This window comes from Tessaracoccus sp. OH4464_COT-324, assembly GCF_003932855.1.
GTDB lineage: Bacteria > Actinomycetota > Actinomycetes > Propionibacteriales > Propionibacteriaceae > Arachnia.
Window position 1 is genome coordinate 1 of the sequence record NZ_RQYZ01000015.1, and the last position, 57671, is coordinate 57671.

The 57671-nt window shown below is 65.3% G+C and carries 35 protein-coding genes (1 of these 35 running past the window's edge); 27 read left to right on the top strand and 8 right to left on the bottom strand.

The genetic code is table 11. From position 1 onward, the window contains the following. The coding region (locus EII42_RS12955; RefSeq protein WP_158676460.1) for a hypothetical protein at window positions 1-611 on the top strand (611 nt) is incomplete at its 5' end. Between the two features lie 35 nt (window positions 612-646). Here the strand turns inward: EII42_RS12955 and EII42_RS08715 are convergent. Further along, a complete protein-coding gene (locus EII42_RS08715) occupies window positions 647-2299 on the bottom strand; it encodes a DUF885 domain-containing protein (RefSeq protein ID WP_125171738.1) in 1653 nt (550 codons plus the stop codon). Between the two features lie 77 nt (window positions 2300-2376). Between EII42_RS08715 and EII42_RS08720 the strand changes: the two genes are divergently transcribed. Genes EII42_RS08720 through EII42_RS08730 form a run of 3 tightly spaced genes read left to right on the top strand, consistent with a single transcriptional unit; the run spans window position 2377 to window position 3304 of the window. Next, a complete protein-coding gene (locus tag EII42_RS08720) occupies window positions 2377-2691 on the top strand; it encodes a multidrug efflux SMR transporter (RefSeq protein WP_199729842.1) in 315 nt (104 codons plus the stop codon). Continuing rightward, on the top strand, window positions 2688-3047 hold the full coding sequence (locus EII42_RS08725; protein ID WP_125171740.1) for a multidrug efflux SMR transporter: 360 nt from the start codon (window positions 2688-2690) through the stop codon (window positions 3045-3047). The genes EII42_RS08720 and EII42_RS08725 overlap by 4 nt, the downstream gene beginning before the upstream one ends. Beyond that, complete coding sequence (locus EII42_RS08730; protein ID WP_125171741.1) at window positions 3029-3304, top strand: hypothetical protein; 276 nt, start codon at window positions 3029-3031, stop codon at window positions 3302-3304. The genes EII42_RS08725 and EII42_RS08730 overlap by 19 nt, the downstream gene beginning before the upstream one ends. On the opposite strand, the gene EII42_RS08735 is transcribed toward EII42_RS08730, so the two are convergent. After that, entirely contained in the window at window positions 3301-4518 is a 1218-nt protein-coding gene (locus EII42_RS08735) for a YibE/F family protein (RefSeq protein ID WP_125171742.1), read from the bottom strand. The two genes, EII42_RS08730 and EII42_RS08735, sit on opposite strands and share 4 nt — an antisense overlap. Between EII42_RS08735 and EII42_RS08740 the strand changes: the two genes are divergently transcribed. From EII42_RS08740 to EII42_RS08820, 17 genes are all read left to right on the top strand, one after another. Further along, entirely contained in the window at window positions 4517-5479 is a 963-nt protein-coding gene (locus tag EII42_RS08740; RefSeq protein WP_233558331.1) for a rhomboid family intramembrane serine protease, read from the top strand. The genes EII42_RS08735 and EII42_RS08740 overlap by 2 nt on opposite strands. Window positions 5480-5548: 69 nt before the next feature. Then, a complete protein-coding gene (locus tag EII42_RS08745) occupies window positions 5549-5965 on the top strand; it encodes a hypothetical protein (RefSeq protein ID WP_125171743.1) in 417 nt (138 codons plus the stop codon). Next, entirely contained in the window at window positions 5962-8823 is a 2862-nt protein-coding gene (locus tag EII42_RS08750) for a hypothetical protein (RefSeq protein WP_125171744.1), read from the top strand. Before EII42_RS08745 ends, EII42_RS08750 begins: the two co-directional genes overlap by 4 nt. A 23-nt stretch (window positions 8824-8846) precedes the next feature. Beyond that, window positions 8847-12320 carry a tubulin-like doman-containing protein gene (locus tag EII42_RS08755; RefSeq protein WP_125171745.1) on the top strand — a complete coding sequence of 1158 codons (3474 nt, stop codon included), beginning with the start codon at window positions 8847-8849 and terminating at the stop codon, window positions 12318-12320. Continuing rightward, window positions 12304-14943 (top strand): hypothetical protein, encoded by a 2640-nt coding sequence (locus tag EII42_RS08760; protein WP_125171746.1) that lies wholly within the window; start codon window positions 12304-12306, stop codon window positions 14941-14943. Before EII42_RS08755 ends, EII42_RS08760 begins: the two co-directional genes overlap by 17 nt. Window positions 14944-14951: 8 nt before the next feature. Beyond that, window positions 14952-15776: a hypothetical protein gene (locus EII42_RS08765; protein WP_125171747.1), complete on the top strand. Its 825-nt coding sequence runs from the start codon at window positions 14952-14954 to the stop codon at window positions 15774-15776. Then, entirely contained in the window at window positions 15773-17956 is a 2184-nt protein-coding gene (locus tag EII42_RS08770) for a hypothetical protein (protein WP_125171748.1), read from the top strand. The genes EII42_RS08765 and EII42_RS08770 overlap by 4 nt, the downstream gene beginning before the upstream one ends. Then, entirely contained in the window at window positions 17956-19428 is a 1473-nt protein-coding gene (locus EII42_RS08775; protein ID WP_125171749.1) for a hypothetical protein, read from the top strand. Before EII42_RS08770 ends, EII42_RS08775 begins: the two co-directional genes overlap by 1 nt. Continuing rightward, window positions 19419-20399 carry a hypothetical protein gene (locus EII42_RS08780; RefSeq protein ID WP_125171750.1) on the top strand — a complete coding sequence of 327 codons (981 nt, stop codon included), beginning with the start codon at window positions 19419-19421 and terminating at the stop codon, window positions 20397-20399. Before EII42_RS08775 ends, EII42_RS08780 begins: the two co-directional genes overlap by 10 nt. After that, window positions 20396-21367: a hypothetical protein gene (locus tag EII42_RS08785; RefSeq protein ID WP_125171751.1), complete on the top strand. Its 972-nt coding sequence runs from the start codon at window positions 20396-20398 to the stop codon at window positions 21365-21367. Before EII42_RS08780 ends, EII42_RS08785 begins: the two co-directional genes overlap by 4 nt. After that, the gene (locus EII42_RS08790) at window positions 21360-21944 is read left to right on the top strand and encodes a TerD family protein (RefSeq protein ID WP_125171752.1); all 585 of its coding nucleotides are present in this window, start codon (window positions 21360-21362) and stop codon (window positions 21942-21944) included. The genes EII42_RS08785 and EII42_RS08790 overlap by 8 nt, the downstream gene beginning before the upstream one ends. A 485-nt stretch (window positions 21945-22429) precedes the next feature. Next, window positions 22430-28528 (top strand): Ig-like domain-containing protein, encoded by a 6099-nt coding sequence (locus tag EII42_RS08795; protein WP_125171753.1) that lies wholly within the window; start codon window positions 22430-22432, stop codon window positions 28526-28528. Window positions 28529-28553: 25 nt separating this feature from the next. After that, entirely contained in the window at window positions 28554-29531 is a 978-nt protein-coding gene (locus EII42_RS08800; protein WP_125171754.1) for a MoxR family ATPase, read from the top strand. Further along, window positions 29528-30748: a DUF58 domain-containing protein gene (locus EII42_RS08805; protein WP_158676461.1), complete on the top strand. Its 1221-nt coding sequence runs from the start codon at window positions 29528-29530 to the stop codon at window positions 30746-30748. The genes EII42_RS08800 and EII42_RS08805 overlap by 4 nt, the downstream gene beginning before the upstream one ends. Window positions 30749-30810: 62 nt before the next feature. Continuing rightward, on the top strand, window positions 30811-33120 hold the full coding sequence (locus tag EII42_RS08810) for a transglutaminase domain-containing protein (RefSeq protein ID WP_158676462.1): 2310 nt from the start codon (window positions 30811-30813) through the stop codon (window positions 33118-33120). A 2022-nt stretch (window positions 33121-35142) separates the two neighbouring features. Beyond that, complete coding sequence (locus EII42_RS08815) at window positions 35143-35955, top strand: FHA domain-containing protein (RefSeq protein ID WP_158676463.1); 813 nt, start codon at window positions 35143-35145, stop codon at window positions 35953-35955. Beyond that, window positions 35952-37385: a serine/threonine-protein kinase gene (locus EII42_RS08820; RefSeq protein ID WP_125171758.1), complete on the top strand. Its 1434-nt coding sequence runs from the start codon at window positions 35952-35954 to the stop codon at window positions 37383-37385. Before EII42_RS08815 ends, EII42_RS08820 begins: the two co-directional genes overlap by 4 nt. Before the next feature lie 10 nt (window positions 37386-37395). On the opposite strand, the gene EII42_RS08825 is transcribed toward EII42_RS08820, so the two are convergent. Continuing rightward, on the bottom strand, window positions 37396-38739 hold the full coding sequence (locus EII42_RS08825; RefSeq protein ID WP_125171759.1) for a hypothetical protein: 1344 nt from the start codon (window positions 38737-38739) through the stop codon (window positions 37396-37398). Between the two features lie 121 nt (window positions 38740-38860). Next, the gene (locus EII42_RS08830) at window positions 38861-40129 is read right to left on the bottom strand and encodes an aspartate kinase (protein WP_125171760.1); all 1269 of its coding nucleotides are present in this window, start codon (window positions 40127-40129) and stop codon (window positions 38861-38863) included. 106 nt (window positions 40130-40235) lie between these two features. Between EII42_RS08830 and EII42_RS08835 the strand changes: the two genes are divergently transcribed. Together EII42_RS08835 and EII42_RS08840 are read left to right on the top strand one after the other, a co-directional pair. Next, the gene (locus tag EII42_RS08835) at window positions 40236-41228 is read left to right on the top strand and encodes a Gfo/Idh/MocA family protein (RefSeq protein ID WP_125171761.1); all 993 of its coding nucleotides are present in this window, start codon (window positions 40236-40238) and stop codon (window positions 41226-41228) included. A 157-nt stretch (window positions 41229-41385) separates the two neighbouring features. Next, window positions 41386-41859 carry a DUF2087 domain-containing protein gene (locus EII42_RS08840; protein WP_125171762.1) on the top strand — a complete coding sequence of 158 codons (474 nt, stop codon included), beginning with the start codon at window positions 41386-41388 and terminating at the stop codon, window positions 41857-41859. 22 nt (window positions 41860-41881) lie between these two features. On the opposite strand, the gene EII42_RS08845 is transcribed toward EII42_RS08840, so the two are convergent. From EII42_RS08845 to ileS, 4 genes are all read right to left on the bottom strand, one after another. Beyond that, the gene (locus EII42_RS08845; RefSeq protein ID WP_125171763.1) at window positions 41882-42886 is read right to left on the bottom strand and encodes a glycoside hydrolase family 76 protein; all 1005 of its coding nucleotides are present in this window, start codon (window positions 42884-42886) and stop codon (window positions 41882-41884) included. 63 nt (window positions 42887-42949) lie between these two features. Further along, window positions 42950-43747 (bottom strand): class I SAM-dependent methyltransferase, encoded by a 798-nt coding sequence (locus EII42_RS08850; RefSeq protein WP_125171764.1) that lies wholly within the window; start codon window positions 43745-43747, stop codon window positions 42950-42952. Continuing rightward, window positions 43744-44094 (bottom strand): cupin domain-containing protein, encoded by a 351-nt coding sequence (locus EII42_RS08855; RefSeq protein ID WP_125171765.1) that lies wholly within the window; start codon window positions 44092-44094, stop codon window positions 43744-43746. The genes EII42_RS08850 and EII42_RS08855 overlap by 4 nt, the downstream gene beginning before the upstream one ends. A gap of 211 nt (window positions 44095-44305) precedes the next feature. Next, a complete protein-coding gene (ileS, locus tag EII42_RS08860) occupies window positions 44306-47428 on the bottom strand; it encodes an isoleucine--tRNA ligase (RefSeq protein WP_125171766.1) in 3123 nt (1040 codons plus the stop codon). Window positions 47429-47724: 296 nt separating this feature from the next. Here ileS and EII42_RS08865 point away from each other — a divergent pair, with 296 nt between their 5' ends. The 4 genes in view from EII42_RS08865 to EII42_RS08880 are tightly spaced (at most 58 nt apart) and all read left to right on the top strand, a layout consistent with a single transcriptional unit that may run on beyond the window. Beyond that, window positions 47725-48861: a hypothetical protein gene (locus EII42_RS08865; protein ID WP_125171767.1), complete on the top strand. Its 1137-nt coding sequence runs from the start codon at window positions 47725-47727 to the stop codon at window positions 48859-48861. Then, a complete protein-coding gene (locus EII42_RS08870) occupies window positions 48858-49994 on the top strand; it encodes a MalY/PatB family protein (RefSeq protein ID WP_125171768.1) in 1137 nt (378 codons plus the stop codon). The genes EII42_RS08865 and EII42_RS08870 overlap by 4 nt, the downstream gene beginning before the upstream one ends. A 58-nt stretch (window positions 49995-50052) precedes the next feature. Then, the gene (locus tag EII42_RS08875; RefSeq protein ID WP_125171769.1) at window positions 50053-51612 is read left to right on the top strand and encodes an FHA domain-containing protein; all 1560 of its coding nucleotides are present in this window, start codon (window positions 50053-50055) and stop codon (window positions 51610-51612) included. A gap of 3 nt (window positions 51613-51615) precedes the next feature. Continuing rightward, on the top strand, window positions 51616-57671 hold the 5' portion of the coding sequence (locus tag EII42_RS08880; RefSeq protein WP_125171770.1) for an Ig-like domain-containing protein. 130 nt of this gene lie beyond the right edge of the window; 6056 of the gene's 6186 nt are visible here — the first part of the coding sequence; the start codon lies at window positions 51616-51618; its stop codon lies beyond the right edge, outside the window.

The window sequence follows — 57671 nt, forward strand, 5'->3', positions numbered from 1 at the left end:
TGGTGACGGTGGGTCGGATCCAGGAGAGTCTGTCGAAGATTGCTCCCGCGATTGCGAAGACTCAGGAGGTGTTGCGTTCCGCGGCGGAGACGTGCGTCGAGGTGGCCAACACCATCATCGACCTGTTCAAATCGCTGATCGAGTTCTTGATCAACACCTCCGTGGTGTCCGCTGTTCTGGCCATCTTCACCTTCGGCCTATCCATGGCCGCACAGGTGGCAGCGGTCCTGGCGAAAGGTTTGAGCACCTTGGCCAAGGTGAAGCGAGTGGTTGACCGAATGGCCAAGGTGCTGATCAAACTTGCCGAGTTCATGGAGAGGCTCGCCGGATGGCTTCGGGATATTTCGGACGAGCTGAAAGCTCTGCGGGAGCTGGTCAAAGGCAAGCAAAAGTTCGCCACATTCAAGGAATCTCTCATGCATTTCGCCAAGCAGCAGGCCGCCACGTTTGGCACGAAAACAGCGATAAACCCCGTCCTGAGCGGGGTGGGGGCGCCCTTCAGGATGCCCGGCGGAGTGGGCGAACTGTGGGAGGGCTACAAGCACCACGACAGCGCGCTCGACTCGTCGCAGGACGCCGTCGATTCCGCCACCGGAGTCCCCGGCCGCTGAACGAGCTGGGGGCGGCAGAATGCCGCCCCCAGCACTCAGCCAAGCAACGCCGAACGCAACACGTCGAGGCCAACCGAACCCACGTCGAGAGCCCGACGGTGGAACGCCTTCAGATCGAAGGCGGCGCCCTCGCGCGCCGACAACTCATCGCGGATCTGTTCCCACAGGCGCTGACCGATCTTGTAGGACGGGGCCTGCCCCGGCCAACCCAGGTAACGGTGCAGCTCGAAGCGCAGGAAGTCGTCGCCGGCCCCCGCGTTCGCCTTCAGGAAATCCCACGCGCGCTCGTAGCTCCACTCGCCCCCGTCCGGGTGCGGCAGGCCAAGATGGAAGCCGATATCCAGCACCACGCGGGCCGCGCGCATCCGCTGGCCGTCGAGCATGCCGAGGTAGTCGCCCGGCTCGTCGAGATAGCCCAGCGAATGCATCAGCCGCTCCGCGTACAGCGCCCAGCCCTCGCCGTGCCCGGACACCCAGCACACGTTGCGTCGCCACGAATTGAGCAGATCCGAACGGTAAACGGCCTGCGCCAGTTGCAGGTGATGGCCCGGCACACCCTCGTGATACACGGTGGTCTTCTCCAGCCAGGTGGTGAACTCGCTCACCCCCTCCGGCACCGACCACCACATGCGGCCGGGGCGGGAGAAGTCGTCGCTCGGCCCCGTGTAGTAGATGCCGCCCGTAGCGGTGGGGGCGATGCAGCACTCCAGCCTGCGCACCGGCTCCGGGATGTCGAAGTGCTCCCGGCCCAGCTCCTCGATGGCCGCGTCGGAGGTGGCCTGCATCCAATGCTGCAGGGCATCCACCCCCACGAGCTTGCGCGCGGGATCATTGTTCAGCAGCTCGATCGCCGCCTCGACGGTGGTGCCCGGCCCGCCGATCCGCTCGGCCACCTGGCCCTGCTCCGCGACGATCCGGGCCAGCTCCTCCTGCCCCCAGCGGTACGTCTCGTCGAAATCCACCCCCGCGCCCAAGAAGAGCCGGGAGAAACGCGCGTAGCGCTCGCGGCCGACGGCATCGGCGTCGGCGCCGCTCGGGCGCAGCTCGCGCAGCCCCTCGGCCAGCAGGCCGAACGCGGCGCGCGCCGACTCCGCGGCGGCGGCCAACTCGTCGCGCAATCCGCCCGGCAGCTCCCCCTCCTCGGGGCGGGCCCCGGCGGCGAAGGAAGCCCAGAACCCGTCGGGGCGCGCATAGTTATCGGTTTGCTCCGCGCAAATGTCGAACTGGCGCTTGGCGGGTCGCACCGTGGCCGCGCGCAGCGAGGCGAGGTAGCCGTCGGCGGCCTCCGGCACGCGGCGCATCCGCTCGGCGATCACCTCCCACTGCTCGACGGTTGCGGTGGGCATCAGGTCGAACACGTCGCGCAGCGCCTGCAGCGGGGAGGAAATGTTATTCAGCGCCGCCAGTGTCTCGCCCGCCTCGTGCAGCTCAAGCTGCAACCCCAGCCGCTCGCGCATCGCCGCGCGGGTGACGCGGTCCACATCGTCCACGTCCGCGGTGGCGTCCACGGCGGCCAGCGTCGCGCGATCCAGCTCGGCGCGGGCGGCGTGGCCGTCGGGGGAATAGTCGGTGAGCAGGTGATCGTGTCCGGGCAGGCCGATCGACGTGGCGGCTATCGGGTCGAGGTCTGCGAGTTTGGCGACGTAGCCGTCGGCCACGGCATCAAGCGGAGTCTTTTCGCGAGTCATGCCACCAACCTAGCGGTTACCCGGGGCGCGCCGCGCCAGCCGTCGGGCATGGGAGGATGAGGCCCGAGGAGGAAAAAGTGGACTGGTTGGTGCTGGTGCTCTCGGGCGCGCTGGAGGCGGTCTGGGCCACAGCGCTCAGCATGTCCGACGGGTTCCGCCGCCGCATCCCCGCGCTCGTCTTCGCACTGGCGGCCCCGGCGTCGCTGGCTGGCCTCGGGTACGCGCTGCTGACGATCCCGACGGGCACCGCCTACGCGGCGTGGACGAGCATCGGGGCGGCGCTCACCGTCGGGGTGGCGATGTGGCGCGGCGAGGAGCCGGCCAGCCTCGCCCGGCTCGGGTTGATCGTCGCGGTGGTGGGGTGCGTCGTCGGGCTGAAGGTGGCGACGTGAGGGCGTGGGCGATCCTGCTGGCCAGCGCGTGCCTGGAGGCGGTGTGGGCGAGCGCGCTGGCAGCGAGCGCCGGCCTGACCAGGCTTTGGCCCAGCCTCCTGTTCGTCGTCGCGACGGCCGCCTCCACCTACGGGCTCGCGGTGGCGATGCGCTCGATCCCGACAGGCACCGCCTACGCGGTGTGGACGAGCGTCGGCACGGTGCTCACGGTGGGCTACGCCGTCGCGGCCGGCCGGGAACAGCTGAGCTTTACCAAGGCGGCACTGTTGCTGGGTATCGTCGGGTGTGTCGTCGGGCTCAAAGCGCTGAGCCCGGGCCCGGATGGTGGAGGAGAGCAATGCCGAAACGAGAGGTGACGCCCAACCCGGTGGCGGGCGAGCCGCGGGCGGCGCTGTTCGTCACCGACGTGGCGCACCTGGCGAAGGGCGAGGTGTTGGCGGCGCCGGGCACCGTCGGGCCGCTCCTCCAGTACGGGGTGCTGACCCGGGTCGAGGTGGCCGACGGCGGGGTGCGGGTGTGGCTGGCCGAGGAACACAGCTGGACCGACCACGGGCCGCGCATCCGCGACGCGATCCGGCTGGCGGTGGACCTAGACGGCTGGGAAGTCTGCTAGGCCGGCTCCGGCTCCGGCTCGACGGCCGCCGCTGCGGGGTGGTTCTTCGCGGGCCCGACGGTCAGCGCGGCTATGCCGGTGGTGATCGGCACCGACAGGATCAGGCCGATGGCCGAGCCCAGGGTGCGGACGATCTCGCTGGCGAACAGCTCGCGGTTGAGCAGGTTGGCCCACGAGTCCGTGGTGAAGAACACCACCATCACCACCACGAGGGCGCTGCCCGCGTAGGCGAACACGATGGTGTAGATGGTGGAGGCGATGTGGTCGCGGCCGATGCGCATGCCGGAGGCGAAGATGTCGCGGCGGCGCATGTGCGGGGCGGCCGCGCGCAGCTCGAACACCGCCGACGACTGGGTGATCGTCGTGTCGTTGAGCACACCCAGGCCGCCGATGATGATCGCCGCGATCAGCAGCTCCTTGAAGTCCAGGTTGGGTGCGAGCTGCAGCAGATCCCACTCGGTCTCGTCGGCGAACCCGGTCAGCCTGGCCGCCGCGACGCTCGCGGCCCCCAGCCCGGCGGTGACCGCCAGCCCCAGCATGGTGCCGGCCAGCGCCGTCGATGTTCGGATCGATACGCCATGCGCCACGTAGAGCACCACGAACATGATCGCGGTGGAGCCGACCAGCGCTACCAGCACCCCGGGTTTGCCCAACAGGATCGCGGGGATGATGAACGCGACGAGCACGCCGCCCGCTACCGCCAACCCCAGCAGCGCGAACAGGCCCTTCCACCGCGCGACGGCCACCACCGTCGCCACGAACAGCAGGCCCAACACGATGAACACGGGGATGCGGTTGATGCCCTTGTAGACGTAGATCGTGCCGTCCGGGGTGTTCATTCGGGTGATCTCGACGGTGTCGCCCACCTTCAGCCCGGCGTGCGAGGGCGGCCCGGCCACCTCGAAGCTGGCCTGCTCACCGGCGTCCGGGCCGCCGGCCACGGTCACGGTGAGGGTGAGGCAGTCGAGCTCGCCCACGTCGGGCGAGAACTGGTTCACGCACTTCCCCTCGATCCCGACGATGGTGCCGGTGGTCTCGACCACACCCTCAGCAGCGGGGATCTTCCTGATCCCCGCCTGGATTTCGCTGGATGTCGGCCAGAGCCAGAGCAGGCCCGCGACCGTCACAACGGCCAGCGCGCCCAGGAACCCGACGAGCACCCGCTTGGCGAGCACCCCTACCTCGACCTGTGGAGCTGAGTGTGAATGACCCATGCCAGCACACTACTGTTTCGCCCCAACAAGCCAGCGGCGGCGCGACCGCCGGGCGGGTCGTCGGCTGGCATACTGGGCGGCGATGGAAAACACCTGCTACCGACACGCGTCACGCACCGCCCGCATCGTCTGCCAGCGCTGCGACCGGCCGATCTGCCCGGACTGCATGATCCAGGGCTCGGTCGGTTTCCACTGCCCGGAGTGCGTGCGCAACGCGCCGCAACCCAGGGTGCGGGTTCGTCGGTTCGAAGCGAATCAGGCCACGTCGCTCGCGCTGATCGGGCTCAACGTGGCCGTCTGGTTGGCCATCCTGGTCTCCGGCTGGTCGCGCAGCCCGCTGATCCAGTGGCTGGCGCTGACGCCGGAGGGGGCGTGCGTCGTCGACGCGGAGACGCTGCTGCTGGCAGATGCCGCCGCGTGCGTTGAGGCGGGGTTCCATTGGGTGCCCGGCGTCGCCACAGGCGCGTTCTGGCAGCCGCTGACCAGCGCGTTCTCGCACGTCGAGCTGTGGCACATCGGCTTCAACATGATGGCGCTGTTCGTTCTCGGCCCGCAGCTCGAACGGATGATGGGACGCTGGCGCTTCCTCGCGGTGTACCTGTTCTCCGCGCTCACCGCGAGCGCCGTGGTGGTGGCCTTCTCGGAGCCGCACACGCTCACGTTGGGGGCCTCCGGGTCGCTGTTCGGGATGATGGGTGCGGTGCTCGTGATCACGCTCAAGCAGGGGCACAACCCGAAGGCGGTGCTGTTCTGGCTCGGCCTGAACGCCGTCATCACTTTCGTGGTGCCGAACGTGTCCTGGCAGGGCCACCTGGGTGGTCTGCTCGGCGGGATCGCGGTTACGGCTCTGCTGGTTTATCTGCCCAGGAGGCTGCGGAGGCTGGAGTGGGTTTTCACGGCGCTGGCGACGGTGGCCGTCCTAGGCGCCATCGCCGCCACCGCGCTGCTGCGTTTCTGGTGAGTCCGGCGTCGGGCACAGCGGGCCTTGAACCTTGGGGAGATGGACGCACGGGTCCGCTACAGTCTAAGCATGACTGAAAGCGGGTCGAATGGAGGCTGGGGTGCCAGCGCCCCACGGGTGGACCAGCGCAGCCCCGGTGCGCAGTACGTGGCGGATCAGCACGTCATCGAGTACGTAGAGCCGCAGAAGCCGCCGCTGGTGTGGCTGGCGCTGAGTTTGGTGCTCTCCCTCGCCGGGCTGGTGATGGCCCTGGCGCTCAAGGGCGCGACGATGGGCCTGGTGGCCTGGGTTCTCGCCGGCCCGCTGGCGATCTCGATGGTGGGTGTGTACAACGCCGCTGACATGAAGCGGCGGGAATCCGGCTGGTACGCGCCATCCGGCTTGGCCGACTGGGGCCGGCGGTTGGCCGTTCTGCTTGCCCTGGTGGCCGTGGGTTTCGCGGCCTGGCTGGTGGCAAATGACGTTGCGAGGGGGACCTGGACATGAAGCTGAGGACGATCGTCGGGATTTTCCTGGCCGCTTTCTTCCTGCTGCCGGTCCTGCCTCCCGCGGCGGCCGACGACACCGCGCCGACCTCGCCGGTGGGCCGGTTCAGCGCGTGTGTGCGCGGCGGCGGGCAGGGCCGGGTGCTGCTGCTGATGGACCGCTCCGGCTCACTGCGGGTCACCGATCCCCAGGCCGCCCGGGTGACGGCGGCCAACCATTTTGTCGGCGGCCTGGCGCGCACGCTGGGGGAGCAGAAAGAGTCGACGATTCGGATCGCGGTCAGCGGCTTCGACATCGGCTACGAGAAGACCCTCGACTGGACCGAGCTTAACGCGGGGAGCTTGCCGCAGGTGCAGGCGGACATCGCATCCTATGCCCAGCGCAACACCGGGCAGGACACCGACTACTGGATGGCCGCCGACGGCGCGCGCCGCGAGCTGGCCAGCGAACTGGGCGGCGGCAAGGGCTGTGCGCTGTTGGTGTGGTTTTCTGATGGCCAGTTCGACGTGCCCGTGCGGATCAGCCCGGAGAACTTCGAATCGCTGGGCGGGGCCAAGCCCTACGCTCCCGACAACAAGCTGGACACCCTGGAGGCGGTGCGTGAGGCCATGGACATGGGCATCACCGACCTCTGCCGGCCCGGCGGCGTCGCGGATCAGCTGCGCAGCCTGGAGATTGTCAGCCTGGGCATCGGGCTGGCGCCGGACGGAAACGCGGACACCTTCAACCTGATGCGGGGGTTCACCTCCGGCGAGGGCATGCAGTGCGGGGAGAAGACGGACCCGCCGCCGGGCCAGTTCGTGATGGCCTCCAACATCGACGACCTGATTTTCGCCTTCCAGCAGGGCACGATGAGCAACCCGGAGCCCCCGGTGGAGACTGGACTGTGCACGGAGGGTGAGGAGCCGTGCGCGGAGGGTACCCGGGATTTCGTCCTCGACGATTCCATCGGCGGGGTGGACGCCATCGCCACGGTGCCCAAGGAGGGCGACCGGGTGCTGTTGCAGACCCGCACCGGTGAACTGCTGAAACTTGAAGGGGACTCCGGGGAAGCGAAGACCAGCGGGGCTGTCATCAAATGGCAGCGCATGACCGCGCTCACCACGTCGATTCGGATGGAGCGCGACGGCAAGGCGCCCGAGTGGGTGGGGCCGTGGGGGCTCGTCTTCGTCAGCCCGAAGCAGACCGAAGAGACGGCCAAGTCGCTGCTCAAACTGATTGGCGACGTCCGTCCAGTTGTGGAGGGATTCGATACGCTCAGCGTGCAGTCGGGTGGCGATCCCGTCGACTTGCGGATCTCCCTGCACAACCACGTGGGGGACCAGGTGGATCCCGCCATCCTCTCGGAGGGCTCGACGCTCAGCGCGATGCTCGTCACCAGCGACGGCAAGACCACCGAGCTGGCCAGCAAGCTGCAGGTCCGGGAGCTGGCTAAGCCCCTGAAGCTTGAGCCGAAGCTGCTTGAGCCGGGGGCCGCCCGAATCAACCTTCGGCTGGAGGTGCGCACCCGCGATTGGGAGGGCGATGGCCGGAAGGTGCCCGGCACCAAGCTGGAGCCCGTCGACTCGTCCTTGCTTTTCCAGGTGCAGCCCCCCGGCGAATACCCGACGATCGCGGACCGCGTCGATTTCGGCGCCACGGAATCCCCCGATCCGATCACCAGGACGCTGCCGCTAAACGGCAGCGGGTGCGCGTGGCTGGATCCCGATGTCCAGTTCACTGGTTTCCCCGCCGAGGTGACCTCGCCGCGGCTCACCACCCCGGCCCAATCGAAGGAGACTTGCTCCGCCTCGGGCCTGGAGCTGACACTCAACCCGGGCGCGGTGGGCAACGGGGCGCTCGTGGGAGAAGCCAAGGTTTGGTTGACCTCCGAGACCAACGGCGAACCCATCGCCGTGCCGCTCTCCTTCGAGCTGCAAATGAGCCGGCCCGCGTCGCAGCCGGTGCTGTGGAGCACCCTCGTCGGGCTCACCCTGCTGGGCGTGCTGATCCCGGTGCTCCTGCTCTACGTCGTCAAGTACGTCAACGCCGGCATCCCCGGGCAGTCGCTATTCGCGCAGCAGGTGCGCGGGCAGGTGACGGAGGGCGGATCCTTCGCCGACGCCGGGCTCGGCCTGGACGTCTCGCAGATGCAGATCCGCCACCTCGTCAACGGGCGTCGGCGCGTGGACATCGCGGGCGTCATGCTGCGGGCAAAGATGGGCCTGGCGCCCACCGAGCCGGGATACGTCGTGGTGGATCAACCCGGCCGGGCGGCCGGGGGCCGGACCATCATGTCGAGCATCGGCGATCGGGCGCGGCTCCCGTTGGCGGTGCAGGGCAACTGGACGGTGGCGCTCGACCCGGAACGCCCACACAGCGGCGACGTGACCGTCACGGTCTTCACTAGTGCCGGGGCCCCCGGCCTGAAGGAGCTGGAGGCGGACGTGCGCAGCAACCTGCGCGACGCCGTCGCGAAACTGCGCTCGGGGCTGCCGCCGGAGCCGGGCGCACCAGATCCGTGGGGAGCCGGCCCTTCCGGCCCCGGGGGCGGCTCCGGCGGGTGGAGCACCCCGCCGAGTGCGCCGAGCGCCGGCGGCTGGGACGCGCCGCCGACGACCCCGACACAGTCCGGCTGGGGCGCGCCGCCAGCCCAGCCCCCCGCCCAAAGCGGGTGGGACGGGATGCAGACGCAGATTCAGCCCACCCAGCCTGGGTGGGGCGGCCCGGCTCAGCCGCAGCAACCCGGCTGGGGCGCGCCACCGAACCAGCCGCAGCAGCCCGGCTGGGGTGGCCCCGCCCAGCCGCAGCAGCCGCCCGGTGGGCAGAATTGGAACGGCAACTCAAACCCGCATCCCCCGCTCGGCGGCGGATGGTGATGACAAGTTAAGGAAGCAAGACAGTGCGTAGATTCCTACTAGTTGGCTGTGGCGGCTCGGGCGGCACCACGCTGCGGCTGCTCATCGACCAGCTCCGTGCCGATCTTCGGGCGCGCGGGATTTCCGAGTTGCCCGACGCCTGGCAGTTCGTGCACATCGACGTTCCCGTCGACCCCGACAAGGGGCCCGAGCCGCTGGGCAGCATCCAGGACATGGGCGGGCACTATGTGTCCTTCTCCTCCCCGTCCAACTCCTTCCTGCAGACGGCTAACACCGTGGAGGCGCAGCTGTCGAACAAAGGGCGCAACTACGTCGGGCTGGTCGGCTGGGCGCCGCGCAACCCCGCCGCCGCGAACACCATCCCTGTGACCTCCGGCGCCGGCCAGTACCGCGCCGTCGGGCGCATGCTGACCCTGCCGAGGCTGAGCCAGCTGCGCGAGACTCTGGTGCGGGCGCAGGCCAAGTCGGTGGCGCCCGGGGCGTGGGGACAGATCCCGGTGCACGAGCAGTCGAGCGAGGTCATCATCCCGATCGTCGTGGGCTCGATGGCCGGCGGCTCGGGCGCGTCGATGTTCCTCGACGTGGCGCGGCTGCTCGGCACGCTGCCGGGCGTCAAGAGCCAGAACATCGGCTGCTTCCTCTACACCGCCGACGTGTTCGCGCAACTCGACGAGGGAAAGCGGTCGAACATCGAAGGCAACGCGATGGCCGCGCTGCCGGAGATCATCGCCGCGATCGCCCGCACGGCCGAGGGATTCGACGTCGCCACGTACACGTCGCTGGGCATCCCGGTGAACACCAACACCCCGCCCTTTGCGCGTGTGTTCCCGATCGGCTCCAAGATCGGGGGCTCGGGCGCCTACTTCGGCGACGGCTCCCAGGAGTCGGTGTATCGCGGCATCGCCCGCGCGCTGGCGGGCACCATGCTCTCCGAGCGGGCGTCACGGCAGTACCTCGACTTCATGCTGGGCAACCCCAACCCGTTGACCAGCCTGAACCAGAAGTTCGGGTGGCGGATCGACCCGCTGGCGCTGCCGTTCGGCTCCCTGGGCTTCGCCAGCCTGTCCCTGGGCCGTGACCGCTACCTCGATTACGCCGCCCAGCGGCTGGCCCGCAGCGCCTCGGAGCACCTCGTCGCGGGCCACATCAACCCGACGAGCCAGCTGCCCGGCAACGACCAGCTGCGCCAGCTGATGGACAACCAGATCGGCGCCTCGCTCAGCTTCGTCGGCCTGCCGCAGAACGATCAGGCCGTCTCCGACTGGTTCCAGACGATGGCCTTCCAGCAGCCGGTGTGGGAGGCGATGGCCCGCGAGGCGGGCGGCCCGGCCTTCGCGACGATCACGAACTCGGGGTCAGCGCCCGCCGCGCAGTGGCTGAGCACGGTCGCGCTGTCGCTGGGCCAGCTGCGTGAGCAGTCGCGCAACCACGCCCGGCGCAACGCCTACGCCTGGGCCGAGGGATGGTCGGAGCAGCTGGAGGCCGCGACCCGCGCCGAGTTCCTGCGCGTCGCCGGCCATTTCGGACTGCCCTACGCGCGCGAGCTGATGAGCAGGCTGCGCATGCGGGTGGACCAGATCATCGGGGAACTGGCCCAGGCGGGTGCCTCCGCCGACGGCCTGGATCCGCTGGGCATCGACCCGACGGTGGCGATGCAGGCGCAGTCCCTGGGCAAGAGGATCGTCGACATGACCCACCCGATCGGGCAGATGGTGGTGCGCTCGCTGTCGAACTCCCTGGAGCGGGTGCAACGCCTCGAAGGCGCGCGCATCGCAGCCGAGGTGCTGCGCTGCTACGCGATCGACGTGCTCGGCGCGCTGGAGCGGGCCGCCAACGACTCCCTGCACCTGCTGGAGGTGGAGCGCGCGAAGACCTCCTCGGGCGCGGGCCTGGCACAGCTGCATTCGGAGGTGTTCGCCGACTGGCCCGACGAGAGCGATCGCGTGCCGTTGCGGTTCAACCACGCGGAGAACGAGGTGCTGCTCACCACCGCGAACGATTTCCCGAACCAGTTCCACAGCGACGTCGTCGCCTCCACGCAGGGCCAGCTCGGCTACCAGGCGGCGCTGGCGAAGATCCGGTTCGAGGCCACCCGCGGTGAGTGGGAGACCACCGGGGCCAAACAGAACCACGACGTGCTGAAGCAGATCAGCCACTGGCGACCGCAGGCGCTGCCGTGGCGGGCTGCGGACGGGCAGCCTACCCCCGAGGCGAAACCGAACTATTCGCTGCTTATGACCCACGCCGACCTCCTGCATCGCGCCCAGGCCCGCCTGAGCGCGAAGGGCGATGTGTTTGCCGCGTTCGCGGGCCAGTCGATCTCTGACTACCTGGACGACCCCCAGGTGAACGTGATTGACCGCCAGCAGCGTCAGGAGTCGTTCGCGACGAAGCTGTTGGAGGCGATGGAGAAGGCGAAGCCCGTGGTGGGCATCGATGTCAACATGGCAACGCGGCTGCACGGCACCGACATCAAGTTCGTCTACTCCTTCTCCGACATCCCGATCGGCACCGAGCACCCGGTCAGCCAGAACGTGCTGCAGCGCCTGCGCGGCAACCCCACGCTCGACCCGACCAGCGTCGAGAACTTCGAGGATTCCCTGGTGGGGGCCATCTCCAACGCGGGCAAGGTCAACATCTTCGGCTCCTACCAGAAAGTATCCCCGCTGTGCTTTACGTCGCTGCTGGAGCCCATCCAATCGCGGTGGGCGAAGGCACCGCTGATCGCCCAGCGCAACCTATGGCAGTGGAAACGCACCCGCCCGCTCGCCGCTGCGGTCGCGATGTCGCCCGACGAGCTGATCCGCGTCATCTCCGGCTGGTACCTGGGCCGACTCGTCGGCCTCGTCCGGCAGGACGCGACCGGCAAGGCCTCCGTCGCCACCCCCGACGGCTGGGCAGACTTCGGTGACCTCCTGACCAGCGAGGACACCCAGGTGCGCACCCCGCACGACGTGCTGCCGGCCGTGCTGATGAGCCACGCCTGGGCGTTCGTGCGCTGCGTGGGTGACGCCGACCTGACGCCGCTCACCCCCTACGATGCGCTGCGCCGACTCGTGGACACCGCGGACTCCAACGCGCACTCGGGCGACGTCGACTCGCTCCAGGGCGTGGAGCTGCTCAGGGCCGCTTTCTACGACCGCCCGATGCAGATCGACGGCGACCGGCTGCCGTGCGACGGGCCCAGCCCGGTGCTGACGAGAGCCGAAGCCGGCGAGGGGGCGCTCGGAGTCGCGCGCGCCGAGGCGGCGCTGAAGTGGGTGGAAGGGCTGCGGCTGCTGTATGCGCAGCAGTGGGGCCAGGCCGACGACGGCGTCATCCGCGACGACAACATCCGGGCCTACCAGCTGGATTTGCCGCTGGCCAAGGTGCGCGAGCTGGGTCTGATGGCCGAGCTGGCCCCCTACGCGATGCCTGCCCTTGAGCTGTTGCGCGACATGATCCAGGCGGCCAAGCAGGACGATTCAACGGGTGCCGGCGATGATGTCTGGGTCTGACTACGTCGTCATCGCAGCGAGGCGCCCGCTGGCGGTCGCGCTGCAGGGCATACTGCGCGACTGGGTGCTGCAGGGTGTCGTGAGCCCGTGCCGGATCGTGGATCTCGACTCCCTCCAACCCCAACAGGACACGGTGCCCGCTTTCTCCCTCTCACAGGCGGGCTGCCGCGGGGTGTCGATCCGGCAGGAGCTGAGCGGGTTGCGCGTGGCGCGGGTGCGGCTGTGCATCGTGGGCTGCGTCGATGAGGAAGACACCCGAGCACTGCGTGACCAGGCGATCGCGTTGCAGTCGCTGCTGCGTGAGTCGCTGCCGGGGGCTCCGACGGTGCTCATCAGCCTCACAGTCGGCAGCCCAAACTCGCAGTGGCAGTCGCGTTCGCTGGTGATGATTGGCTGGCACAACCTCGCGCTGGCGCCGGAACAGTCGGAGGCGCCCGGCCGCTCCGCCACTCCGCTGGCAGCCAGCCTCGCCAACCCGGCCTGGCACATGCTGGTGGCGGGGTCGCTGGCCGGCATCCTCGGCCTGTGGCCCGGGCAGCGGAAGGCACCGTTCGACCTCCGGCAGCCGCCAGCGGGCGAGCTGCTCACCCCGGTCAGGGTGTTCAGCCGGTCGCTGTCGTCGGGCTCCGTGCAGCAGGAACTGAGTTCCAGGCTGGTGTCGGTGGATGAGCGCTACCCGGCGCCGTACTACGATCGCCGGCTCTCCAGCATGGTCGACGACGAGGTGCCGCGCGCCGTCGAGATGGCCGAGCGCCTGTTCGAGAAGCACTCGTACATGATGCCCAGGGTGCGTCACGCCACCCCGCCGAAGCCGCCGTCGGATATCAGCGCGTGGGCGGCGGTGGGGCAGTTCCTGCGCTTCGTCGGCGACTCGCTGCGCCGTGTGCCGACGGAGATCGTCCGGGCGGCCAACCGGGCGGTCGCGCAGGGCGTGCAGAACATGGTCTACGGCGGCTCGGATTCCAGTTACGCGGTGGTGGTGGGCGGCGTTCGGGCGGACGGCTCGTCCGCGTCGTGGACTGATTACGAGCAGTCTCTCGACTCGGTGATCACCCGCTCCATGCAGGACCAGGGCGGCGACGGGGCGCAGCCGACGCTCGCGCCGATCCCGCAGCTCAGGCAGCTGTGGAGCGACTACGCGGCAGGCGGGCTGACCCTGCTGGATGCGGGGGAGCGGGTGGAGCACCTGCCCCCGATCCGCTCGGGCCAGCAGCGCTCGATCATCGCGACGACCGCGCGCGTCGCCCCCGATCCGACGAATGTGTTCAAGCTGCCGGCTTCGCTGGCGGCCTTCCTGCCCAACTGGGAGATCCAGCCCGGCGACGACATCGAGGTGGGGCGGCTCTTCGAGCGTTTCGAGGTGCTTTCCCGAAACCAGCCGCACCTGGCGCAGGAGATCAGCAACGAGCGCAACCGGTTGCGCCAGTGGGCGGAGGCCGCGCGCGCCTCGTACTCGGGTTTCGTGGGTGGCCGGCTGGCCGACGCGCACCGCAGCGTCATCCAGGAGCTGGATGAGCTCGACGGCAGGATCGAGCAGCTCAGCTCCCGACCACCCGAGGTGGATCAGACGGCTGACATCGAGGACAACATGGTCATGAAGGTTTCGGTGCTGAGCGCCGTGACCCTGTCCGTGGTGGCGATCCTGGTGGCCCTCATGGTGCTGGGCGTTTTCGCTTGGCCGTGGCTCATCGTCGGAATCTTCGCGGCGGGCCTGTCATGGCTGGTCGTGGGCGCGGTGAACCACATGAGTTCGTCGCGCCGGGTGTTCGAGGTGCTGAACCGCCGCAGGGCGGCGGACACCGAGTTGAGCGACGCCAAACAGCACCGGATCGAGGCCCTGGAGGATCTGCGCCGCATCTCGCGCGGCTACCGGCAGTACCTCGACTGGGCTCGCGTCTTCGGCGCGTTCGTGCACGCACCCTACGGCTACCCGCAGCAGCACACGGACAAGACGATCTCCGTCGGGCAAGGCCTGCCGCTGAACATCGGCATCGGGGTGGCGAAGTCCGACGAGGACGCCACCGACGCCGTGGCGGCCAACTGCCGCAGCCGCCTCTTCACTGCGGGCTGGCTGACGGATCCGTGGCGAGAGTTCCAGGAGACGCCGCTGCCCGGGCTGGGCACCCTGGAGCAGCAGCTTGCGCCGGATCGGCTCGCGATGCTGAGCCAAGACCCGGTGATCGAGGGCGAGCCGGTGCTGAGCCGCTGGAGCCGGGAGCTGGCGAGGGTGGCGCGTCAGCGCCCAGTCTCGGACGGAATGCGCCAGCGCGTGACCGGCCTCACGGTGGAGAACTCCGCGGCGCTCAACCAGCTGCTCACGCGGGTTCAGGTGTGTGATTCCGCCACCGGCCAGGCGCGGGAGGTGAACCGGGAGGAGTTCATCGCGGGGCTGGAGACGGAGGTTGCCGTGGACTCGTTCCAGCCGGGGCTGTTCGCGAAGGACTCCAGCGAGCTGGACGTGCGCCAGGTGCGGCAGAACCTTCCGCAGAACGACATGTTCGGGCTGGATCAGGCGATCGTGGTGGTGCAGCTGGGCGGCGACTTCATGGTCACGCAGTACGCGGGCACGCCGATCGTCGCAGGCTACACGCCGGAAATCCACGAGACCGGCGACTTCGTGTAGGAGAAACGATGTACGACTTTCTGACCTGGGCGATGCCGGGCTTCTTCCTCAACGCCGTACCCTCGGCCGTTTTCGGGGCCGAGCTGGCCCGACGCGCCGGCCGGTCGGTCTGGCAGGGAGTGGTGGCGTGCGCCCTGCTGCCGTGGGTGGGGATGCTGTTCTTCGTCCGGCAACCCCAAGGCGTGTCCTTCGCCAGCGGCTACGGCTACTACTGTTCGGCTATGCTCGCCATCGCGGGCGGGATGGGCATCATCTCCATCTTCCCCAGCTGGGTGATGCTGCAGGACCGCAACGGCGAGCGGGTGGGGGTCTCCGCTTTCGGCAACTGGGTGCTCGTGGTGCTCATGCTGGCGGTTTCCGTGGTGTACATCCTGGGATCCTATGCGGTGGCCAAGGGCTCCTTCGCGGGCAGTTTGGCGACGGCGATCATCGCCTCCAGCGCGGCCGCGGTGAGTTACCTCGCGACAAGCGTCGAGCACCTGTTCACCCGAGTCAGGTTCGGCGCCATCGGGGTGGCGAAGGATCTGCTGAACGTGCCCCAGCAGGAGGCCGCCCCCGGCCCCGGGCTATGGATCGCGGTGGTGGCGATCGTCGTCGCGTACCTGTGTGCGGCCTCGGTGCCCATCGGCCTACAGCTGAAGGAGCTGCCTGAGCCGTCGGCCGGCCAATCGCTGCCGCCCGGTCCTCAGCAGTTCCCGGGTCAGCAGCCGTTCCCGGGCCAGCAGCCGTTCCCGGGCCAGCAGCCGCCCGGGCACCCCCAGCCGCCCTCGGCCCCGACCGGCTTCGGGCAGCCGCCCGCCGCTCCCTGGACGCAGAAGGGAGACGTGTGGTGAGCCTGGAACTGCGGCAGCGAATGGCCACGGCCGCCGGGCAGCGTGGCCTGGCGGTCCCGCCCACGGACCTGGACCTGCTGTGCGGCATGAACGTCACATCCCGCGCGGTGGCCGAGCAGGTCATCTGGTCGGACGCCTCCGCCGTACTCAACAACTTCGACCAACTCTGGCAGGCCGCTCAAGGTTCCGCCCCGGATGGTTCGCAGCTGTATGGCGCGCTGCAGAGCTGGCGGGCGGAGCACGACGCACCCGAGGTGCGCGACACCACCGACGTCGACCTGGGGCGCCTGGCCGCCGCCGCCCCCAGCACCGTCGAGGAACTGCGCGGAGCACTGACGGTCCTGGTGCCGCATCTGCTGCCGTTCGGGCCTCAGATCGCGCAGACGCTCGGGCTAGGCCCGCACGCCGGACCGGGCCCCGCCGAGGCGGCCGGTGAGGCGCAGCCCCAACCCGTCGTCGACCCGGAGCAGGCCACACCGACCAGCCAGCCCGTATCCCCCGGGCCGGTGGCCGCCCCGGAGCCGCAGCTCCCCGACCCGTCGCGGCCCTTCGACTGGGCCCAGCATCCGAGATTCGTCGCCTTCGACTGGAACGAGGCGGGCAGGCAGCCGGTGGGGCACGCGGACGCGGACTACGTCGACGGCCGGGTACAGTTCGAGTGGACGCCCGCCCCTGAGCCGGCCGCGGTGACCTTCTACCGGATCATCTCCTCCGACGCCACCTGGCCCACCGGCTCCCCCGACATGGAGGCCACCGTCGGCGTGACGAGCGCCACCGCGGGAACAGCGACGGTGGACTCGCGCGGCGCGTCCATCACCTACTTCGCCATCTGGGCGCACCAGGGCGACTCACCCTTGGCAGCGGCCCGCACCCAACCCATCCTGATCGCTCAGAGCGAGGTGGTGTGGCCGCCGTCGGCCTTCACCACGAACGTCACCCCAGACAAAGCGGTGACCGGCTCCTGGACGGCGCCCGCGGGCAGCCGCGTCGAGGTGCAGCGCTTCCCCGCCGGGGTGAACATCAGCTACGACCCGTCGCGCCAGCTGCCGGCGGACGCCGTATTCACCGGCGGCTTCATCGACAGGGCAGCACCCCAGGGCCAGCAGGTGGTCTACGCCGCCTTCTGCCTGGCGGAGCTGCCCAACGGCGCGACCGCAGTCTCGGATCCGGAGACGGTCGAGGCCAGGGTGACGCCCGAGGCGCAGCAGATCGAGTTCAAGGTCGAACGCTCCACCGCCCGGCCGGGGGCCTACACCATCACCTGGATTCCGCCGAAGTACGGCAAGGTGGAGCTGTACGCGACGAACGTCCCGCTGCCCGCCGGGCTGGACAAGGAGGCGCGCAGCTGGGAGGTTCTGCAACGTGAGGGCCTCACCAGCGAATACCTGATCTCCTACCCGGCGGACGACCTGGGCGGGCTGTGGAGCATCCCGGAGTTCGTCGTCGACCCCAGCTGGGTGCGGGTGCACTTCGTCGCGGTGCACCGAGTGGACGAGGAGACTGCCTGGATGAGCGCCCCGATCTCCATGGTCAGTCCCAGCGCGCCCACGTGGGCGCGCGTCATCGAGCGGGTCGACAGCCAGATCATCACCTTCCCCTGGCCGGAGGACGTGAAGTTCGTCAAGGCGTACCAGGGGCCGAAAGGCGTGGAGATCGACCCGTACAGCAACCGCGCCATCGAGCAGATGACCCGCGACGAGTACGACCGGCGCGGCGGGATGCGGGTCACGCGGGCACTACCCAGCAACGGCTGCGCGCTGCACCTGTTCGGCGTCGTCTACCTGGACGGCAGCGAGGTCTACTCTCCCGGAATCACCATCGACTACCCCGGGATCGCGCGGCTGCGCTACGAGATCGTCGGCATGGCCGGCAACCAGGTGGCGCAGGGCAACCTGCCGCCCAACCGGTATCGCGTGTTCTGCACCAGCGACGCGGAGCTGCGCGAGCTGCCGCTGGCCTTCGTCGCCCACGGTGCGCGGCTGCCGCTGGAGCCGACGGACGGTGAACTGGTGCGCAACGAGACCGTCACCCTGGCCGCCGACACCCGAACTCACGTCTTCGACCTGCCCGTCGGGCAACGCCCGATGTACGGCAGGCTGTTCATCAGTGTTCGGCCGGAGGAGGCCGACGCGGTAGCCGTTTTGGATCCACACATTTCAACGTTGGGGCTGTGGTTGTGATGAAGCAATTCTTGTACGGTTCCGCAGACCGGATCGAGGGCCGCCTCGCCGGCGGATGGGGAGTGATCCGCGAGTTCGGGCTGGAGGAACGCACCCGCCAGGAGCTGGCGGAGCTGGCGAGCGTGCAACTGCGGCAGACGATGCCGCCGTTCCCGAGCGCCGATCAGTTGCGGCTGCGGACCAGGCGGTTCCGCACCAAACCAAACCTGGGCGAAGCGGGTACATTCTTCGCCTGCATGAGCGCCGAGGCCGGCGCGGACCACACCGGCCGGCCCGGGAACGTGATCTCGCACTGCGCGGTCCTACCCAACGACCCGGCCTTCCGGGCAGCCGACTGGTTCTTCTGCCCCGACTGGGTGCTGCCCTACGGGGCACGCGAGGTGAGCGCCGCAAGCCTGCCGGAACAGTTCGGCCCGCCACCGGGCTGGGCCGGCACCGCGCACTGGCTGCGGGAGGTGCCGGAGCGCGGCGCGGCGGCCCGCTGGGTGGCTGCAGCCGTCCAAGAGCGGCTGGTGCAGCGGATCCCGGTGCTGCTGGTGGCGGATTCCCTCGACGACGGGGCACGCTGGGCGTCGTTCGTGCAGTGGATGTACACCGCCGCTTTCAACTCCCAATTCCGGGTTTGCATCGGCGAGGATGCGCAGACGTTGGCGATGCTGCCGACGAATCAGGCATTGCTCATCGTGGCCACCCCGGACGTGCCGGTCCCCGAGCGGATGTGGCACATGGTCGTCGACACCACCAACCCTGGCGAGCCGCCTGCGGGCTGGGGCGAGGAGATCCCGGAACTCATCATGCAGCCCGGCGACATCGCGCTCAGCGTGTTCGCGGTGCGCGACGAGTTGTGCAACCGGGCCCGATCCCAGCTGCGCGGGGAGCCCTTCCCCACCCAGCTGGCCCAGACCGTCGCCTGGTTCACCAGGCCGGGGGCGCAGCTGTTCGGGCAGGAGGCAGCGATCAGCCGGGCGCTGGCGTCCGTCGGCCCGCAGGCCAGCGAGTGGCCGGAGGTGCAGCAGCTGCGGGGGCTGAACTCGTCGCAGCCCAGCCCGGCGGAGGTGGCGCTCAGCGACCCCTACGGCGGCGACGAGCCCGACGACGTCTACGGCTCCCTCGCGGATTCCGGCGAGCCCGGTGACGAGGGGCAGGCGGATCAGGTGGCCACGTCGAAGGTGGATCTGGCATTGCAGGCCGCCGTGCGGTTGGGAGCCCGCTCCCGCACGGGCGAGCCGCCGAATGTCGACGAGTGGTTGGCCACGCTGCGCACGCCCGATGTGAGCCTGCGCGGCGACCTCTGGGCGTTCGCGGAGTTGGCGACGTGGCTGACACCGGAGCCACAGCAGCTGGAGCCGATGGTGAGCGCGGAGGACGCTCCCTTCTCGGGGGCGGTGTGGGCCGTGTGGCGGCGCAGCGAGAAGCAGTTCGGTAGCCGGCCTGACCTGGAGGAACAGTTGAAAGGGAAGCTATGGCACTGATTCAGCTCTCTGGAGGATCCGTCGCCCAGCCGGTGGGGGCGCTGAACGTCCGCCTGAGCCACGGCTCGGGCGTGGAATTGCTGCTCCTGAACGCGGCCGGGGCAAGCGTCGAGCCCAGTTTCCGCAAGACCCCCACCGAGGTGGTGGTGCTGCCCGACGAGGCGCTCACCGTCGTCGCCCGCTGCACCTCCGGCGGCAGCTTCCCGCCGGATACCCGCATCGGGGTTTCGCTGCGTTCGATGTCGAATCCCGCCGACGAGGTGGTGCGTCCCCCGCTCGACGCGGGCGGGCGGGCAAGCGTTGCGCTGGTGGAGATCGTGGGCGGCACCATCGTTGACCTGGCCCACGACAGCTCCGACTCGGACAGGGCCTGGCAGCAGCGCGGCCATCGCGCGTTCCACATCAACCATCCGGGGTCGCGCCAGCCGGGCCGGGCTTGGGTGGCCGTCGTTGACGGCTCGGCCAGCGGGGCCGCGCGGAATCCCGAACGCTACCACGCTTTCCTTGAACTGGTGCTCGCGGTGGCGACGGCCGCGTACCGCAGGCAGGCCGACCGGGTGCTGGTGGCGGGCCAGCCGACGATGGAGATGACGCAGGCGATGGAAGCCGACGAGGTGGATTGGGCCGGCTGCCTGCCCGAGCGTCCCGCTCCGTGGCCGATGCTGGGTGACGCGGTGCGCTCCGCGCTGGCTTCGCTGCCGGAGGACGCCAGCGTGGTGCTGATCGTCGAGGGCGTCATGGTGGACTACCGCGAGGTGGCCGAACTGCTTGCGGGGCGTGAACACATCGTTGTGGCCATCGGGAAGTCCAGGTTTGGGGCGCGCGCTGTGGACCGCCCGCAGGAGTTCTGGGAGGAGGAGCTGGCCGCGCTGGAGGTGTTCGATCGGGTGGCTTCGGTCGCCGATCTCCTGCTTGACGCTGAGGGCGAAGTGGCTCTGGCGGATGCTATGTTCCCGAGGAGTGAAGCATGACGCTGTGTCCGCGCTGCTATCACCCCGTCGCCGAGCCCGGCAGCTGCGGCAACTGCGGCGTGCATGTGCCACCGGAGTGGTTCACCAGCATCCAGCTCGCGATCGCCATCACGGGCGCACGCACGGCCGGGAAGTCGGTGCTGATCGGGGTGATGATGGATCAGTTCGAGCATTTCTTGTCCAAGCACGGCTGGTTCCTGACGCCGTTGGGCTCGACGCAGGAGCGCTTCCACAATAAGTACCGGGTTCCGCTGCTGCAGCAGCGCAACCTGTTGGGGGCTACCCCTCCAGCAGACCAGGAGAGCATCGAGCCCCTGATGTGGGACTTCAACTATCAGGGGGTGCGTTATTGCCTGTCGATCATTGATGCCGCAGGCGAAGACTTCGAGCGGCTCGCGCCCACCGACGAACGATTCCGCTACCTGGGGTTCGTGGACGTGATCACCACCTTGGTGGATCCGCTGAAGGTGCCCGGGGTGGCTGCTGTGCTGGAGGGGATCGTGACTCTCCCGGAGAACTCCGGCGACGATGTTAACGTGCTGCGGCAGGTGCTTCGGGCGCGTGGTATGCAGCGCGCCCAGGGCGGTCCGGAGCAGCTGCTTGCGGTGGTGTTGAGCAAGTTCGACGTGTTGCAGCGGCTGCGTGACGTGCGGGTGGACAAGTGGCAGTCGGTGTTCAACCGTCCCGGTGCGGCGATGCAGCGCGACCCGTCAATGTCGTCGGAGACGGACCTGGACCAGGAGCAGCAACTGCTGCACGCGGAATTGGTGGGCCTGCTGGAGCGGCTCAACGCGCACATGGTGATGTCTGCAGCACGGGAGGCGCAGCTGCCCTACCGGTTGTTTGCGGTATCGGCGTTGGGCTCGGAACCCGACGCGCAGTCGGTGGGCAGCGGCGGCATCGTGCCGTTCAGAGTGCTCGACGTGTTGCGGGCCTCCTTGGCGAAGAAGGGGGTGCCCAATGGCTGAGATGGCGCGGCCGGTGAAGCTGGAGCGCGGTCGACGGGTCCAGCTGCAGAACCTCAGCGGCGGGCCGCTGTCGCGGGTGATGCTGGGCGTGACCTGGAAGAATCCGCAGTGCGACATCGACGTGTGTGCGCTGCTGCTGGGCTCCAATGGGCTCGTCCCGGACAGCTCGTTCTTCCTCTACCGGCGCAACCTGCAGCTGCCGAATCTGAGCGGTTTCGTGCGCTCCGTGCCCGTTGGCGTCAAGGGTGGGCACGACCGGGCGCAGGTGATGCTCGATCTATCGGCCCTGCCCGCCGAAGTGAGCCGGGTGCTCGTCGCGGCGTCGGCGGTGGCGCAACCGGGCTACGGTCCGCCCGATCTGGCCAACGCGACGACGGTGATGACCCGGGTCATGGACATGGAGACGGGGCACACGTCGTATGTCTACATCCAGGATCCGCAGGCGCTGCTCGGGCAGACGTGCCTGGTGCTGTGGGAGCTGCAGCGCACCCCGGCTGGCTGGCTGGGCGGAGTGCGGGGCCTGCCCTACGTCGGTGGTCCGCCCAAGCTGGCGCGCGACCACGGGGTGATGTTCTGATCCTGGTTGCTTTGGGCTGATGCGGGCTCAAGACGAGACCTTGGTTCGAGGCGTTGACCGCGTAAGCGGACAGCTGAGGTGCGCAAAAGAGCATTCTGGCTGAGCGATTTGTTCTCATTTTGTAGTTGGCTGTTCAGGTGCGCGCTGGCTTGGGGTACCCCGGAAACACGGCAGATTGTCTGGACAAACTTCATTGACGCCTGTCCGGACGAGCCGCTTGCAGAGTTGAATCCCTTATCAGCGGGCAGATGCTGCCGAGGAAGCCTCAGTAGATCTGGCTTCGGGTGTCGCAAATGTCAGTTATATACGAAGGACGCCTATTATCGCTAAGCCCTGGCCTCGTTGTTGATCGTTGTCTGGTTGCGTCGGGGTGTCTGACGGGAGATTTATCTTGGCGCGCTGTCGCTTTTCCGGGAAATAATTGTTAGTATCTCCACGCACCGGGAAACAGGGGACCCTTCTAGTGTGGTGGGTGGTGGTTGGCCGTGACGACGAAACTTCGTGCGCGAATCGAGAAGGGGGTGGCTGCCGCCGTCGCGTTGGGGATTGTCGTGGTTGGTGTGCTCCATGAAGGGGTCCCCGCAGCTGAATTGGATCTCCACGACGGTGGTGTCTGGATTATGAACCAGAGCAAACTCTTGGCAGGCCACATCAACTTCGAATCCAGCACACAGGATGCGGGCATACGTGTTGACGCCAAAGACTTGGACATTTCCCAAAGCGGCGACAACGTGGTGTTGGTCTCACCCGACTCGGCACAGCCTGTTGACGTCTCCAGTTTCTCGATTCTCGGGAAGGCTGTGACAGCAGGGATGGAGCTGGAACATGGTGGAGATGTCGTGCTCGTCGCCGATTCGGCGAAAGGGAAGGTGTGGCTCACGAACACGATCGGGGCGGGGTCCTTCAATCCATCTTCCGAACCGACCGCCGAGGGACTCAATCACCCTAGGGTCGCGGTAGGGCCTTCGGGCGCGGCCTTCGTTCTCACTAAGGAAGGCCAGGTGTTCTCTGCTAAAGGCATCGGGCCGGAGGCGACTCTCAGCGAACTCGACTATCGGTTGGCACCGGAGACGAGCAAGGATGCGCAGCTCGCGGTGGCGGGTAGGCAACTCGTGGTGCTAGACGGGAGTCGCTTGTTCGTTGGCTCAACTGAGGTTGAGGATCCAAGGTTTTCGGAAGGAGTGCTGCAGCAGTCGGCGGTCTCGGACGAGGCTGTGCTGGTTGCCACAGCAAACGAACTGTTGAAGGTCTCTCCCGTGAGTGGCGCGGTAGAGTCACTGGACGCCTTGCGTGGAGAGCCGGTGCAGCCAGTGTGGCTGGACGGCTGCGCCTACGGACTTTGGCGGAAGTCGGGGTATTTTCTGCGCGACTGCGGTCCTCATGGATCGGAGCTGGCGCGCCAATTCCCGGAGTTGGTGTCTGCCAAGAGCCCGGTGTTTCGTACCAACCGGCATGTGATCTTGATCAATGATGTTTTCGATGGCTCTGCCTTTGTTGCTGACGAATCGATGCTGAGGGTGGACAACTGGGATTTGATAGCTGCTCAGCTTGAAGAGCAGGAGAAGGAAGAGAACGAGGAGAGCGAACAGACTGACCAATCACAGATTCAGGAGGCTGGAGACACTCAGAATCCTCCGGTTGCCAGAGACGATGAGTTCGGAGCACGTGTTGGAACTTCGGTGACCCTGCCGGTCATTCTTAACGACCTGGACGCGGATGGTGATGTGCTCACGGTTCGGCTGAAGGACGTCCCAGAAGGACTTCCGGTTTCCCTCGCAAAAGATGGGAGGGCTGTAACGGTGCAGCTGTCGCCGGAACAAAGGAGTCCGATCATGTTCTCCTACCAGGCTTTCGACGGAGTGGAGGCATCGAATGTCGCTAGTGTCCGAGTTTCCCCCCGAACTTCCGAACAGAATGAGCCTCCTGTTCAGCAGAGAAAGAACACCCTGTACATCTCCGAAAGAACCGGGACAGAATACGCGGTACTAAACGACTGGTTTGACCCCGACGGCGACCCAATCTACTTGGAACGAATCGCTGGTGAAGAGGGGCTGGCGACCAACTGGCGTGCCGATGGCTTCGCGTCGGTGAAGGATCTTGGCACTGCAGGGCCGGGTCGAAAGGCGCTCAGCGCGGTGGTCAGCGACGGACGGACGAGCACAGCAGGAGAACTGGTAGTGCAGATCGCGCCGGGTGCTTCAAACTCATCGCCCGTGGCGGGCAACGATCACTACGTGACTCGTGTGGGTGAGAACATGACTCTGAACCCGTTGAGTAACGACACAGACCCGGACGATGACGAACTGCGTTTGGTGGATAGCAAAGGCATTCCGAGCGGAGTGGAACTGTCTCCCAACCACGAGAAAGGAACGTTTGAGTTTCGCGCCGATCAAACGGGCAGCTACGTCTTTACCTATGGGATTAGCGATGGCCCGCATACGGCCGTGGGAAAGATCCGGGTGGATGTTATAGACCCAGCTGATGTCGATGAGCGCCCGGTGGCGCAGAATGATCTCGCGCTGCTCAGTCCGGACAGTTCAGTGATGGTGGAGCCGTTGCGCAACGACCAAGACCCTGCGGGGGGAATCCTAGCGCTAGCCAGCCACACTGCATCCACTGATTTGGGCATCACTGTCGAACTCTTGGAACACTCCTTGCTGCGCATCTCCAGCCTGAATAGGTTGGAGAAGCCCGTGCCGTTCACCTACACCGTGAGCAACGGTAAGGCGGCTGCCACCGCGAGTATCCTTGTGGTGCCTCAACCTCCGCTCACCGATACGACCCCACCAGTGGCCAATCCTGAGGCGACGGTAGTGCGAGCAGGTGATATCGTCGGCGTGGATGTGTTGGCCAACGACTTCTCCCCATCAGGCTTGGAGCTAAAGCTGCTACCTGAGGTAACGCCGCGGGGAGAGGAAGCGCTCGGGGAGTTTTTCGTCTATGGCGACAAGCTTCGATTCCGTGCGGGTCGGAAATCCGGTACAGCTGTAGCTACCTACACTGCGCAAGACACCGAGGGTAACGTGTCTTCTGCGGAGGTCACGGTGGTGATCAATGAGTTCGAGGCTGCCAACCAGAAACCGCTTCCAAAGAAGCTGGAGGCCCGAACCTATGCCGATTCGTCTGCGACGGTTGAGGTTCCGATTGACGGGGTCGACCCCGACGGGGACTCAGTCACGCTCGTCGGGGTGGGCGAGCGACAACCGCAGCTCGGTAACGCGCGAGTCGAGGGCAATAATTTGATCTACGAGCCGAACCCTCGTATGGCAGGTACGGATACTTTTGATTATGTCGTGCGAGACCGTTTTGGCATGGAGGGGGTTAGCACCATTCGGATCGGTGTGATCCCGCCTCCAGCAACAAACCTGGCGCCGGTCGCTGTGGCAGACGAGACAGCAGCGCGCCCAAGCGTGCGGCTGGAGATCCCGGTGCTGGCAAATGACCTTGATCCTGACGGGGACGTGTCCGCGTTGCGAATCGTTGCAGGTTCTGTGCGGGCCGTCGACCCGCAGCGCTGGAACCCGGAGACGCAGGTGCGCGATGGTTTTGTCGTAGTCACTACTCCGGCTGAGGAAGGCATATACCAGCTCTACTATGACGTAACCGATGGCGGTGGTTCTCCCGTCACAGGGGTGATTTCGGTGGAGGTAGGCGCGGAAGCGCCTCCCATTCCGCCGGTGGCAAAGGATGACGTCGTCTCGTCGAACGAGGTGATCGGCCGTGAGTTCGCAGAAGTGGAACTGTTGAAGAACGACTACGACTTGGACGGTGAACGGTCAGCGCTCAAGGTGACGCTGGAGGGTGCAGCCGAATTCACTAACGGAGTGGCCCGCGTTCCGCTTACTGATGATCGGCAGGTGTTGATCTACACATTGACTGACGTGGACGGGCTGGAGGCACGGGCAGCCATCATCGTTCCAGGTCGCGATCAACTACCCCCTCAGTTGAATCCAGACAAGTTACCTGCCCGGGTGAAGGGAGGCGAGACCTTGATCATCTCGCTCGACGAGTACGTTCTGACCAGACCAAATCATCGGTCGATGATCACCTCGGAAGCCTTCGTCGCTGCCGGGCCCGGTGGGAACAAGAGCGATGAAGAGTTTCTGGGTCTCAGAGTAGTTGATGAGCGCACTATTACGTTTACTCCGGACAAGCATTTTATTGGTGCAACGTCCGTGTCGTTTGAGGTTACAGATGGCGGCAGTCTAGAAGATCCCCGTGGGCTCAAGGCCCGTCTCAGTTTGCCTATTGATGTCCAGTCGTCAGGGCTATTTCCTCCCGAGCTGCGACCCAGCGAGATTCAGGTTGCTCCGGGGGAGAGCGCTGTCCTTGCTCAATTGGGAGCAATGGTCAACGACCCTGACCCTGGGGACAACGAAAGGATGGCCTTCTCGCTAGTCTCAGCTGAAGATCCGGTGAGCGCCAAGGTTTCCGGGAAACAAATGAGTGTTTCGGTGCCAACCAACGCTCAGGTTGGGCAGTTGCACAACGTTGTTGTCCAAGTTCACGACGGTTCCACGGATCCGCAGCAGATGACTGTCCCTGTGCGAGTCATAGTTTCACCAAGGCCTCTGATGCAGATCACTGAATTGCATGAGAAAGAGGGGAGAGCGGGGAGGCCAACGACCTTCGATTTGTCTCAAGCTATTACGAATCCCTTTGCAGCAGAAGGCGGTCAGATTAAGGTGGTAGGCCAGCCGCAGGTTCAGGGCGGGGCCAGTGTCCACGTCGATGGTTTGCGGCTGACCGTAACTCCCAATGCGAGGGGTGGAGATACAGACTCTGCTGAGAATGTTGCCGTAACTTACACCGTGCAGGACGCAACAGAAGACAAGACTCGTGAACGAACCGGGATTTTGCGATTGACGGTCAAGGACGTGCCAAAAGCACCAGTCAATGTGGCGGCGGAAGTTTTGGGGTCGCGAACTGCGAAGGTTACTTGGAGCTTCTCCGGCTGGCGAGGCGGAACTCCCAAAGGATTCACCGTGCACTGGTCTGGAGGCAGTAAAGATTGCGGTATGGTTACCAGTTGCGTGATCGATACGCTCGCCAACAACAATAACTATCAATTTACAGTGCGAGCGCAGGTGCAGGAGGCGGATATCGGTTCCTCTCCCGAATCTTCGCAGAGCAATTCGGTCTTCGTCGACGTGATACCCAACACGCCGGGTGCGCCGACCGCCGCTTTCGGCGATGGCAGGATCAAGCTGAACTGGGCCCCGGTGGCCGTGCCGGATGGAGGATCGCCGGTTCAGTTTTACAAGGTGTACATCACCCCGCGTGACCAGATAGGGCGGACTGAGGTCCAGGTGACTGGTACGAGCTTCGAATGGGATCAGCTCAGTAACGGAACCGCCTACACCTTCAAGGTCAGCGCGCACAATAAGCTGACCGAGAGTGACAAGTTGGCAAAGGCGCCTGTTGGCCCACCCTCTACGCCAGAGATTCCGGCGGGACCCCCCAAGGATCAAGGGCCACCTACGGTTAAGAAGGCTCCAGTAAGCGGTAACGCTCCCCTGACGGCTGAGCTGTCGTGGGCGGCGCCTGGGAATCCGAATGGCGACAGCTCATTCCTCTACGAGGTGAAGGAGAGCGGGACAGAAAACCTAGTGTGTCAGGGAGTTTCAAGTAGAAGATGCGCTATAAAGCTGAGCGCCTCCACCGAAGACAGAACTTATCAGATTCGCTCCACCAACAAGTCTGGTAGTTGGAGTGACTGGTCGAGCAGCTCCAATGCCATCCGAGCGTTTACGCCTCCCGGGCCGCCGAAGAGTTTTAGTGTGGAGGCTACGGGAGCAAGCAACACTGTTCGCTTCCAGTTTGCGCCGGCCGACGGCAACGGCGCGCGGCCCAGCGAGATCTATTACGAGTGGAGCGCAGGAGGAGCCACGGGACGCGTCGCAGTCGGTGATGAGGTCAGCAATTCGGTTTTCGTCAACGGGCGTGACATCGCTGTCACCCTTCGAGCCGTCAGCGTGGTGAATGGGGAGACTGCCCGAGGAACGGAAGCCCGGGCAAGCGTGAACGCCTACGGCCCGCCGGCTGCGCCGGATGTCTCGGCACAGAGCCATGTCGACAACGGGGCGAAGGCTGTGCTTCGTTGGAACTCCCCCGCCAGCAGTAATGGTAGGCCCATTGAACGAGTCGAGGTCACTACGACGCAAGGCGGTACGAGAAGTGAATCCTTGACGGGTGGAGTGAGAGAGGGAACCGGTCCACATCAGACCCTGTGCATATCTGCTGTTGCCGTGAATGACAAGGGGCAGCGCAGCGCCTCCTCTCATCAGGCCTGCGGCGAGACCAGAGGCCGAGGAAGCGCTCGGCAGCGGCATGGCGCGCCGTATGGCGGGTGCCCTTGGGGAAATGGTGAACAGTGCGACCGGCTTCAGCTATGGGTAGGAGGGTGGTATCCGAATGCTTCGTTGGTTTGTACGGTGAACGGCATTGCGGCTGTCGACTACCACTTCGAATTGCGAGTAAACCCGAGTGGTGATTGGGGATGGGGCAACTGGGGAACTGCAGTCATTGGCAGAGGTTTTATGACTAATGAACTCGACGTTAGCGGAAGCTGTCGATACAAGTAATCAACCGGAATGAAAGGTCAACCGAATGAACATGTCGCCTGAACACGCAGTGCTTTTCGCCGAGAAGTTCCGATCCTTGTCGGAGAACGTTGGCCAGGCGCTACTGGGAAAGAAGCCCGTGGTTAGGCTAGCCCTTACCTGCATGCTAGCGGAGGGGCATCTCCTGCTGGAGGATGCTCCCGGAACAGGCAAGACCGCGCTCGCGCGTGCCATGGCGGCGTCGGTTGATGGTAGCCACAGTCGCATCCAGTTCACTCCGGACCTACTGCCGTCGGACATCACTGGCACAAATATGTATGATCAAAGTAGGGGTACTTGGGAGTTCCGAAAAGGGCCTATTTTTAGTTCGATCGTTCTGGCTGATGAAATCAATCGCGCTTCGCCTAAGACCCAATCTGCGTTGCTCGAAGTCATGGAAGAGTCGCATGTTACGGTCGACGGAACCCGCTATCCGACTGAGCGGCCGTTCATGGTTATCGCGACTCAGAACCCGGTGGAGCAGGCAGGTACCTATAGACTCCCGGAAGCCCAGCTCGATCGATTCCTGATGAAGATTTCAGTCGGTTACCCGGACAGGGAATCCGCCATCGAGGTGCTTAGAGGCTCCGGCCAGCCGGATCGCTCGCGGATTTTGCAGCCCGCAGTCACCCAGCTATTCCTGGCCCAGATGATTGACTCGGTTCGGGAGAATCACGTGGACCGAGCTGTGCTTGAATATACGCAGCGTCTGGTGGAGGCCACCAGGGAAGATGGCAGTACGACAATGGGGGTTTCCACCCGTGGTGGAATCGCGATGATTCGTGCCGCACGAGTGTGGGCAGCTGCTCAAGGGCGTGCATACGTGCTGCCGGATGACGTGAAAGAGTTGGCCGTGCCAGTATGGACTCATCGGCTAATCATGTCACCGGAGGCGGAGTTCGCTGGTACGACGGCGGCGGACGTCATCTCTCGTGTTCTCGAAGCAGTTCCTGCCCCCATAAAAGGGCTGGACGGTTCGGCATGAAAGTAAAGCAAATGGGCGGGCTATCCAGAATCGTGACTGCATTGGAACTTGTCATAATTCTAATGCGGCAAAATAGAATTCTGGGATCGGTAACCACTGTAGGTTGGGCTGTGATCATCGGCGGTAGCTCCGCTGCCCTGCTCGGATGGAATCGTGGGTGGTTGGAGTTCCAATCGCTGGCCATCATGGCGGGTGCTGCGCTGATCAGCGCCCTGCCTTTTATCCTGCTCAGTCCAGAGCATAAGGCGGACTTAGCCCTAGATTCCCCGAGGATAAAGGCAGGGGAAACCGCAGAGGGAACAATCCGGCTTCAGGCGGCAAAGAATAAATCAGCTGGAGCCACTACCATCGAGTTCCCGGTTGCGGGTATTGTGGCCTCTTTTCGTGTGCCCAGTCTGGTTGGAGAGAGCCTACACGAGGAATTATTTAGGATTCCAACAAGCCGAAGGGGAATTATCCAAGTGGGCCCTGTGTGTTCGGTTCGAGGAGATCCTCTTGGCATGATCGCGCGGAAGAAGGTGTTGGCCAGACAGCAACAACTTTACGTCCACCCGGAGGTTGTTCCAGTGGATATGGAGGCCGTCGGGTTGTTGAAGGACATCGAAGGCATCACTACCTCTAACCTGTCCTCTTCAGACGTTTCTTTCCATGCATTGCGAGACTATTCTCCAGGGGACGACCGTAGGTCAGTTCACTGGAAGACAACCGCGCGTATGGGTAGATTGATGGTCCGTCAGTTCGAGGAAACTATGCGTGCCCATCTGCTCATTCTTTGGTCAACCAGAGAGCAAGACTACGCCTCAAATAACGATTTTGAGTTGGCTGTGTCGACAGTAGGTTCTCTCGCGGCTTCCGCTTTGCTGGCAGAGCGTCAGGTGACTATACAGACGTCGGTTGGCGAACTCACGTTCCCCAACGTACTTGGGTTGCTCGACAAACTATCTGGAATCGAACGCAGTCAGCGTGGACACGACCCGCGGCAGGCGGCGATTGCTTTTGGGCGCGGCCCGGGAATTTCTGTAGCGGCTTTCGTAACTGGGAATGTGGCGGTCCCTGAACTGAGGGCGGCTCAGCTGGCCTTGCCTCTTAGCCTACGCAGCTTTGGCGTGCGCTGTGGCGAAAACCTGGAGTTTGCCAGGAGAAGAATTGGTGATTTGACTGTTGTAGATGTTGATAGTCTGAGCAAGCTTAGGCGGGCGCTGAAGGATGTCTTATGAGCTTGACTACGCGGTCTCCTGCATCCAGAGCCATCGGTGCCTGGCTACTTCTACTCCCAGGTGTGGTTGCTTCCCAGCCAACGTTTGGCGGTGTCACAGGATATCTGCCGGCCTTGATCGGTGCCACGGTGGGTGTCGTGATTGCTCTCGTGGCAATTAGCTTCCAGTGGTCGATGGCCAGCTGGTTTCTTTCTATGATTGGCGCATATTTGATTTTCGGCGGACCGCTCGCTGCTCCCGAAACTATGATCTCCAACGTAGTGCCTAGCTTCGAGACACTCAGGCGGCTAACGCTCTTGGTATTTCAATCCTGGAAAGACCTGCTGACCGCGGCAACGCCGGTCGGTGATCTGAGCGGGCCGCAGGCGGCTCCGCTGCTTGCCGGGTTGTTAGTGGGAGCGCTGACCGCCAGCTGTGCTCAGCTTACCCGCGCAGTCATCTTGCCTCTGCTGCTGCCTTTGGCTTGGCTCGCCTTTAATATAGCATTCGGCGTTAGAGAAGCGCCCGCTTCTCTTTGGCTTGGCGTGGTCTTCGGCCTTGAGATGATGATTTGGTTGGTTGCTCACGCGATTCGCTCTACCCGAGTCGCGAATGACGTATTTCTAGTTCGAAAGTCTGCCGGCTTCAGCCGTCTGACTATCCGCGTTGTTTCCGTGAGCGTTGTGCTGGCTTTCGCCGCAGCAATCAGCTTGGCAGTCAACGTGCTTCCCTGTCATGTCGACCGTAAGACCCCAGGGCCAGCGGCACCACCGTCAGTGGCCATGCTTCCCTGTTATGTGGACCGTAAGGTGCTTAGAGACAGTCTCGAACCTCCTCTGAACATGCGGGATTACGCGAGCCCGCTAATGAAGTATCGACTTTATGAATTGACTCAGAAGAAGGAAGTTCTTTTCCGAGTAACTGGTATGCCCGTCGGCGGTCGGCTTCGGTTGGCTACCCTGGATAGCTGGGATGGAATTACGTTCAACTTCTCACGAACCTCAAGCGACTTCCTGAGAACCGGGCGAGAGATCCCCTGGCGCGAGCATGGAGACTTGTCCCGTGCTGAGGTTGTAGTGGAATCCTACGAAGGGCCATGGGTCCCCTCTTTTGGCTCTGCTGTGCGGGTCGAGTTTGGCGGAGCGCAATCTATTGAGCAAAGCCGTGGCTTCTACTTCTCTCGGGACGCTTACCAAGGTCTGACGACTGCTGGGCTGCGCTCCGGGTCAACCTTCAGCCTAGAGGATGTTATTGCGCTACCGTCTTCGCCAGAAGAGAAGGCGGCTATGGAGGGAGCTGGGGTTGGGTCGGCCAGACTTGCTGAAGTTCAACTTGTGCCTGAGGTGATCGCTACCGCTGCCAACGAGTGGACTGTGGACGCCGAAAGCGCCTTTGACAAGTTGCGCGCTATTGAGGAGAGGTTCCGCTCGGAAGGAGCCTATTCCAATGGTGAAGATAACCGGAGCCTTCCCGGGCATTCTGCTCACCGGCTTGCACTCCTCATGACGTCGCGCCAGAAGGTGGGCAGTGACGAACAATACGCCGCGGCGATGGCGCTCATGGCGACTCAGCTTGGTATACCGGTGCGCGTTGTGCTGGGTTTCTATCCCTCGCAGCCAGTGGAGGGCGAGTGGATGGTAACCGGTGAGGAGGCCCACGTCTGGGTTGAGGCCCAGTTGGAGGGTTTCGGGTGGGTGATGTTTGATCCCACCCCTGACCGTGACAAGAAACCACAAACCGATACGCCCAAGCCGAAGCCCCACCCCAAGCCCCAGGTTGACCCGCCACCGGCACCACCGGAACGTATCCCAGAGAGGGATCTCTACATCGATCCTGAGCAGAAGGAAACCGAGGAAGAGGATGAGCCAGAAGATAGCGGGCTGCTCGCGGCTCTGTTCCTAGCCGGTGGAGTGGCCGGGGGCCTTCTGCTTGCCTTGTCTCCTTTCTTGGCGATTGCGCTGCTCAAATCTAGACGCTGCCGGCTCCGTCGGACCAGGGGTAGCACGGTTGATCGGTTGGCTGGGGCCTGGGCTGAGGTATTGGACCGAGCACGAGACATGGGATTTGTGGTGTTGCGTAGCCAAACCAGGCGCGAAAACCTCGCTGCGCTCAGCGTCAGTCATCCGAATGTAGAGCTGTCCCAAATCGCACACGCCGTGGACGCGGCGGTTTTCGGCCGAGGTACGAGTTCTCCAGAGGAATGCTCCAGGATTTGGGATGAGGCTGAGGCCGCGAAACTCCTGTTGCTAAGGACACAGCCTTGGCACCGCAGAATTCTGATCCGGTACTCGACCCGATCCCTTCGCCGTCTTCCGAAGGCGACTTCCGCCTCGCCTTCAGGACTGTTCCGACGACGAATCTGGCCCAAAGTAGGCATCCTAAATCGGGAATGAAGTAGCGATGGGACATATCGATTTTTTTGACTGTTCGGCACGTCCGATCAGGATGGGCCAGCGTCTGCTGGCTCGACCAATCGCACTTGGGGGCTTTATCTCCAATTTGAGTTATGGTAAATCGATAGCTTGGGGCGCCAAGGGAGGCGTTCTTCTTAAGGTAGCAATCACAGTTTTCGTTGACAATACCTGCTTCTTCCTTTCGCGCATATCTCATCTTGTCGCTGGCAAGAATGGGCGGCATTGGTTGTATCAAGGGCCAGATATCTTAGCGAGAGACTCGGCAACGTATCGACGCAATGAGCTACAGCGGGCGGGAAGCCAGGCGAGGCAGTATGCGCTAGAGCAGGAGCGACCACGGGTTCAGCACTCACGTCGATGGAACGGAGGTGACGCGTCATCAGGTAGGGAAGTTGGGCTTAGGATGATGGCCGAACAGGAGAGTTCACCTGTGGATGACACCGTGCCGGAGTTGGCTGTGGTTCTCCGGCGCTCGTTGGGGCTGGCAGGCGAGAAATCATTGATTAACCCATGCGATGCGTCAGAGAGACCTAACGCGCAGGAAGGCGTACCTGCAGTGGCCAACTGCATTCGAAAAGCAACCGACGATGTAATGTGCGCGATGCCATTGAATCAGCTCTTCAGGGGTGTGGGGCCTTGCTTCAACAGTAGGAGCGCCGGTGCGTATTATCCCGAGGTGGCGAATGGGGGTAACCGTCGAAGAAGACGGAGGGACGGATCGGATAGGGCCTGGGGAGGATGTGGAGATTCTAGTGGAGACAGCCATTTATTTCGGTGGTTTCTTGTGCCGGGAGATGCTTTGATGGCCCAAATCGTCAGGATTCGTTCAGGTGTAGTAAGTGATCCGAATAGATGGTGCACTGCGAATCAGGACTTATTCCTTTTGCGACTATCCATTCTCTTGGTCGTTGAGGGAATGGTTAGGCATGCTAGAAGGAAGAAAACCGCTGATGCCGTTGTGCATCCTTTTGGCGAATTGGTAGACAGATGTTTCGTGGAACAAAATGCCCGGGAAGGCTGCCGTGAAGCGGTGGCTGATGGAGTCGCCCAGCTGACCTCTGACGGTTTGTTGCCAGGTTCGGCTGTGATCGGAGCTGGCGTTAGATCGGAGAGCGGGCAGACATGTTGGCAGGCTTTCTGCGTTGGGGACTCTCGCACGTATCTGTTGTGTTATGGCGAGCTGGCTCAGATCAACGTTGACCGCTTTGCTAACCTTCAGCGTTCCGGCGGGCTGACCTCTCTGTGCATCCTAACCTGGACTGTTAGCGTCGGGATTGCTCAACCGCCGCTTGATCAATGGAGGCTTCATAGGACTGAAGGCGACCGGAATCTATGTAGTTCTGATGGCTTGGCCGACGAAGTGTCAGATCAGTTGATAAGAGCGATTCTGCTCTGCGCTGATGATAGTCAACAGGATGCTGGAGGGCTGGTGAAGAATGCCAACCGTGCGGGCCTTAGTGGCAACATCGCCGCGGTGGTTGTTACCTGTCATAGTGTTGGGGTGGTCTCTCCTGTTCCTCGTGCTGTAATGTCTCATTACAGGGCCAGTGGCGCTCACCCCGACCCCGTGGAGGCTGGTGTTCCATGAGATCCGTCGTCCGATGCTGCTCGGGCTCTGACATTGCTATTGTGTGGCCTGGAGGGGCCGCCCTGATTGATTCGATCATTGGCGCGGAAATCGCAGAAGATATTTGGGTAAGTTTGAGGCACGAGCCCACGCTAGATACCTTCCGGAGAGAGTTGATATCCCGCTGCTCTGGCCAGAACTTCGCACTGCCAGCCTTCGCCGTGGGGGTGCTGGAAGAAGATGGATGGCGGCTGGCTTGCAGCGGTCGCTTCGCGATCCAACGGAAGGACTCCTTCGGCGAGTCTGTGTTGAGTGGGCTGAAAACTCCCAGCTGGGTCGAGCACAGGGCCCCAGCCGGCACTGGAATCACTCTGGGCCGTTGCGGATACCGAGGATACCCGCTCCTCAATGGCCTCGTTCTTGCATCCGGGATCATGCTGGCTGAGCGGGACCTCCCTGGCGAAGCCGAGCGGTCTCAGGGAGATAGTTTTAGCCAATACAATCCGTACTGTTATGATCCTGAAGCCTCCGAATCCTATAATCCAGAGCAGAAATATGACCTTCGCGGTGAAACCGCTGTTATCACCTTGAGTGGCGAGGCGATTGAATATCCGGTGCGAGAGTTCTTGGCTGTGCCCGATAGCGTGCCTATGTCAGATCAGGGTGGTGTTGCTCCACTGGCTAGAGAAACTTTTCTTGACCCATACAGCCAAGGAGAAGACTCGGCAGAGGATGGTACTGTGCTGGACCCGGAACAGGCTGCCGTGCCAATGCAGATTAGCTCACAAGCGGGAGTCGAGACAGTGCAAGCGCGCAGCTGTGAGCGTGGTCATGCTAATCCTCCTCAGCGAAAAGTGTGCTTTGTATGTTCTGCTGAAGTGAGTGGGGAAGCTGAGCCTCTGCAACGCCCTCCCTTGGGTGAGATCAGCACTGAAGCGGGAGAGACCGTTGAGTTGCTCGGCCCAGTGATCATCGGCAGGAAGCCGGAACCTAGTGCGATTCGGACTCCGAAACAGCCGCAGCTGTTGGAGATACCCAACGAGTTCATCTCTGGAAGCCATCTGGCCATCACGATTGAAGGATGGAAGGTGCTGGCGCAAGATCTGGGCAGCACGAACGGTTCTCGACTTCGTCGGGGCAACAGCCAACCTGTGCGACTCTCGCAGGCTAAAATTCCCTTGATGGATGGCGATTTGCTTCAACTTGGACCTAAGGTGATACTTCGTGTGAAAGGTATACCTTCATGAGTGGCTGGTCCATGCAGGGAAAGCATCCCCCCAAGATCAAAGGCCACAGTTATCGTCGGCTGCTTGGCAGCGGCGGTTTCGCTGATGTCTACGAGTATAAGAACGAGGCCTTGGACCAAGGTGTTGCTATAAAAGTTTATCGACGTAATCACCTCTCTTCTCTCGCCACTTTAAAACAAGAAGCCCAGTCCATGGCTAGACTCCGAGAGCACCCGAATATTGTAAAAGTCTATGATGCGGGAACGACGGAGGATGGGCTGTTGTACCTAGCGATGGATTTGTGTAGAACCAAGCACTTGGGTCTCCGTATTGAAGAGCGGCCTCTGAGTGTCAAAGAAGCGCTGAGTATAACTATTCAACTGGCCGGTGCCGTCGCATCTGCCCATAGCCATGGAATTATGCATCGGGACATAAAACCAGCAAATGTCCTGTTCACCAGCCAAACTGGGAGACCTGCACTCACAGACTTCGGCATAGCATTCGCCCCCGGGCATGGTGCGGTACTCAACGCATGGAGCCCATTATGGACTCCTCCAGAGAGATATGGTAACTCGGGGACTGCGGTTGAACCCTCCTACGACGTCTTCTCCCTTGGTGCAACAATGTGGGCGATGCTTGTCGGGCGAAGCCCGTTGTCCATCCCCGGTCAAGACTCGGACTCTGAAGTGGAGCAGAGAGCGAAAAGCTATATTCCGAGACCTACCGGAATTTCCGGGGTGCCTGAGTCTCTAGAGATTGTATTGCAGTCCGCTTTAGCTCCGAAACCGGACGAGCGCTACCCATGCATCACCGACTTTGCCTACGCTCTGGTGAATATTCAGTTGGAGTTGGGCCATCCTGCGACCGAGTTGATAGTGTTCTCGGCCCCGAGTACGAACTGGACAACGCATGATGAAACTGGGAGGATTCAGCACGACGGCACCCGCGTCTTCCGCGGCAAGCCGACCGAACCCTCCGAGATGCCGGAGCCTGAAGCTATTGTGGCGCCGGAGTTGGTTCCCCCATCAGAACGGGCCAAGCCGAAGGGTGGGCTTATAGCGTCGCTGGTAGCGGCGATCGTGCTGCTTCTGGGCGCCACGGTGATCGTGTCATCGTTGGGGGCCAGTACCGAACCAAACGCGCAGCGGACGCCCTTCGCCCGACCAAGCCCGGTGGATCCGGGGAGAAATAGGGTGCCACCCGTTGAGGACCTACGAGGAACCCTCCAGGGGGACAAAGTCTTGTTCAAGTGGAAAAACGCGGTGCCGGAGGAGGGAGACTCGTTCATTGTTCAGGAAATGAGCACCGCCGAGGAAATGCCGCAGCTGAGAGTGGTGGATCCGGAAATACTGGTCGACAAACAGCCCGGCCAGACCTGCGTGCAGGTGGTGCAGACCAGAGGGAACGGGCGGGCCTCGGCACCGGCGCGCGCGTGCGTACCGAGCGGATGAGGGTCCGTCGTCACCGCAGGGGCGTGTTCTCCGGGTTGCTGCGGGCATCGTCGGTGGCGGCCTGGAGCGTGTCCAGCAGTTCGACGGCGGAACTTTGGCCGCGCAGGAAGCTGGCCGTCGCCTGGGAGAATACGCTGCCCAGGCCGTAATAGTCGATGAATCTCCAGTGGATGCGGTGCGCGCCCGTGGCGGACAGCAGCCCGATCTGCGCCGACAGCTCGGGGGACAGCTCCTGGGGCAGCGTGCCTCGCACGGCCGGCACCAGGTGATTCGTGAGCGCGAACTCGCGGGCCACCGTCGGGCTGAACACCACACGAAGAAACTCCAGCCCGCAGGCCTGCCGGGTCGAATCCGCAGGGATCGCGAACGGCTCCGCAAACCCGACACGGGCCGCCAGGGGCAGATCGGCGGCTGGGGACAGCCCCGGCGGGGCCAGCACCGCGGGCAGGAACGTCGCCGCCCGCACCGCTTTGGTTTCGCGCAGGGCGCTCGCCGGCCCCGGCAGGAACAGGGGGCCACCGTCGGCCGCCCACAGCGCGGCCGCCCCAGCCACCTCGCGCAACTGCTGGGTGCCCAGCAACTGCGCGAAAGCCTCCAACACCGCCAGCAGTGCCGGATGCCGCCAGGCGTCCGGCGCCAGCCCCTCCAGCCCGGCAAGCAGGCTGACGCCCGCCTCCTTCACCGCCACTGTCAGGAACAGCTCAAGGTAGTTCACCGCCAGTGCGGGCTCCCAGGCGAACAGGTAGCGTTCGCCCGGCGCCATCGCCAATAGCTCGTCGAACGAGCGCGGCCGGCCGAGCTTGAGCCGTGCGGCCGTCGACTTGGAATACCACAGGCCGTGCACGTCCAGGGCGAAGTGCAGCGCCAGCTGGGTGCCGCCGAACGATCCGGCTTCCGCTACCCCCGTGTACAGGCCGGCCCCGACGGTGCCGTCGCCCGCCAGCGCGGGTGCGGTCAGCAGCGGCGCCAGATCGACCAGGCGGGTGCGTTCCCGGGCGAGCAGCAGCGGGCGCGGGCCGGCGTCGTGCAGCACATCGGGTGGGGTGACGCCGAGTTCCTGCGCCGGGTTGGAGCTCAGGCGGAAGGCGGCGCTTGCGCCCTTGTTGCGCTCGGCGAACAGCCGCTCGGCGGCCTCGAACGTGTTCGACACGTAGGGGCCCTGGTAGCCCAGCACATCCACCTTGCACGGCACGGGCATCTGGAACGGGCCGGCCGTTCCTGACGGGGACGCGGCCGACGTCGCGGGGGAGGCCTGAGCGGAGGACGAAATCTGTGTGGGGCTGGGGCCCGATCCCGTCGGGGCGCAGCCCGCCACCGCAGCCGCAGCCAACAGCAGTGAACGCCTGGTCAACATGGCAGGCACATTACCGCTCGTCGGGGTCGCGGCAGGACCCGACCGCCCGGTGCGGAGGCCAGGCTGGAGCGCGGAACGTCGGAACGGGGCAAACGCCCCCAGCGCCCTGGCCGGGTACGGGTCAGCGACCGGTGCCGGCGTAAACGGTGGCGTCGGTTTCCGCGTCCAGCCCGAAAGCGGTGTGCGCGGCTTGCACGGCGCGATCCACCTCGTCAGCGGCCACGATCACCGAAATCCGGATCTCGGACGTGGAGATCATTTGCAGGTTCACCTCAGCCTCGGCCAACGCGTTGAAGAATGTTGCGGTGACGCCTGGGTGGGAGCGCATGCCGACGCCCACCACCGAAACCTTGCCGATCTGGTCGTCGTAGCGGATGCCTGTGAAACCCACCTTCCGCTGGATGCGCTCGATCGCGTCGATCGCCTTGCGGCCTTCTGCGGAGGGCAGGGTGAAGGAAATGTCGGTGCGTTCGACGCTTAGGTCTGAGATGTTCTGCACCACCATGTCGATGTTGATGTCCGCATCCGCGACGGCCTGGAAAATGGCGGCCGCGTGCCCCACCCGGTCGGGTACCCCAACGATGGTGATCTTCGCCTCGCCCCGGTCGTGGGCGACGCCGGTGATGATTGCTTCTTCCATGGTTCCCTCCAGTTCTTCCTGGGGGACGACCCAGGTGCCAGGCTTGTCGGTGAAGGATGAGCGGACGTGCACGCGCACGTTCTCGCGTCGCGCATACTCGACGCAGCGCAGGTGCAGGATTTTGGCGCCGGCGGCGGCCATCTCCATCATGTCCTCGTATCCGATGCGCTCGATGTGGCGGGCGCTCTTCACGATGCGCGGGTCGGCGGTGTAGACGCCGTCCACGTCGGAGTAGATCTCGCAGCACTCGGCCCCCAGCGACGCGGCCAACGCCACCGCCGTCGTGTCCGACGCGCCGCGCCCCAGCGTCGTGACGTCCTTCGTGGTTTGCGCAACACCCTGGAAGCCGGCGACGATGGCCACCTTGCCCTCCTCCAGGGACTTAACGATGCGTCCGGGGGTGATGTCGATGATGCGAGCGTTGCCGTGCACCGGGGTGGTCAGCACTCCCGCCTGCGAACCCGTGTAGCTCACGGCATCCACGCCGATGTCCCACAGCGCCATCGCCAGCAGCGCAGCGGACTGCCGCTCGCCGGTGGTGATGAGCATGTCGAGTTCACGCGAGCGAGGGTTGGGGGAAACTTTCAACGCGAGGTCCATCAATTCGTCAGTGGTGTCGCCCATTGCGGAGATGACGATGACGATCTCGTAGCCGTCCGCCCGGGTGCGGGCGATGCGGCGGGCGACGCGCTTGATCGATTCGGCGTCGGCAACCGAGCTGCCACCGAACTTCTGGACGATGCGACCCATTCAGGACTCCTTCCCTTACCGGCTCAAGCCTAACCGGGGGCGGCGGCAACACCGTCAACGTTCCACGGTGGGAACGCCTCGGCTGCGTGAGGGGTAGCCTTGGGGCATGGACAAGATTCGCTGGGGAATCATCGGAACGGGCGGTATTGCGCGCGCAGTCGCGGGTGACCTGGCGCAGGTGCCGGGCGCGGAGCTGTACGCCGTCGGCTCGCGCGCGGCGGAGACTGCCAGAAGCTATGCGGCGGCCCACGACGTGCCGCGCGCCTACGGCTCGTACCGGGAGCTGCTCGACGATGACCTGGTGGATGTGGTCTACGTCGCCACCCCGCACCCGCAGCACCGCGACGTGGCGCTCGCGGCCATCGAGCGCGGCAAGGCGGTGCTCGTCGAGAAGGCGTTCGCCGCCACCTACGCGGGCGCGCAGCAGGTGGTGGCCGCCGCCCGGGAGCGGGGCACCTTCCTGATGGAGGGCATGTGGACGCGTTTCCTGCCCGCCATCCGCGCGGCCAAGGAGGTGGCGGCCTGGGGCCGAGTGGGGGATCTCGTCGGGGTGCAGGGCGACCTCATCGCCAACCGCGCATTCGATCCCGTCAACCGGCTGTTTAACCCCGAGCTCGGCGGCGGATCGCTGCTCGACCTGGGCGTCTACCCCGTCTCGCTAGCGCAGCACTTCCTCGGGGAAGTGAAGGAGATCAGTTGCTTCGCGCGCCTCTACCCCAACGGCGTGGACGCGTCGGCGGCGGTCAACCTGCGCCACGTCGGGGATGCGCTGAGCTCGCTCACGGTGGCGTTCGACGGGCACGGCCCGGGCCGGTTCATCGTGTCCGGTACGCGCGGCTGGATCGAGGTGGAGCCGCGCTTCCACCATCCCACGACAATCACCATCAACCGCTCCGGGCAGCTGCCGCGCATCATCGAGACCCGGCTGACCGGCAAGGGCTACGCGCACGAGTTCGCGGAGGTGACCGAGCTGGTGCGGCAGGGCGCTACGGAGTCGGAGACGATGCCGCTGGCCGACACGCTCGAAGTGATGCGGGTGCTCGACGAGTGCGTGCGCCAGGCGGGCATCACCTATCGCGACGCCGAGCTGGCTCTTTGACGGTGGCTCGGCTAGGCTGGCTGGCGGCGTGTCCAACGCCCAGCGAGCCGGTGGCCCAGTCCCGCCGACGATCATCGCGAAGGGGAGCGAATCCTCGGACATCCGTTTGTTGCCCTCCGGCTGCGACGACTGGGGTCGGCCGAGCTGAGAGGTTGAGATGACTTCCGAACGCGATTTCAAGGATCTGGTGCGCGCCCGCATGGCGATGACGGGCGAGAACTACACGACGGCGCGGGCCAAGCTGCTCGCCGAACTCGACGAGGCCAAACGGTTCCGGGAGAAGATGCTGCGCACCTTCCTCCCCGACGGGCGGCTGCTGTCCGTCCCTACGCGGCGCCGTGCCCGCGTCGTGGTGCTGCTGGAGCTGCTGCACCTGTTCGAGCCGGACCGGCAGTATTCGGAACTGGAGGTTAACGACCTGCTGCGCCCGATGCACCCCGACGTGGCGCTGCTCAGGCGCGAACTCGTCGACTACGGCTTCGTGACGCGCACCGCCGGCGTCTACCGCCTGGCCGACGAGTGCCCGCAGCCGGGACCTATCGTCGCGGGCGAGTTTCCCGCCGACGCAGCCCAGCGGTTCGCTGCGGCCAGGGAGGCGCAACCCGCCCATCTCACGTCCAGCGACGACTGATCTTCCCCAGCTTGGGCTTCGCTCAGGATCTGGGAGCGGCCTGGCGCGCCGGCTGCCTTTCGACGCTGGCAGCGGCTTCGAGGAGCATCCAGGTGCCGAGCTGGATGGTGAGGTCGCCCTCGGGGAGCTGGCGGCGGGCTGGCACCGTCGTCGGCTCGGACCATTCCGGGCCGAAGAACACGCCCTCGACGGTAGCCGCCCGGTTGCGCCAGGCCGCCTCGGCGCTGGCCAGAACCACGTCGCGCTCACCCGCCAGCGCCAGGTAGCGGGCGGTGATGCCGGCGAAGAGACCGCCGTCGCCGCCGCCGCAGCCCACCAGCACCCCGTCGACGGTCAGTTTCCGCGCGACGTGGCCTGCCAGTTCGCGCGCCTCGGCGTGCCTGCCCAGTTCGTGCAGCGCGCCGATCATCGTGCCCTGGCAGTACGTGTACACGCTCCAGTCCATGCCCGACGGGCGCACGCCGTCGGCGATCAGGCCGTCTTCGCGGCGAAGCCGGCTCAGCACCCAGTCGACGCTGCGGGTGGCGCGCCGCGTGTCGCCCAGCCGGGCGAACAGGATCGCGGCGGGCGCGTTCGTCGGGGTGTTGCGGAAGTCGTCGCCATCGCGCCACCGGATTCCGCCCAGCTCGTCGTCCACCCAGCCGCCGCGCAGTTTCTCGACGATGCGGGCCAGCCCAGCGGGATGCCCGAGCCCGATGCGGCCCGCCCGCTCCAGGGCCAGGCCCAGCCAGGTGATGTCGTCGTAGTAGCGGTTGGTCCAGCGCAGGGCGTTTTGCACCATCTGAGTGCGCGGCCAGCGCCGGATCAGCCGGGCGCGCCGCGCGTCGGGGGCGCGCAGCTGCGCATCCACGAGGCAGTCCAGCGCGTGGGCCTGCCACCAGTACTGGAACGGCAGTTGCCAGTGGTCGCGCAGCCGTCCCGGCCAGCCGGGCAGCGCCAGCGATCCCGCCGGCCACACCAGCGCACGGGCCAGAAACCTGCGCCGCACGCTCTGCTCGGCCGTAGCCGCCCTGACTGCCCAAACCATCGCGCCTCCTCGCAACCGGGGTGCGAGCCGTGGCCCGCAACCCCAGTATGCGCCCTCGGGGGTTCAGCTGGGCTTGCGGGCGACGAGGCCGATGCCGGCCAGGTTCTCGGCGTGCTCGCGGAAGACGGCGCGCATGGCCCGGATCCGCTGGCGCGCAGCCTTGGTGCGCAGCACGTTGAAGACGAACTTCAGGAAGCGCAGGAGGCCCTCGTCGGCGATGATCCGGCGTGGCTCCAGCAGCGCCATCGGGGTGGTGTGTTGCCACGAAACCTCTAGCCCGACCTCCTCCAGCAGCGTCTGCCACTCGGTGGCCCGAAGCGGGCGCGCGCCCACTTTGATGACCCGGCCGATCGTTTTCGAGACTTCGGAGACCACGTGGTCGCTGACCTCGTCGGGCACGAAGGCCAGTTCGTGCAGCCCGAGGCGGCCGCCGGGTGCCAGGATGCGGGCCACTTCCTGGGCGATGCGGCGTTTGTCTTCGGGAGACTGCATCGTGAGCATCGCCTCGATCACGACGACCTGTGCGCTGCCGTCGGGCAGGCCCGAGTCTTGCGCGCTGCCCGTGACCAGCCGCGCGTCGCTGCGGCTGTCGAGCAGCGCGCGCATCGCGGGCTCGCCCTCCGGATTGGGGTCGACGGCGGTGTAGCTCTTCGGCCCGGCCGCGAGTAGCTGGCGGGCCGTGATGCCGAGCCCCGGCCCGAACTCCACCACGGCGTCGTCGGGTCCGACGGCGAGTTCGACGAGCAGCGCGGCGGTCAGTTCGCGCCCGCCGGGGCGCAGCACGCGTTTGCCCATCTTGGCCAGCAGCCAGTGGCCCTGCAGGCGCTTCTCCTCCGGCCCGGAACGGTCTCCCTTAATCATGCCTGGCTCCACGGCTTGGCGTTGACCATTACCAGCTGTAGGCGGCAGTCGGTGAGGGCTTCGACGGAGTGCGGCGCGTTCGGGGCGAGGTAGAGGGAGTCGCCCGGGACCATGCGGTTGTCTTCGCCGTCAACGGGGAAGCTCATCTCGCCCTCCAGGAGTGTCGCGACGACGGCCTTCGGGCTCGCGTGGGTGGACAGCGACTGGCCGGCACCGAAGGTGAGGACGGTGAGCTGCAGGATTTCGTTGTCGACGGGCACCTTGGATGTGGTGGCGTCTGGGGTGATGGGCAGCGAGGCCACCAGCCCCGTCGCGGCCACGCTCTGTGTGAAGGGCGTCTTCGCCATATGTGGTTCTCCTTCGGATTACGAGATATAGCCAACTCTAGCGTTGGTTAAAACGTAGGGGAACCCCTCGCCGGGTGGTTAGCCGCCGGATGCGGCCAAGGCCCCGAGCCCGGCGTCTCGGGACGGCTGGCCCGCCCGGCCGGCCCCGGGGAACGAAACGTCCCCGGGCGCTGGAAGCCACCCGGGGACGCAGTCAGAGCTAAAAGCCAGCTCAGGCCTTAGTGATGCGGGCCCGCACGCCCAACTCCTCGTCGGAATGCTCCCACTCGTCCAGGCGCTCCACATGGTTGACGTGAACGGCGAGCACCTCGTCGGCGATCTGCTTCAGCCCTTCGGCCACGGCCTCCGCCAGTTCCTCGGCCACCCAGAGGGTGAGCGAGATCCGGTCGGAAACCTCCAACCCGGACGCCTTGCGCGCCTCCTGCAAGAAACGGGTCACCTCGCGGATCTGGCCCAGGCGCACCAGCTCGGGCGTGAGCTCCAGGTCGAGCGCGACGGTCTCGCCCTGCTCGTTGATCACGGACCAGCCTTCGCGCGGGCGCTCGGTGAGCAGCACCTCGTCGCTCACGACCTCCACCTCCTCGCCCTCGACGACGACCGTCGCCTTGCCTTCCGCCTTCAGCTTGGCGGCGAGCAGGGCCGCGTTTGCTTCGGCGATGGCCGCGGCAATCAGCGGGGTACGCTTGGCGAAGCGCTTGCCCAGTGCGCGGAAGTTGCCCTTCGCGAACACATCGACGATGTCGCCGGCCTCGGCGAACGTCTCGATCGCGGCGACGTTCAGCTCCGACTTGATCTCTTCGATCAGTTCGGGGGTAAGGCGGGAGTGGATCGTCGAGGGTACGAGCATCCGCTTGAGCGCCTGGCGGATCTTCACCTTCGACTCGGCGCGGGCCGCGCGGCCCAGCTCGACGGCGCGCATAGTGACCTGCATGGCGGCGGCGAGGGCGTCGTCGATCAGGGCCTCGTCGTAGGTGGGCCACTCGGCGAGGTGCACGGAGGCGGGGCCCTCAGGATTGGTGGCGACGAAAAGATCCTGCCAAACCCGTTCAGTAACGAACGGGGTGATGGGGGCCATCAGGCGGGTCAGAACATTCAGCACCTCGTGCAAGGTCCAGAGCGCGCTCTCCTCGCCGGTCCAGAAGCGACGACGGGACCGGCGGACGTACCAGTTGGACAGCAGGTCGACGAAGCCCGAGATCAGGGTGCCGGTGCGCTGCGTGTCGAAGCGGTCGAGGGCCTCCGTGACTTCCCGCACCAGCAGGTGCGTGGCGGAGATGAGCCAACGGTCCAGCACGTGCCGGTCGGCGGGCGCGGGGGCTTGACCGGTGGGGGCCCAGCCTGCGGTGCGGGCGTACAGCGACTGGAACGCGACGGTGTTCCAGTAGGTGATGAGCACCTTGCGCACCGTTTCACCGATCGTGGCGTCGCCCACGCGGCGGGCCATCCAGGGGGAGCCGGAGCAGGCCATGAACCAGCGCACCGCGTCGGCGCCGTGCCGGTCCATCAGCGGGATGGGCTCCAGGATGTTGCCGAGGTGCTTGCTCATCTTGCGCCCGTCGTCGGCGAGGATGTGCCCGAGGCACACGACGTTGCTGTACGACGACCGGTCGAACACGAGGGTGCCCACCGCCATCATCGAGTAGAACCAGCCGCGGGTCTGGTCGATGGCCTCGCAGATGAAGTCGGCGGGGTAGTTGTCGGCCAGTTTCTCCGTGGAGCCGGGGACGTGCGGGTAGCCCCACTGCGCGAACGGCATCGAGCCGGAGTCGAACCAGGCGTCGATCACCTCGGGCACCCGGCGGTAGGTCGCGCCGTCGCGCACGATCTCGACCGCGTCGATGTGGGGTCGGTGCGGGTCGAGGTCGCTCAAATCCCGCCCGGTGAGCTCGCCCAGCTCGGCGAGCGATCCGACGCAGATGAGGTCCGTCGGGTCGTCAACATTGCGCCAGATGGGCAGGGGGGTCCCCCAGTAGCGGGTGCGCGAGAGCGCCCAGTCGATGTTGTTGTTCAGCCAGTCGCCGAATCTGCCGTGTTTGACGTTGTCGGGGTACCAGTTGGTGGCCTCGTTCTCCTCGATGAGGCGGTGCTTCAGGTGGGTGGTGCGCACGTACCACGACGGCATCGCGTAGTAGATCAGCGGGGTGTGGCAGCGCCAGCAGTGCGGGTAGGAGTGCTCGTAGTCGAGGGCGCGGAACATCAGGCCGCGCTCCTGGAGATCGGCGACCAGCGCCGCGTCGGCGTCTTTGAAGAACACGCCCCCGACGAGCGCCACCTCGGCGCCGAAGTGGCCGTTGGGTGTGATGGGGTTGACGAAGGGCAGCCCGTAGCGGCGGCACACGGCCATGTCGTCGGCGCCGAATGCGGGGGCCTGGTGCACCAGGCCGGTGCCGTCCTCGGTGGTGACGTAGTCGGCCAGCACGATGTAGTGCGCGTCGGGGATGTCCACGAGCTCGAAGGGTCGCTGGTAGGCCCAGCGTTCCATCTCGGCGCCGGTGAAGGACTCGCCCGTCAAGGCCCAGCCCTCGCCGAGCACCTTGTCGAACAGCGGCTCGGCCACGACGAGGGTGTCGGTTTCGCGGGTGGCCACGACGTAGCGCACGTCGGGGTGCACGGCCACGGCGGTGTTGGACACGAGGGTCCAGGGGGTCGTCGTCCACACGAGCAGGCTGCCGCGCCCGGCGAGGGGCCCGGAGGTGAGGGGGAAACGCACGTACACCGACGGGTCGGTCACGTCGGCGTAGCCCTGGGCGAGCTCGTGGTCGCTGAGCGCGGTGCCGCAGCGGGGGCAGTAGGGGGCCACGCGGTAGTCCTCTTCGAGGAGACCCTTGTCGAAGATCTGCTTGAGAGCCCACCAGACGCTCTCCACGTAGGGGGTGCTCATGGTGACGTAAGCCTCGTCGAGGTTCACCCAGTAGCCCATGCGACGCGTGAGGTCGGCGAAGGCGTCGACGTGGCGCAGGACGGAGTCGCGGCATTTTGCGTTGAACTCCTCGATGCCGTAGCGCTCAATGTCGGCCTTGCCGGAGAACCCAAGCTCCTTCTCGACGGCGAGTTCGACGGGCAGGCCGTGGCAGTCCCAGCCCGCCTTGCGGTCGACGCGTAGGCCGCGCATCGTCTTGTAGCGCGGGAAGAGGTCTTTGAACACCCGGGCCTCAATGTGGTGGGTTCCGGGCATTCCGTTTGCGGTTGGGGGGCCTTCATAGAACGTCCAGGTGGGTGCGTCCTGGGTGCGCTCGATGGACTTTTCGAACGTGTTGTGCTCGTCCCAGAACTTCAGCACCTCGTGCTCAAGCGCGGGGAAATCCACCTGCGTTTCGACTGCGCGATAGGTCATCGGGGTCCTTCGTCACTGCTTCCTTGGGGGACGAAGGGACGAGCCGGGGCCCGCGGTACCACCCTTCTTGAGCGAGTTCGCTCCACTTCATCTGTGCCGCTGCCGGGTCTAGTGAGCTCGTGGCCGTTCTTCCGGCGGCTCCGAGGTGATGGCCTCATCGTCGCCTTGCGTGCCTGCCCATTATGCGACGCGGGGCCCGGTTCGCTCAACCGCGCACTCTGACGGGGCGAACCTGTGGAGAGCGTGTACCCGGTTGGGATGGCGGGCCTAGACTTGCCTGTGGAACAGGAGGTTTGATGTACGAGTGGGAGCAGTGGGCCCGGTCGCGTTCGTGGGTTTTCCACGCCGGTTGGCAGCAGATCCTCGACAAGGTTGACGGCGGTGGCCTTCTCAACGCGGAGAAACCCGTTGTCCAGATGGGATTTGAGGGCCGGTTCGGCAGCTTCCCCTGCTACGGATTCCGGGTGCGGGCCACGTCGGCCGACTGGGCGAGTCTCGACGTGCTGGCGGTGCGGATCTCAGGCGTCAACTTTCCGGAACTGCAGATCGCTTCGGTGCTCGATTTCATTGAGGGTCCGCGGGTGGGGATCAACGATGAATTCGACTTGGAGTGGCAGGCTTCCTGCCGCTCGGAGGCCTTCGCCCGTGATGTGATCACGCCGAAGCTGATTGGACTGTTGCGCCAGGTCGAGTTGTTCCGCCTGTGGTTTGAGGGCGACTCCGTCCTGATCAGCGTTCGTCGGGAGCTGGACCTGTCGGAGATCGACGCCTACCTGACGGTGCTGCACCGGATCGCGCAGGGCCTGCCCGACGAGGTGCTGAAGAAGGCGAAGGCGGCCTCGCGGCAGGTCCCGGGCCTGCCGGGGCGTCCAAGCGCGCGGATGTTGACCCATTCCGTCCAGCTGGCGGAGGATTCGTCGGCAATGGCATGGCAGACGTGGACCCGGCAGCGCCAGTGGCTTTACACGAGCGGCATTGAGATCCACTCCCGGATGCGGTTCCGGGTCCCGGTGCGCCCGGATCCTCGTGGGTTTGTGGGTAAGTTCGGTCACCTGCCCGTCTTCGGCTTCAATGTGATGCCGATGCGCAACGTCGTCGGGGTGCGGGTTGCGGGTCACCAGTTGCCGCAGATCACCCTGTGGCGCGATACCAACGTGCTGGCGCAGATGATCGGCAGCGGCGGCGTCTACGTGGGGGATCCGGAGTTCGACGACGCCTGGCGGGTGGAGTCGCCGGAGCCGGCCCGGACGAAGGCGGTCCTGAACCGAGGCGTGCGGGAGTGCCTGAACGAGTCGCCGCCGTTTGCCAAGATGTGGTTCGGCTACGACGCCCTGGCCCTTCTGACCACCAGGACCATCGGGCCGCAATCCGTTGACGGGCTGCTCACGTGGCTGGTGCGAGTGGCCCAGCAGCTGCCGGAGCTGGCGATATGACGGTTTTCAACTGCTCGCTGGATGAACTGCGGCAGCGCACCTCGATTAAGTGGACGCGGTTCGCGCCCGACGTGTTGCCCATGTTCGTGGCGGAGATGGATTGCCGGGTGCCGGGGCCGGTGGCGGAAGCGATCAGCTCGGCGGTGGCGCGGGGCGATCTGGGCTACCCGGAGCAGCCGACGTACCAGTTGGCCTACGCCGATTTCGCGCTCTGGCGCTGGGGCTGGTCCCCCGACGTGGGGCTGATCGAGCGCACGGGCGACGTGATGCAGGGTATGCGCTACACGATGGAGGCGGTATCGCGCCCGGGCGACAAGGTGGTGTTCAATCCGCCGATCTATCCGCCGTTCAGGCAGATCGTCGAGCGCACGGGCCGGGTCGGGGTGGAGGTGCCGCTGGTGGCGGGTCGGCTGGATCTGGCCGGGCTGGAGCGGGCTTTCGCCTCGGGAGCGAGCGTCTACCTGCTGTGTTCCCCGCACAATCCGACGGGAACGGTGCATACCCGCGACGAGCTGCTGGCCGTGGCCGATCTGGCCAGGCAGTATTCGGTGGTGGTGATCGTCGACGAGATCCACTCGCTGCTGAACGGCGACGAGTTCACGCCTTACTTGGCGCTGCCTGATCCCGGGGTGTCTTTCGTCTCAGTGTCGGCCGCCAAGGCGTTCAACCTGGCTGGTATCAAGGCGGGTTTGCTGGTGGCCAGCCCGCAGGGTGAGCCGGTGCTGCGCAGGCTGCCGAGCTACGTCGCGGAGGCGATGAGTCATCTCGGGGCCATCGCGCACACCGCTGCGCTGAGGCACTGCCGGGACTGGCTGGTGCAGATGGCGGGGGAGATCGTCGAGAATAAGAGGCTGTTTGCCCGCCTGATCGCCGAGCAGCTGCCCCAGCTCAGTTACACGCCGTCGGCGGGGACCTATCTGGCGTGGCTGGATTGCACACCGCTCGGTTTGCGTCATCCCGGCATGTTCTTCCATGATGAGGCCCGAGTCCGATTCAATTTTGGTGCGGAGTTCGCCGCAGATACCCAGCAGTGGGTTCGGGTGAATCTGGCCACCTCACGCGAGATCATAGAGGAAGCGCTACGCAGAGTCAGTGCTACGGTGGTCCATGCTTCAGCGTATCCTTCACTATAAAACTATCGATGCAAGGGCGGAGTTGTAGCCGCCTCACGTGACGAGAAGGGAGCCCCCAATGGCACTGCCGATGGCCGCATGGCGTGTGTCCTACGCGAGCGGAGGCTGGCTGGCCCTTTCGGGTCCTACGTCGCTCGTCATCATGATGCCGCCGCCACCGGCCTACTCCCATCTCGTCGCCGAGTACTGGGAAAACCTGATCAGCATGCGCACCCCGGACTCGCTGTTTCGGTACCTGGCCGAGGTCGGCATCGACGAGATGCCAAACTTTGGCGCTTTCTTCTGGGATACGCGCGGTCTGCACGGCATCTGCCGCGGCACGGTGCAGGTGTTCGATGCTGAAGGTGAGTTGGTGCTCGACGCAGAGGGCAAGTTCCTGTGGGATGAGGCGCTGCTCGACACCGAAACCACCTACACCGTCGTGACCGGTGAGGAGCCCGGCGATGACGCCGTGCTGCCGCTGGTGGTTGGCGCTGCCCGGGTTTCGACGCTGCTGCTGACCACGGCCAAGGACCAGCTGCTGCGCTTCGCCGGCCCCGAGCAGCAGGGCGTGCTGCCGCGCATCCCGATGCTTGGCCTGCGCCCCAGGCACCGGACGGCTAAGAAAGCCGTAGCCCGGGAGGCCCAGCAGCCGGTTCCGGCACGCGGGTTCGCGGGCGACGATGAAGTGGCCGAGGCTCCGGTGGTCGCCAAGCATCAGGCGCCCGTGGACGACCCCGTGGCGGAGGATTCCGCGGTGGCGGTCGTCGAAGATAACGTGCAGGAGGACGCGGTCCCGGGTGAGGCCGCGCTGCTGGAGACCTCGCTCATGCCCATCTTCGATGAGGAAGCGGAAGTCGAGGAAGACAAGCAAACTGATTCCGGGGGACAGGAGGAAACCGAGGAGCCTGCCGCCCAGGAAGCGGCTGCCCCTGAACCTCCCGCAGCCCCGGAGTCCCCGGCTGCAGTGGAGCCGCCGACCGCTGAGGCGCCGGAGCCCACACAGGTGGCGGATCAGCAGGCCAGCCCCCGGCCGAAGGCGCCGCAACCCGGGCAGTCGATGTCTCGGCCGGTCGTCGTGCCGGGTGTCTTCGGTGAGGTGGAGGAAAGCGATCACACCGTGCTAGAGACTGGCTTGGCGGCCGTGCTGAAGCCGAAGGAACAGCAGTCGGAACCTGTTCCGCAGCTGATGGCCGCGCCGTGCCGCAATAACCACGCGAATCCGGTGGGTGCCCGCACATGCCGGATCTGCCGCACGCCCGTCGATTCCTCGAAGGCTGCACCGATTCGTCGGCCGGTGCTGTCGGGGGTGTGCGCGAACTCCGGAGAGTTCATCAACGTGGAGTGGGCGGTGGTGATCGGCCGGTCGCCCAACCCGTCGTCGGTGTCTCCGACGGCCAAGGGGCTCACGGTCCCCAGCCCGCAGAAGGACATTTCCCGTAGCCATCTCCTGATCGAGCAGCGCGACTGGAACGTGGTGGCCCGCGATCTCAACTCCACGAACGGCACCACCGTTCGTTCGGTGGGGGAGCCGCCGTTCGAGCTGCGTGACGGGCGGGAGGTCCAGCTTGAAATTGGTACGATTCTCGATCTCGGGGAGGGTGTGTCGTTGCGCCTGGAACCGCCAAGGAACGTTTAGTCGATGAGTGATACAGCGCAATACTCCCGTGGGCTCAGGCTTGTCGCCCGTTTTCTGAAGCGCGGTTGGCAGTGGATGGTGGCGGCGACGCTGGCGGTTGCGCTGGGCGTCGTAGCGTACCTGTCTCCGGGCATCGAGCGCGCCGACGTGCATTTGGACGAAGGCACCGTTTACGCGGTGAACCGGGCGACGGGCATGGTCGGCATGGTGAACACCCAGATCGACCGGGTGGTGCAGGCCTCCAACATGGGCGACTCGGAGTCCCGACTTCTCCAGCACGAGGAGACCGTGGTTATCTACGGGCCCAAGTCGAACTCGCTCACACCCTACAACCCGAGCCGCAACCGTCTCGATCGCCCGACTTCGCTGCCGGCCGGCGCGGACGTGCGGATGATCGGTCCACGGCTGCTGGTGAGCAGCCCCCAAAACGGCAAGGTCTGGTACGGCAACATTCACGACGTGCTCGGCCTCGACTTGACCAAGGACAAGGCACACTTCGAGGTCGGGGTGAACGGTACCGCCACGTTGACTACGGCGGGCGAGGTCATCGGTGTCAGCGTGGAACGCTCGGAGGTCCTGCGCTACGAAAATGGGGAAGTCACGGGTACCAAGGTGCCGTTCAAGCTAGCTGCGAACGTGGCGGGCGAAGTCGCGGTGAGCGCGGTGGGCGACCGGGCGGTGGTGCTGGATCGCGCGAATGGGCTTCTCTGGGCGGAGGGTATGCCGCAGGCCATCGAGGTCGATGGCGCGCGGGAGGCCATTCTGCTGCCCCCGGTGGATGACATCCTGGATGGGGAAGAGAAGTATCAGGCGGTGTTCGCGAATGGTGCGGGGCTCGTCGGGGTCACCAGCAACGGTACGAAGTCGCTTTCAGGTTCGATCCAGGCTGCCCCGATCATGCCCGTGCAAGTGGGCGGCTGCATCTACGGGTTGTTCGCCAACACGGTGGTGAAGCGGTGCGCAAACCAGGATCCTGTGCTCACGAAGCTGCCCGGCTACGAGCCGACGAGCGGTGCGGATCTGTCCTTCCAGGTGAACCGGCGCGGCATCGCACTGAATGAGCAGACCACGGGCGCGACCTGGATGATCGAGCCCGAGGTGCGCCCCGTCGGGGGTTGGGAGGACTTCCGGAAGGAAGAGGTTAAGGACGACGACACGACGCGGGTCACAGATGTTCCTCCGGAGCGCACCGGCGACAACCGACCTCCGAAGGCGCAGGACGACCGGCTGGCCGCGCGCGCGGGCCGCTCCACCTTCCTCGACGTGCTCGACAATGACTCGGACCCGGACGGCGACGTCCTGACCATCAGCCCGATCACGGAGATCGAGGGCGCGACGCTGGAGCGGGTGCGCGGCGGCTCCGGGCTGCAGATCACCATCCCGCGCGAGACCGAGGCGGAGAGCTTCTCCTTCTCCTACGAGGTGTTCGACGGCAAGGAGCGGGCCTCCGCGCAGGTGGTTGTTCGGGTGGCTGACGCGGACCCAGCTAACGAGAACGAACCGCCCTACCCCTTCCACATCAGCCGCCCGGTCAAGGTTTCCCTGGGCGGCAGCTTCACCAAGCGTGTCCTGCTCGACTGGCGCGATCCGGAGGGCGATCCGCTGATCCTGGAGGATGCGTGGATGCCCGAGGGCACGGAGGTGCCGCTGGTGTTCAACCCGGATGGCACCCTCACCTACCAGGACGTGGGCAAGCAGGCCGGGGTCAAGAAGATCAGGCTGAAGGTCTCCGACGGCACCGCGTCTGCCGAGTCGGACATGCTGGTCACCGTGGTGGATGAGCCTGTGGCACCGCTGGCCTACGCGGATTTCGCGACGGCGCGAGTGGGGGAGACAATCACGGTCGAGCCGCTGGCCAACGACATCGGTGAGAACATGGCGCTGCTTGAGGTGGATCCTGGCGAGTGCAGCGTCTGCCGGGTGGTGCCTGAGCACTCGGAGAACCGGTTCACGTTCTCGGCGAGCAAGGCGGGCACCTACTATCTCACCTACAACGTTTCCAGCGGGCCGATCGACAGTGGTGTGATCCGCATTGACGTGCTGGAACCCAACCAGGGCAGTCGCCCGGTGGCTGCCCTGGATGTGGCCCTGTTGCCTCCCCAGGGCGCCGTGACGGTGGACCCGTTGCTGAACGACTCGGACGCGGACGGCGACGTGCTGGTCATCCAGTCGCTCAGCATCCCGCCGGGGCTCACGGTGGAGCTGCAGCGGCGGCACATCATGACCATCAAGGCTAAGACGGTACTTGCTGGCCCGGTCACCGTCGGTTATGTGATTTCAGATGGCAAGCACACGGCGCGCGGCTCCGTCGTCGTCGTGCCGACGGGCAACACGGGCTCGGTGTTTCCCGTCGCCAACAACGACTCGGTTCGAGTACGTGCGGGCAGCATCGGCACGGCACGGGTGCTGGAAAACGACACGTCCCCGCTGGGCCTCGAACTGAAGCTGACCAAGATCTTGTCCTCCCAGCTGGGCGAGAACGCCTGGATCGACGGCAACGCGATCCGGGTTCGGATGCCGGCGGGATCGCTGCACCAGCAGTATCCGATCACCTATGAGGTGGTGGACACCGAAGGTAAGCGTGGCGAGGCCGTGTTGAACGTCACTGCGATCAGTGAGGACGCGGCCAACGTCGCGCCGGCTCCGCCTCCGGTGGAGGACCGGGTACTGGCGGGCAGCCGGACGCGCATTCCGATTCGGCTTGACGGCATCGACCCCAACGGTGATGCCGTGCGGCTCGTCGGTCTGGGTTCGGGCCCGAGGCTGGGCGCGGTGACCGCCATCGGTGACTCCTTCCTGGTGTACGAGGCGTTCCCGAAGAGTGCGGGCACTGACTCGTTCTTCTACCAGGTGAGCGACTCTCAGGGGCTGACTGCGGTGGGCGAGATGCGGATTGGTGTTGCCGCACTGAGCGAGTCGAATGCGCCACCGATCCCGGGCGACGACGTGGTGCGGGTGAGGCCGGGTAGGCCGATCCAGATTTCGGCGCTCGGCAACGACCGCGACCTGGAGGGCGGGCCGCTGCGCTACGCGGAGCAGGATGCGGTGCGCATGGAGGACCCGGAGTTGAAGGTCAGCCTGGTCGAGGATCGGGAGGTCAGCATTGAGCCGATCACCAAGCCCGGCCAGTACTCGGGCACGTATCGGGTAGTGGACAACGTGGGCCAGGAAGCCGTCGGTAGCTTGCTGGTCTCGGTGGAGGAGAATGCGCCGCTGCTGCCCCCGGTCACCCGACCGGATGTGTTGGGGGTTTCGGACATCAAGTCCGAGGACGTGATCGAGATTGATGTGCTGAGCAACGATTTCGACCCGGATGGGGCCCACGATGCGCTGCAGTTGGCCATCCCGGAGAAGGATCACGGTGCCGATCCCGACGTGTGGGTGAACGAGAGCCGGCGCGTGGGTGTGCGGGTAGGCGACCGGATGAAGCAGTTCCGCTATCTCGTGCGCGACACGGACGGCAACGAGTCGTTCGGCCTGGTGACGGTCCCAGGTAAGGAGGATGTCATTCCGATCGTGCGGGATCCGGGCCGCGTTCCCGTCGTCGTGGCCGGGCAGTCGCTGAGCTTGAGTCTGGATGAGTACATCCTGGGCACCCGTGGCCGGAAGGTGCGGCTGACGACTAGCGATTCGATCGTCGCCACCAATGGCCGGGCCATTCCCTCGACGAGTGGCATCGAGTACACGCCCGACCTGGAGTACTTTGGTCCGGCTGCGGTGACGTTCGAGGTAGTTGACGTGGTGCCTGACGGCGACAACACGTTCAAGCGAGCCTTCGTCACCATCAGGGTGGAGGTGCAGCGCCCGCCGCAACAGGTGGGCGGTCCCGACGACATCCAGTTGACGACCCAGCCGCCGAATCAGCTCACGCAACCGGTGCTGCAGGTCGCGCCGGATGAGGGCGACTTCCGGCTTGCGCTGACGGGCCTGTTCTCCGACCCGCAGGGCCTGGACTTCAATTTCGACGACTGGGCGGTCAGCAGCGGTGACGCCCCGATCACCTGGCGCGCGGAAGCGGGCAATTCGGTGATCATTGCCTCCGCCCCGCTGACGGCGAAGAGGGGCAGCCAGCTGGTGCTGAGCGGGCGGGTCATCAACGCGCAGAACGCGAGCCGCCCGGTGAACGTGAGCATCGAGGTGGTGGCGTCCAAGCAGCCGCTCACGGTGACGAACCCGGACAATCTCGATGAGGCGGCCGCCGGGGTGCCGACGCCGATCCCGGTGACGCTGAACGATATCTCCTTCCTCAGTGACAAGACGTTGAAGGTGGTGGGTGCGCGCATCCTGTCCGGCAACGGCACCATCACCTATGACGACCAATCAGTGACGGTGACTCCGCAAGCCGACGAGGTAGGCACCTTGACCGCCAGCTACTCGGTGATGGACGCCACTGGCGACCCGGATCGCGTGGTTGATGGCACTATCAGGATGACGGTTTCTGCGCGCCCCAGCGCCCCGACCCCGCCGTTTGGTGGTGTCGCTGGCGACGGCCAGATCACCTTCGAGTACCGCTCAGGCGCCGAGAACGGGTTCCCGGTGGAGAAGCGGGTGGTGACCGCCACCTCCAGCGAGGGCCAGTCGGTGTCGCAGGAGTGTCCGGGGCAGATCTGTACGATCACGGGCTTGAAGAACGGCGTGCCGTGGACGCTGCGGATGGTGGACTGGAACAAGCTGGGAGCATCCGACCCGTCGGCGGAATCCGCGCCCTACACGCCCGACGTGCGCCCACTGCCGCCAGGGCCGCCCGCGCTGGCGCGGGGTGACCAGTCTCTGCAGATGGCGTGGAACCCGGCCGGCTTTGCTGACCCCTCCAATCCGGGCAGCGCGGTCACGAAGTACACGCTGCGACTGTACGACGTCGATGGTGGCGGGGAGCCGGCCGTGGTGGAGGTGGAAGCGGGCGGTTCGCTGAGCTACACCTGGACCGGGCTCACGAACGGCCGGAACTACCAGGCGTCGGTGGTGGCTACGAACAACGCGGGCTCCTCCGACGAGTCGGCTCGCTCCGACCCGATGTTCCCGGTTGGCCCGCCGAGGGGCGCACCTACGGCGAAGGCTACCGTTGTGCAGAACCCAGAGGGCGGGGCATTCAGTGTTGCGGTCGGTCCTGGTAGCTTGGACGGCAACGGGGATCCAAACCCAGCCATCTCAATTGTTCCTGTGGTGGACGGAGTGGAGAACGGTGCTTTGGCTCAGGCCGGGACTCTGTCCGATCTGCCGAGGGAGTTTGGTTTCGCAGGTTTCGGGAGATCGAGGGTTGGTTTCATCGTTCGGGTGAGCACCTTGCATTCTGCGGGCCATGATCTGGCTAGAACAAGCGAGTTGGTCTCTTGGCCTTCGCCGCAGATCGCGGATTTTTCGCTGAATGCTGAGCCGAGCGATGACGGCCGACTCACAGTAGCGGTGGCGGTGGCAAACTACACGCCTGCCCAGCTGGCCGAGGCTAACGCTGTCGCGTCCTACAGAACTGAGGGCGGGTCATGGCGGCAGTTGGAGGGTAGCCTCGGCGGGCCGATGAAAACGGAGCGGTTGGCCACCGGAGTTTCGCACTCCATCTACGTCCGAGTGGTGTTGAGCAGCAGTGATGGGCAGCAGACGTCGGCCGAGGCTGGCCCGAAGTCAGCCGTGCCCATCTCACAAAGCCCCAAGGCGTTGGCGATGCCTCCGGTTTATTTCGTGGGTCCGAGCAACGGCACGGTTTCGGATCCGGATGAGGCTAACTGGCTCGGCGCATTCCAGTTTGGCACCCCTGAGCTGAGCGACACTGGTGGCTGGGCTCCGAACGGATACAGCATAGTTGTGGCTGGCCGGACATACACGCTCAACGACGTCGTCAACTTTTCTGGAACCGTGCAGGTTCAACAGCAGGTTGGTGGATCCGAGGTAGGCAGGAGTTCGGCCAGCGTGTCGCGGCCCAGTTTCGTCTATAGCAGCGGACGCAGGGAGATCGGGGTGTCTATTTCTTCGGTCGCCGGTGGAGTCTGTCATATTCTTCAGGGAGGAACGCAGATACACAGTTTGAAGGCCAGTGGTGGTAGCGTCAGCGGGACGTATCAACT

Coding starts and splice junctions, on each gene's coding strand:
- EII42_RS08715 (WP_125171738.1), bottom strand. CDS start 2,299: ATGACTCGCGAAAAGACTCCGCTTGATGCCGTGGCCGACGGCTACGTC.
- EII42_RS08730 (WP_125171741.1), top strand. CDS start 3,029: ATGCCGAAACGAGAGGTGACGCCCAACCCGGTGGCGGGCGAGCCGCGG.
- EII42_RS08740 (WP_233558331.1), top strand. CDS start 4,517: ATGCCAGCACACTACTGTTTCGCCCCAACAAGCCAGCGGCGGCGCGAC.
- EII42_RS08735 (WP_125171742.1), bottom strand. CDS start 4,518: ATGGGTCATTCACACTCAGCTCCACAGGTCGAGGTAGGGGTGCTCGCC.
- EII42_RS08745 (WP_125171743.1), top strand. CDS start 5,549: ATGACTGAAAGCGGGTCGAATGGAGGCTGGGGTGCCAGCGCCCCACGG.
- EII42_RS08750 (WP_125171744.1), top strand. CDS start 5,962: ATGAAGCTGAGGACGATCGTCGGGATTTTCCTGGCCGCTTTCTTCCTG.
- EII42_RS08760 (WP_125171746.1), top strand. CDS start 12,304: ATGATGTCTGGGTCTGACTACGTCGTCATCGCAGCGAGGCGCCCGCTG.
- EII42_RS08765 (WP_125171747.1), top strand. CDS start 14,952: ATGTACGACTTTCTGACCTGGGCGATGCCGGGCTTCTTCCTCAACGCC.
- EII42_RS08775 (WP_125171749.1), top strand. CDS start 17,956: ATGAAGCAATTCTTGTACGGTTCCGCAGACCGGATCGAGGGCCGCCTC.
- EII42_RS08780 (WP_125171750.1), top strand. CDS start 19,419: ATGGCACTGATTCAGCTCTCTGGAGGATCCGTCGCCCAGCCGGTGGGG.
- EII42_RS08785 (WP_125171751.1), top strand. CDS start 20,396: ATGACGCTGTGTCCGCGCTGCTATCACCCCGTCGCCGAGCCCGGCAGC.
- EII42_RS08790 (WP_125171752.1), top strand. CDS start 21,360: ATGGCTGAGATGGCGCGGCCGGTGAAGCTGGAGCGCGGTCGACGGGTC.
- EII42_RS08800 (WP_125171754.1), top strand. CDS start 28,554: ATGAACATGTCGCCTGAACACGCAGTGCTTTTCGCCGAGAAGTTCCGA.
- EII42_RS08805 (WP_158676461.1), top strand. CDS start 29,528: ATGAAAGTAAAGCAAATGGGCGGGCTATCCAGAATCGTGACTGCATTG.
- EII42_RS08815 (WP_158676463.1), top strand. CDS start 35,143: ATGCTGGCTGAGCGGGACCTCCCTGGCGAAGCCGAGCGGTCTCAGGGA.
- EII42_RS08820 (WP_125171758.1), top strand. CDS start 35,952: ATGAGTGGCTGGTCCATGCAGGGAAAGCATCCCCCCAAGATCAAAGGC.
- EII42_RS08825 (WP_125171759.1), bottom strand. CDS start 38,739: ATGTTGACCAGGCGTTCACTGCTGTTGGCTGCGGCTGCGGTGGCGGGC.
- EII42_RS08830 (WP_125171760.1), bottom strand. CDS start 40,129: ATGGGTCGCATCGTCCAGAAGTTCGGTGGCAGCTCGGTTGCCGACGCC.
- EII42_RS08835 (WP_125171761.1), top strand. CDS start 40,236: ATGGACAAGATTCGCTGGGGAATCATCGGAACGGGCGGTATTGCGCGC.
- EII42_RS08840 (WP_125171762.1), top strand. CDS start 41,386: ATGACTTCCGAACGCGATTTCAAGGATCTGGTGCGCGCCCGCATGGCG.
- EII42_RS08845 (WP_125171763.1), bottom strand. CDS start 42,886: ATGGTTTGGGCAGTCAGGGCGGCTACGGCCGAGCAGAGCGTGCGGCGC.
- EII42_RS08850 (WP_125171764.1), bottom strand. CDS start 43,747: ATGATTAAGGGAGACCGTTCCGGGCCGGAGGAGAAGCGCCTGCAGGGC.
- EII42_RS08855 (WP_125171765.1), bottom strand. CDS start 44,094: ATGGCGAAGACGCCCTTCACACAGAGCGTGGCCGCGACGGGGCTGGTG.
- ileS (WP_125171766.1), bottom strand. CDS start 47,428: ATGACCTATCGCGCAGTCGAAACGCAGGTGGATTTCCCCGCGCTTGAG.
- EII42_RS08865 (WP_125171767.1), top strand. CDS start 47,725: ATGTACGAGTGGGAGCAGTGGGCCCGGTCGCGTTCGTGGGTTTTCCAC.
- EII42_RS08870 (WP_125171768.1), top strand. CDS start 48,858: ATGACGGTTTTCAACTGCTCGCTGGATGAACTGCGGCAGCGCACCTCG.
- EII42_RS08875 (WP_125171769.1), top strand. CDS start 50,053: ATGGCACTGCCGATGGCCGCATGGCGTGTGTCCTACGCGAGCGGAGGC.